General features: G+C 67.1%; 58 protein-coding genes (1 of these 58 running past the window's edge). 32 read left to right on the top strand and 26 right to left on the bottom strand.

Annotated features, from left to right (window positions below):
- Window positions 1-273, top strand: partial view of a DNA-3-methyladenine glycosylase family protein gene (locus tag AB4Z10_RS27090; RefSeq protein WP_441473502.1) — the 3' end only. The gene continues 372 nt to the left of window position 1, outside the view; only the last 273 of its 645 coding nucleotides appear in the window; its start codon lies beyond the left edge, outside the window; it ends in the stop codon at window positions 271-273.
- Window positions 274-378: 105 nt separating this feature from the next.
- On the opposite strand, the gene AB4Z10_RS27085 is transcribed toward AB4Z10_RS27090, so the two are convergent.
- Together AB4Z10_RS27085 and AB4Z10_RS27080 are read right to left on the bottom strand one after the other, a co-directional pair.
- Entirely contained in the window at window positions 379-1158 is a 780-nt protein-coding gene (locus AB4Z10_RS27085; RefSeq protein WP_441473501.1) for an HpcH/HpaI aldolase family protein, read from the bottom strand.
- Between the two features lie 134 nt (window positions 1159-1292).
- On the bottom strand, window positions 1293-1616 hold the full coding sequence (locus tag AB4Z10_RS27080; RefSeq protein WP_441473500.1) for a DUF1476 domain-containing protein: 324 nt from the start codon (window positions 1614-1616) through the stop codon (window positions 1293-1295).
- Between the two features lie 321 nt (window positions 1617-1937).
- Between AB4Z10_RS27080 and purC the strand changes: the two genes are divergently transcribed.
- From purC to purQ, 4 genes are all read left to right on the top strand, one after another.
- A complete protein-coding gene (gene purC / locus AB4Z10_RS27075; protein WP_441473499.1) occupies window positions 1938-2732 on the top strand; it encodes a phosphoribosylaminoimidazolesuccinocarboxamide synthase in 795 nt (264 codons plus the stop codon).
- A gap of 41 nt (window positions 2733-2773) precedes the next feature.
- Complete coding sequence (locus tag AB4Z10_RS27070; RefSeq protein ID WP_441473498.1) at window positions 2774-3358, top strand: hypothetical protein; 585 nt, start codon at window positions 2774-2776, stop codon at window positions 3356-3358.
- An 84-nt stretch (window positions 3359-3442) separates the two neighbouring features.
- On the top strand, window positions 3443-3685 hold the full coding sequence (gene purS / locus AB4Z10_RS27065; RefSeq protein WP_149131903.1) for a phosphoribosylformylglycinamidine synthase subunit PurS: 243 nt from the start codon (window positions 3443-3445) through the stop codon (window positions 3683-3685).
- A gap of 3 nt (window positions 3686-3688) precedes the next feature.
- The gene (gene purQ, locus AB4Z10_RS27060) at window positions 3689-4384 is read left to right on the top strand and encodes a phosphoribosylformylglycinamidine synthase subunit PurQ (RefSeq protein ID WP_441473497.1); all 696 of its coding nucleotides are present in this window, start codon (window positions 3689-3691) and stop codon (window positions 4382-4384) included.
- A 109-nt stretch (window positions 4385-4493) separates the two neighbouring features.
- Here the strand turns inward: purQ and AB4Z10_RS27055 are convergent, their stop codons facing one another.
- From AB4Z10_RS27055 to AB4Z10_RS27045, 3 genes are read right to left on the bottom strand one after another with little or no spacing between them, the layout of a single operon-like run.
- A complete protein-coding gene (locus tag AB4Z10_RS27055; protein WP_441473496.1) occupies window positions 4494-5087 on the bottom strand; it encodes a DsbE family thiol:disulfide interchange protein in 594 nt (197 codons plus the stop codon).
- Window positions 5084-5269 carry a heme exporter protein CcmD gene (gene ccmD, locus AB4Z10_RS27050; protein ID WP_441473495.1) on the bottom strand — a complete coding sequence of 62 codons (186 nt, stop codon included), beginning with the start codon at window positions 5267-5269 and terminating at the stop codon, window positions 5084-5086. The genes AB4Z10_RS27055 and ccmD overlap by 4 nt, the downstream gene beginning before the upstream one ends.
- The gene (locus AB4Z10_RS27045) at window positions 5266-6024 is read right to left on the bottom strand and encodes a heme ABC transporter permease (protein ID WP_441473494.1); all 759 of its coding nucleotides are present in this window, start codon (window positions 6022-6024) and stop codon (window positions 5266-5268) included. Before AB4Z10_RS27045 ends, ccmD begins: the two co-directional genes overlap by 4 nt.
- 305 nt (window positions 6025-6329) lie before the next feature.
- On the opposite strand from AB4Z10_RS27045, the gene AB4Z10_RS27040 reads away from it, so the two are divergent.
- Complete coding sequence (locus tag AB4Z10_RS27040) at window positions 6330-6572, top strand: hypothetical protein (RefSeq protein WP_441473493.1); 243 nt, start codon at window positions 6330-6332, stop codon at window positions 6570-6572.
- Here the strand turns inward: AB4Z10_RS27040 and ccmB are convergent.
- Complete coding sequence (gene ccmB, locus AB4Z10_RS27035) at window positions 6560-7228, bottom strand: heme exporter protein CcmB (RefSeq protein ID WP_441473492.1); 669 nt, start codon at window positions 7226-7228, stop codon at window positions 6560-6562. The two genes, AB4Z10_RS27040 and ccmB, sit on opposite strands and share 13 nt — an antisense overlap.
- Window positions 7229-7400: 172 nt before the next feature.
- Entirely contained in the window at window positions 7401-8024 is a 624-nt protein-coding gene (gene ccmA / locus AB4Z10_RS27030; protein ID WP_441473491.1) for a heme ABC exporter ATP-binding protein CcmA, read from the bottom strand.
- A gap of 219 nt (window positions 8025-8243) precedes the next feature.
- Between ccmA and acnA the strand changes: the two genes are divergently transcribed.
- From acnA to AB4Z10_RS26975, 11 genes are all read left to right on the top strand, one after another.
- Window positions 8244-10943: an aconitate hydratase AcnA gene (acnA, locus tag AB4Z10_RS27025; protein WP_441473490.1), complete on the top strand. Its 2700-nt coding sequence runs from the start codon at window positions 8244-8246 to the stop codon at window positions 10941-10943.
- 204 nt (window positions 10944-11147) lie between these two features.
- A complete protein-coding gene (locus AB4Z10_RS27020) occupies window positions 11148-11429 on the top strand; it encodes an acyl carrier protein (protein ID WP_038358122.1) in 282 nt (93 codons plus the stop codon).
- Window positions 11430-11582: 153 nt separating this feature from the next.
- On the top strand, window positions 11583-12047 hold the full coding sequence (locus AB4Z10_RS27015) for a 3-hydroxyacyl-ACP dehydratase FabZ family protein (protein ID WP_441473489.1): 465 nt from the start codon (window positions 11583-11585) through the stop codon (window positions 12045-12047).
- Window positions 12044-13189, top strand: coding sequence for a beta-ketoacyl-ACP synthase (locus tag AB4Z10_RS27010; RefSeq protein ID WP_441473488.1), 1146 nt, complete (start codon window positions 12044-12046; stop codon window positions 13187-13189). Before AB4Z10_RS27015 ends, AB4Z10_RS27010 begins: the two co-directional genes overlap by 4 nt.
- Window positions 13190-13201: 12 nt before the next feature.
- The gene (locus tag AB4Z10_RS27005) at window positions 13202-14482 is read left to right on the top strand and encodes a beta-ketoacyl-ACP synthase (RefSeq protein WP_441473487.1); all 1281 of its coding nucleotides are present in this window, start codon (window positions 13202-13204) and stop codon (window positions 14480-14482) included.
- Window positions 14479-15225 carry an SDR family oxidoreductase gene (locus tag AB4Z10_RS27000; protein WP_441473486.1) on the top strand — a complete coding sequence of 249 codons (747 nt, stop codon included), beginning with the start codon at window positions 14479-14481 and terminating at the stop codon, window positions 15223-15225. Before AB4Z10_RS27005 ends, AB4Z10_RS27000 begins: the two co-directional genes overlap by 4 nt.
- A 55-nt stretch (window positions 15226-15280) precedes the next feature.
- Window positions 15281-15523: a CopG family ribbon-helix-helix protein gene (locus AB4Z10_RS26995; protein WP_441473485.1), complete on the top strand. Its 243-nt coding sequence runs from the start codon at window positions 15281-15283 to the stop codon at window positions 15521-15523.
- Window positions 15520-15804 (top strand): type II toxin-antitoxin system RelE/ParE family toxin, encoded by a 285-nt coding sequence (locus AB4Z10_RS26990; protein ID WP_441473484.1) that lies wholly within the window; start codon window positions 15520-15522, stop codon window positions 15802-15804. The genes AB4Z10_RS26995 and AB4Z10_RS26990 overlap by 4 nt, the downstream gene beginning before the upstream one ends.
- Before the next feature lie 16 nt (window positions 15805-15820).
- Window positions 15821-16843, top strand: coding sequence for a zinc-binding dehydrogenase (locus AB4Z10_RS26985; RefSeq protein ID WP_441473483.1), 1023 nt, complete (start codon window positions 15821-15823; stop codon window positions 16841-16843).
- 119 nt (window positions 16844-16962) lie between these two features.
- The gene (locus AB4Z10_RS26980; protein ID WP_441473482.1) at window positions 16963-17934 is read left to right on the top strand and encodes a lipid A biosynthesis lauroyl acyltransferase; all 972 of its coding nucleotides are present in this window, start codon (window positions 16963-16965) and stop codon (window positions 17932-17934) included.
- Between the two features lie 68 nt (window positions 17935-18002).
- A complete protein-coding gene (locus tag AB4Z10_RS26975; protein ID WP_441473481.1) occupies window positions 18003-18770 on the top strand; it encodes a DUF1223 domain-containing protein in 768 nt (255 codons plus the stop codon).
- 21 nt (window positions 18771-18791) lie between these two features.
- Here the strand turns inward: AB4Z10_RS26975 and AB4Z10_RS26970 are convergent, their stop codons facing one another.
- Genes AB4Z10_RS26970 through AB4Z10_RS26960 form a run of 3 tightly spaced genes read right to left on the bottom strand, consistent with a single transcriptional unit; the run spans window position 18792 to window position 20897 of the window.
- The gene (locus tag AB4Z10_RS26970; RefSeq protein WP_441473480.1) at window positions 18792-19397 is read right to left on the bottom strand and encodes a TPM domain-containing protein; all 606 of its coding nucleotides are present in this window, start codon (window positions 19395-19397) and stop codon (window positions 18792-18794) included.
- A complete protein-coding gene (locus AB4Z10_RS26965) occupies window positions 19397-20254 on the bottom strand; it encodes a TPM domain-containing protein (RefSeq protein WP_441473511.1) in 858 nt (285 codons plus the stop codon). The genes AB4Z10_RS26970 and AB4Z10_RS26965 overlap by 1 nt, the downstream gene beginning before the upstream one ends.
- Window positions 20255-20294: 40 nt before the next feature.
- Window positions 20295-20897 carry a LemA family protein gene (locus AB4Z10_RS26960; RefSeq protein ID WP_441473479.1) on the bottom strand — a complete coding sequence of 201 codons (603 nt, stop codon included), beginning with the start codon at window positions 20895-20897 and terminating at the stop codon, window positions 20295-20297.
- Window positions 20898-21024: 127 nt separating this feature from the next.
- On the opposite strand from AB4Z10_RS26960, the gene ggt reads away from it, so the two are divergent.
- Together ggt and AB4Z10_RS26950 are read left to right on the top strand one after the other, a co-directional pair.
- Window positions 21025-22761, top strand: coding sequence for a gamma-glutamyltransferase (ggt, locus tag AB4Z10_RS26955; RefSeq protein ID WP_441473478.1), 1737 nt, complete (start codon window positions 21025-21027; stop codon window positions 22759-22761).
- Between the two features lie 64 nt (window positions 22762-22825).
- On the top strand, window positions 22826-23518 hold the full coding sequence (locus tag AB4Z10_RS26950; protein WP_441473477.1) for an acid phosphatase: 693 nt from the start codon (window positions 22826-22828) through the stop codon (window positions 23516-23518).
- Between the two features lie 48 nt (window positions 23519-23566).
- On the opposite strand, the gene AB4Z10_RS26945 is transcribed toward AB4Z10_RS26950, so the two are convergent.
- From AB4Z10_RS26945 to AB4Z10_RS26930, 4 genes are all read right to left on the bottom strand, one after another.
- Complete coding sequence (locus AB4Z10_RS26945; RefSeq protein WP_441473476.1) at window positions 23567-24058, bottom strand: hypothetical protein; 492 nt, start codon at window positions 24056-24058, stop codon at window positions 23567-23569.
- 3 nt (window positions 24059-24061) lie between these two features.
- Complete coding sequence (gene rlmN, locus AB4Z10_RS26940; RefSeq protein WP_441473475.1) at window positions 24062-25291, bottom strand: dual-specificity RNA methyltransferase RlmN; 1230 nt, start codon at window positions 25289-25291, stop codon at window positions 24062-24064.
- A gap of 102 nt (window positions 25292-25393) precedes the next feature.
- Window positions 25394-25816, bottom strand: a complete 423-nt coding sequence (locus AB4Z10_RS26935) for a GFA family protein (RefSeq protein WP_441473474.1) — start codon at window positions 25814-25816, stop codon at window positions 25394-25396.
- Window positions 25817-25829: 13 nt separating this feature from the next.
- The gene (locus tag AB4Z10_RS26930; protein WP_441473473.1) at window positions 25830-26441 is read right to left on the bottom strand and encodes an invasion associated locus B family protein; all 612 of its coding nucleotides are present in this window, start codon (window positions 26439-26441) and stop codon (window positions 25830-25832) included.
- Between the two features lie 189 nt (window positions 26442-26630).
- On the opposite strand from AB4Z10_RS26930, the gene AB4Z10_RS26925 reads away from it, so the two are divergent.
- Window positions 26631-27605 carry an NADPH:quinone oxidoreductase family protein gene (locus AB4Z10_RS26925; protein ID WP_441473510.1) on the top strand — a complete coding sequence of 325 codons (975 nt, stop codon included), beginning with the start codon at window positions 26631-26633 and terminating at the stop codon, window positions 27603-27605.
- Between the two features lie 160 nt (window positions 27606-27765).
- On the opposite strand, the gene AB4Z10_RS26920 is transcribed toward AB4Z10_RS26925, so the two are convergent.
- Window positions 27766-28203, bottom strand: a complete 438-nt coding sequence (locus tag AB4Z10_RS26920; RefSeq protein WP_441473472.1) for a YkvA family protein — start codon at window positions 28201-28203, stop codon at window positions 27766-27768.
- A 116-nt stretch (window positions 28204-28319) separates the two neighbouring features.
- Here AB4Z10_RS26920 and AB4Z10_RS26915 point away from each other — a divergent pair, with 116 nt between their 5' ends.
- Window positions 28320-29105, top strand: coding sequence for an SDR family NAD(P)-dependent oxidoreductase (locus AB4Z10_RS26915; RefSeq protein WP_441473471.1), 786 nt, complete (start codon window positions 28320-28322; stop codon window positions 29103-29105).
- A gap of 96 nt (window positions 29106-29201) precedes the next feature.
- Here AB4Z10_RS26915 and AB4Z10_RS26910 read toward each other — a convergent pair whose 3' ends face one another.
- From AB4Z10_RS26910 to ftsY, 4 genes are all read right to left on the bottom strand, one after another.
- Window positions 29202-29915 (bottom strand): RES family NAD+ phosphorylase, encoded by a 714-nt coding sequence (locus AB4Z10_RS26910; protein WP_441473470.1) that lies wholly within the window; start codon window positions 29913-29915, stop codon window positions 29202-29204.
- Complete coding sequence (locus tag AB4Z10_RS26905) at window positions 29912-30325, bottom strand: MbcA/ParS/Xre antitoxin family protein (protein WP_441473469.1); 414 nt, start codon at window positions 30323-30325, stop codon at window positions 29912-29914. The genes AB4Z10_RS26910 and AB4Z10_RS26905 overlap by 4 nt, the downstream gene beginning before the upstream one ends.
- Window positions 30326-30514: 189 nt before the next feature.
- Window positions 30515-31144 (bottom strand): septation protein A, encoded by a 630-nt coding sequence (locus AB4Z10_RS26900; RefSeq protein WP_441473509.1) that lies wholly within the window; start codon window positions 31142-31144, stop codon window positions 30515-30517.
- Between the two features lie 8 nt (window positions 31145-31152).
- Window positions 31153-32421, bottom strand: a complete 1269-nt coding sequence (gene ftsY, locus AB4Z10_RS26895; protein ID WP_441473468.1) for a signal recognition particle-docking protein FtsY — start codon at window positions 32419-32421, stop codon at window positions 31153-31155.
- 157 nt (window positions 32422-32578) lie between these two features.
- Between ftsY and AB4Z10_RS26890 the strand changes: the two genes are divergently transcribed.
- Entirely contained in the window at window positions 32579-33241 is a 663-nt protein-coding gene (locus AB4Z10_RS26890; protein ID WP_441473508.1) for an RluA family pseudouridine synthase, read from the top strand.
- 63 nt (window positions 33242-33304) lie between these two features.
- On the opposite strand, the gene AB4Z10_RS26885 is transcribed toward AB4Z10_RS26890, so the two are convergent.
- The 4 genes from AB4Z10_RS26885 to AB4Z10_RS26870 form a co-directional block, all read right to left on the bottom strand.
- Window positions 33305-33601: a 4a-hydroxytetrahydrobiopterin dehydratase gene (locus AB4Z10_RS26885; protein WP_441473467.1), complete on the bottom strand. Its 297-nt coding sequence runs from the start codon at window positions 33599-33601 to the stop codon at window positions 33305-33307.
- Complete coding sequence (gene thpR / locus AB4Z10_RS26880) at window positions 33598-34170, bottom strand: RNA 2',3'-cyclic phosphodiesterase (RefSeq protein WP_441473466.1); 573 nt, start codon at window positions 34168-34170, stop codon at window positions 33598-33600. The genes AB4Z10_RS26885 and thpR overlap by 4 nt, the downstream gene beginning before the upstream one ends.
- A gap of 214 nt (window positions 34171-34384) precedes the next feature.
- Window positions 34385-35440, bottom strand: coding sequence for an aldo/keto reductase (locus tag AB4Z10_RS26875; protein WP_441473465.1), 1056 nt, complete (start codon window positions 35438-35440; stop codon window positions 34385-34387).
- Between the two features lie 81 nt (window positions 35441-35521).
- Window positions 35522-36157: an arylesterase gene (locus tag AB4Z10_RS26870; RefSeq protein ID WP_441473464.1), complete on the bottom strand. Its 636-nt coding sequence runs from the start codon at window positions 36155-36157 to the stop codon at window positions 35522-35524.
- Between the two features lie 153 nt (window positions 36158-36310).
- Between AB4Z10_RS26870 and AB4Z10_RS26865 the strand changes: the two genes are divergently transcribed.
- The 4 genes from AB4Z10_RS26865 to AB4Z10_RS26850 all read left to right on the top strand — a co-directional run bounded on the left by AB4Z10_RS26865 (window position 36311) and on the right by AB4Z10_RS26850 (window position 41221).
- Window positions 36311-37012, top strand: coding sequence for an ABC transporter ATP-binding protein (locus AB4Z10_RS26865; protein WP_441473463.1), 702 nt, complete (start codon window positions 36311-36313; stop codon window positions 37010-37012).
- A 2-nt stretch (window positions 37013-37014) separates the two neighbouring features.
- Window positions 37015-39600, top strand: coding sequence for an ABC transporter permease (locus tag AB4Z10_RS26860; RefSeq protein WP_441473462.1), 2586 nt, complete (start codon window positions 37015-37017; stop codon window positions 39598-39600).
- A gap of 219 nt (window positions 39601-39819) precedes the next feature.
- Window positions 39820-40593, top strand: coding sequence for a Bax inhibitor-1/YccA family protein (locus AB4Z10_RS26855; protein ID WP_441473461.1), 774 nt, complete (start codon window positions 39820-39822; stop codon window positions 40591-40593).
- A 91-nt stretch (window positions 40594-40684) separates the two neighbouring features.
- On the top strand, window positions 40685-41221 hold the full coding sequence (locus AB4Z10_RS26850; RefSeq protein WP_441473460.1) for a GNAT family N-acetyltransferase: 537 nt from the start codon (window positions 40685-40687) through the stop codon (window positions 41219-41221).
- A 22-nt stretch (window positions 41222-41243) separates the two neighbouring features.
- On the opposite strand, the gene AB4Z10_RS26845 is transcribed toward AB4Z10_RS26850, so the two are convergent.
- Window positions 41244-41612, bottom strand: coding sequence for a DUF2794 domain-containing protein (locus AB4Z10_RS26845; RefSeq protein ID WP_441473459.1), 369 nt, complete (start codon window positions 41610-41612; stop codon window positions 41244-41246).
- 354 nt (window positions 41613-41966) lie between these two features.
- On the bottom strand, window positions 41967-42515 hold the full coding sequence (locus AB4Z10_RS26840; RefSeq protein ID WP_441473507.1) for a peroxidase-related enzyme: 549 nt from the start codon (window positions 42513-42515) through the stop codon (window positions 41967-41969).
- Window positions 42516-42773: 258 nt separating this feature from the next.
- Here AB4Z10_RS26840 and AB4Z10_RS26835 point away from each other — a divergent pair, with 258 nt between their 5' ends.
- Both AB4Z10_RS26835 and AB4Z10_RS26830 read left to right on the top strand, forming a co-directional pair.
- Entirely contained in the window at window positions 42774-47531 is a 4758-nt protein-coding gene (locus tag AB4Z10_RS26835) for an NAD-glutamate dehydrogenase (protein WP_441473506.1), read from the top strand.
- Window positions 47532-47545: 14 nt separating this feature from the next.
- The gene (locus AB4Z10_RS26830; RefSeq protein WP_441473458.1) at window positions 47546-47740 is read left to right on the top strand and encodes a Trm112 family protein; all 195 of its coding nucleotides are present in this window, start codon (window positions 47546-47548) and stop codon (window positions 47738-47740) included.
- A 66-nt stretch (window positions 47741-47806) separates the two neighbouring features.
- Here AB4Z10_RS26830 and AB4Z10_RS26825 read toward each other — a convergent pair whose 3' ends face one another.
- Complete coding sequence (locus tag AB4Z10_RS26825) at window positions 47807-49054, bottom strand: ubiquinone biosynthesis hydroxylase (RefSeq protein ID WP_441473457.1); 1248 nt, start codon at window positions 49052-49054, stop codon at window positions 47807-47809.
- 120 nt (window positions 49055-49174) lie between these two features.
- On the opposite strand from AB4Z10_RS26825, the gene tesB reads away from it, so the two are divergent.
- The 4 genes from tesB to AB4Z10_RS26805 form a co-directional block, all read left to right on the top strand.
- The gene (tesB, locus tag AB4Z10_RS26820) at window positions 49175-50041 is read left to right on the top strand and encodes an acyl-CoA thioesterase II (RefSeq protein WP_441473456.1); all 867 of its coding nucleotides are present in this window, start codon (window positions 49175-49177) and stop codon (window positions 50039-50041) included.
- Window positions 50042-50278: 237 nt separating this feature from the next.
- Entirely contained in the window at window positions 50279-50617 is a 339-nt protein-coding gene (locus AB4Z10_RS26815) for a P-II family nitrogen regulator (protein ID WP_441473455.1), read from the top strand.
- Window positions 50618-50643: 26 nt separating this feature from the next.
- Window positions 50644-52122 carry an ammonium transporter gene (locus tag AB4Z10_RS26810; RefSeq protein ID WP_441473454.1) on the top strand — a complete coding sequence of 493 codons (1479 nt, stop codon included), beginning with the start codon at window positions 50644-50646 and terminating at the stop codon, window positions 52120-52122.
- Window positions 52123-52347: 225 nt separating this feature from the next.
- Window positions 52348-53894 (top strand): DNA translocase FtsK (locus tag AB4Z10_RS26805; protein WP_441473453.1); only part of this gene is annotated, 1547 nt, incomplete at its 3' end.

The following is a 53894-nucleotide window of genomic DNA, read 5'->3' as shown; positions in this document are numbered from 1 at the left end:
GACGTTCATGTGCAGATGACGGCAATCTCCGGCATCGGCCCCTGGACGGCCGATGTCTATCTGCTGTTCTGCCTTGGCCACCGTGACGGCTTCGCCGCCGGCGATCTCGCGATCCAGGAAGCGGCCCGGCACGCTTTCAAACTCAGCGAGCGGCCGAAGGCGGCAGAGCTGCAGGCCATGGCCGAGGCTTGGCGGCCTTGGCGCGGCGTCGCCGCGCGGCTGCTCTGGGCCTACTACGCCATCCTGAAGCGCCGCGAGGGCATCAACGCCTGACCGGGCAGACCGCCGCGCGTCCATTCGGACGCGAAGTGCGATCTGCCTCCGTGTTCGGGCATCGGCTTCACCCGAAAAGTGGAGTCCACTTTTCGGTCCTATGCTTTAGCTGCGCACGATCTTGAGCGCCGTCTGCGTGCCCGCGCGCAGCAAAGCCGAATCGCTCATCACCGTGACCATGCGCGCGCCCATGGCGAGGCCTTGCTTGGCGCGCTCGGCCGTCGCCGCATAGAGCGCAACCGGCTTGTTGACGGCGGACGCCCTGGCGACGACATGCTTGAGCGCCTCGTCGACCTCAGGCGCGGTCGCATCGACTCGTGCACCGCCGGACAAGGCGATCGACAGGTCGGACGGCCCCACGAACAGGGCGTCGATCCCGTCCAGCGCCAGGATGTCGTCGACGATCGCCATCGCTTCGCGCGTCTCGATCATCGCGAAGGTGAGCGAGAAGCCGTTGGCGGCCTTGAGATAGCTGTTCTGGTCGAGTCCGGAAGCCCCGAGGCCGCCATAGCTGCCCCAGCTGCGCTCGCCCATCGGCGGATATTTGGCGTAGGCCGCAAAGCGCCGGGCATCCTCCATGGTGTTGATCATCGGCGCGATGACGCCGGAGACGCCGGCATCGAACAGCTTCGAGACATTCTGGAATTCGCCGACCGGAATGCGCGCGATCGCCGGCTTGCCGGCGGCATTGATCAGCGGGATCGCGCGGATGACCTCGCCCAGCGTGATCGGCCCATGCTGCATGTCGAGCGTGATCGCATCGAAATCCTCCTGCGCCAGGATCGCCGAGATGGAGGGATCGGGCAGGCCGCACCAGGCCGAGACGATGCTGTCCCCCTTGGCGAAACGATCGGCGAGGGAGGAGAGGACGGTGGGCTTGGCCATGGTGCGTTCATCCGTTTGAAACTCCGCCCTTCAGTCGGAGCGGCGGCTTGCGCACGTTGGACCGGGCCGGCCCGGAAATGCAAACGGGCGCCCATGCGCCCGTTTCAGAGACGTCCTGCGTCTGCCGGGATACGTCAGCGCCCGGCCTGGATATCCTCAGCCGCCTTGATGAACAGTTCGGTCATCACGGTGCGGATCTCGGTGTCGGACGTGTTGATATTGGCCAGCGCGAAATCGTTCTTGACCTTGCGCACCACATCCTCGTCGCCGGCTTCCTGGAAATCGGCGACCACGACCGACTTGGCATAGGCCTCGGCATCGGCGCCGCTCTTGCCGAGTTTCTCGGCCGCCCAGAACCCGAGCAGCTTGTTGCGCCGGGCGGTAGCCTTGAAGCGCAGTTCCTCGTCATGGGCGAACTTGTTTTCGAAGGCGTCCTTGCGCTGATCGAAGGTCGTCATGCGGCGTCCATGTCCTCTCACGGGCGGGAATTAGCACTGCTTGACCATATAGGATGCCGGGGCGCCGATAACCAGCCTGATCGCTCCGATTCAGCCCCGCTTAAGCCTGCCCGCGCTGCCGAAAGGCGTTTTGTTGCGTTTACGGCCGAGAGGCTCCATATAGCAGGCGCGTGGTTGTCCTCGGGCATCCCGTGCACGACCGGCGTCTGCGCCGGCCCGAAGATCGATCCGGACCGGATCGCCGGGCCGTGCGGCAGGACCGACATGACCAGGGGCCAAGATCCCGCCGCGACCATATCGCGTCCAGAGAAGGGCCGACCTTTGGATTTCCTCAAGCCACGGTACATCCCAATGAATCGCCGCCGTCGCATCTACGAAGGCAAGGCGAAGGTCCTCTATGAGGGACCCGAGCCCGGTACGCTCATCCAGCATTTCAAGGACGACGCCACCGCCTTCAATGCCAAGAAGCATGAAGTGATCGACGGCAAGGGCGTGCTCAACAACCGCATCTCCGAGCACATCTTCTCGAACTTGAACGACATCGGCGTGCCCACGCATTTCATCCGCCGGCTGAACATGCGCGAGCAGTTGATCCGCGAGGTCGAGATCATCCCGCTCGAAGTCGTCGTGCGCAACGTCGCCGCCGGCTCGCTCGCCACCCGCCTCGGTCTCGAGGAAGGCACGCAGCTGCCGCGCTCGATCATCGAGTTCTATTACAAGAACGACGCGCTCGGCGACCCGATGGTCTCGGAAGAGCACATCACCGCCTTCGGCTGGGCGACGCCGCAGGAGATCGACGACATCATGGCGCTCGCCATCCGTGTCAACGACTTCCTGTCCGGTCTCTTCCTCGGCGCCGGCATCCGCCTCGTCGACTTCAAGATGGAGACGGGCCGCCTCTGGGAAGGCGAGATGATGCGCATCGTCGTCGCCGACGAGATCAGCCCGGATTCCTGCCGGCTCTGGGACATCAAGTCGAAGGACAAGATGGACAAGGACCGCTTCCGCCGCGACATGGGCGGCCTGATCGAAGCCTATTCGGAAGTCGCCCGCCGCCTCGGCATCCTCGGCGAGAACGAGAACCCCGGCCCGACCGGCCCGCGCCTGGTGCAGTGAGCGCCATCGCCCGGCCATTATCGCCACCGAAACGGGAGCGCATGCGCTCCCGTTTTCATGTCACGGCCTTTTTTGCCGCCGGCGTTTTCCTGCTCGCCGGCTGCGCGAACCAGTTCGGCGCCGGGATCGCCGAGCTGCCCGCATCCGAAGGCTGGCACCGGCTGCCGATCGGCTCCTGGGTGCTGAACGACGGCCTCGAGGCCCGCGCGATGGTCTTCTGCCCGCACGAGACCTGCGTCCAGCAGGGTTTTGCCGCGGTGATCGCCCTCGAAGGAGATCAGGCCAGGGACATGGAACGGGCTCTGTCGGAAAGCCCGGCCTCGCTCGGACAGGCTTTCGCCCGACTGGCAGCCGCGAAAGCAGCCGAGCGCCGCAAGGCACTGCGGAGCCAGAAAAACAAAACCGAGCCGAAAGCAGCCCGCAGCGCGACCGATGTCGCCAAGTTCGATTCGGCGGAAGGACGCGGCATCCTCGTTACGATCCGTTCGCTCGACACGCCCGGGCGTCAGGCCGTGACCGCCATTCTCTATGGCCGCGAGGCCAGCCGGCTTGTGGTCGCGCTCGGCGTGAGCGATACGGCCGAGGCCGCGCGCCGGGACGCCGAGGCCGCCTGGCGCAGTCGCTGATTCACGTGAAACGGCGGGAAATGGTTGAGCCCGCCCCGATTCATCGTTAAGGCACGCCCCAACAGCGTTCGTCCGGAGAACCCCATGAAAGCCCGCGTCACCGTCACCCTGAAGAACGGCGTGCTCGATCCGCAGGGCAAGGCGATCGAAGGTGCCCTGAAGTCGCTCGGCATCGACGGTGTCGACTCCGTGCGCCAGGGCAAGGTCTTCGACATCGAGTTCTCGGGCTCGGACAAGGCCGCGGCCGAGGCGTCGCTGAAGGCCGCCTGCGAGAAGCTGCTCGCCAATACGGTGATCGAGAACTACCGCGTCGAGATCGGAGCCTGAACCATGAAGGCCGCCGTCATCACCTTTCCGGGCTCCAATCGTGACGGCGACGTCGCCAAGGCGCTGAACCAGGCCGGCGCCGAAGTCACCCATGTCTGGCATGCCGATACCGAGCTGCCGAAGGGCATCGACCTCGTCGTGCTGCCGGGCGGCTTTTCCTATGGCGACTATCTGCGCACCGGCGCCATCGCCGGCCGCGCCCACATCATGGACGCGACCCGGGCGCATGCCGCCCGCGGCGGCTATGTGCTCGGCATCTGCAACGGTTTCCAGATTGCCTGCGAAGCGGGGCTCCTGCCCGGCATCCTCGTGCGCAACGCCAATCTGAAGTTCGTGTGCAAGCGCCAGCACCTCAAGGTCGAGCGCAACGACACGCCCTATACCCGCGCCTATGCCCCGGGTCAGGCGATCGACGTCTGCATCGCCCATGGCGAGGGCAATTACATCGCCGACGCGCAGACGCTGGCCCGCCTCGAAGGCGAAGGCCTCGTCGCCTTCCGCTATGCGGATGCACAGGGCAACGTCACGCCGGAAACGAACCCCAACGGCTCGCTCAACAACATCGCCGGCATCTATTCGCCGGGCTTCAACGTGCTCGGCCTGATGCCGCACCCGGAAAATCTGATCGATTCGCTGGTCGGCGGCACCGATGGACGCGGCCTGTTCGAAAGCCTCGTCGCGGCGAAGCGCGCGGCCTGAAGCGCGTCATTCTCGGGCAAAGCGTAGCGCAGACCCGAGAATCCCTTTCAGGACAGAACGCCCTTTTCGGCAGGAGATGCTCGGTTCAGGCCCGAGCATGACGCGCTGGTCACCGCGCCTTCAGCGCCTGCTGCAGGAGCTTGGCCGCAGCCTGCTGGTCGAGCGGACCCACATGTTTCTCGATAATGCGGCCGTCCGGCCCGATGACGAAGGTCTCGGGCACGCCGTAGACGCCCCACTCGATCGCCGAGCGCCCGGCGCGGTCGACGCCGACGGCGGAGAACGGATTGCCGAGCGCGCCGAGGAACCGGCGGGCATTCTCAGCCTCGTCCTTGTAGTTCATCCCGACCAGCGCGACCTTGCCCTGCTTCACCGCGTCGGTTTCCGCGAGGCCCATCAGCACGGGATGCTCGACCCGGCAGGGCGCGCACCAGCTCGCCCAGACATTGACCAGCGTCGCCCGTCCCCTACCGAGATCGGCATTGCCGAAGGCCGGCACGGGCTGGCCATCGCGCTGCAACCCTTCCAGCGGCGCGAGCGTGATCGCGGGCGCGGCCCGGCCGATCAGCGCGGACGGCACCGTGCTCTTGTCGCCAGAGAACAGCCCGATGCCGAAGACGATGGCGAGCGCGCCGAAGATCATCAGCGGCACCAGGAAAAGCAGCGGCGAGCGCCGCCGCGGCGCAGTTTCGGTCTGACTCATGACGTCTCCCGGCCAGAGCGGCGGCCGGCGCCGCGGCGCTCCAGCGCGTCGAGCGCCAGCTTCTGGGCGCGGTGATCGCGCAGGATCGCCAGCGTCAGCCCAATCAGGATGAGCGCGGCCGCCCCGTAGGAGGCGATGATGAAGCCGGCATGCGGCCCGATGCCTTCGATGAGCGCGCTCATGCCGGCAATCCCTGTGCCGCGAGCCGGTCGAGCCGCTCGGCTTCCAGGATCGTCAGCGTCCGCACCCGCCGGCGCATGATCTCGGCCCGCATCGCCAGCATGTGCAGCGACAGGGCGAAGAGCGTGAAGCCAACGGCGAGGATCAGCAGCGGCCAGAGCATCGAAGGATGGATCGTCGGACCGCCCATGCGAAGCACCGAAGCCGGCTGGTGCAGCGTGTTCCACCAATCGACCGAGAACTTGATGATCGGCACGTTGACGAAGCCCACCAGCGTCAGGATCGCCACGGCGCGCGCCGCCCGCGACGGCTCGTCCAGCACGCGCCAGAGCGCGATGATGCCGAGATAGATCAGCAGCAGCACCAGCACCGAGGTCAGCCGCGCATCCCAGACCCAGTAGGTGCCCCACATCGGCTTGCCCCAGAGCGCTCCGGTGATCAGGCAGACCAGCGCGAAGCAGGCCCCGACCGGTGCCGCAGCCTTCTGCGCGACATCGGCGAGCGGATGGCGCCAGACCAGCGTGCCAAGCGCCGAGATCGCCATCATCGAGTAGAACATCATGGCGAGCCAGGCTGCCGGGACATGGATGAACATGATCCGGATCGTCTCACCCTGCTGGTAGTCCGCCGGAGCGAACCAGGCGAGATAGAGCCCGGCGACGATAAGCAACGCCGCGGCGGCCGCGAGCCAGGGCAGCAGCGCAGCCGAGAGACGCATGAAGCGCGTGGGATTGGCGAGTTCGATCAGGCTGGCCATCGTTCTGGCGGTATCATCTCGGGCGCAGGTGCCATGGCGGCATGCTTTAGCAATCTCGACCGGTTCCAAGCAATGCGCCCAGCCCGGCTGCGACATCACGAACCTGCGCGTATGCGCGGTGGCGCCAGGCGATCCAAGCCGTTGTCGGACCCGCGCAATTCCGATCGCTCGCTGGTCTCCGCCTTCATCGGCGCCTGCGAACGGATGCCGGCTAATAGTTATCACATTGAAGCAGTTGCAGTTTTTGCTCGCTCTTCTTGCAAGCCCCAGATCGATCCTCTAGCCTGCCCGTCTGGATGCGGGGGATGAAGATGCGGCTTCAGCTATCCGACGAGGTCCAGCGCGAAGTCGAGCAGACGATCCGCTCGAAAGCCAGCCAGTCCCTCGTCATCGATCTCTACGCCACTGCCGAAGAGATCCGCGGCCGGCATGATACCGGCGAGGTCGATCTCGACGCCATCGTCGCTACGGTCGCACGTCTCGCCGCCCAATGCGGTTGCGCGGTCGAGCTCGGAGGAGCCAAAGGCGGCGGCGTTCAGTCGGCCTGACGCAGGGCTGCGGCCGCAGCCACCGTCCCCACCACGACCGCCGCGAGCGAGATCGCGCACAGGATCAGGAAGGGTGTCAGGAACGGCACCGTGCCGCCCAGCGCCGCATTGGCGGCCGAAACCCCGAAGATCAGCACCGGCACCGTCAGCGGCGCGACCAGCACCGGCACGATCAGCCCGCCGCGCCTGAGGCTCGCCGCCAGAGCCGCCCCGCCCGCCCCGATGAAGCTCAGCGCCGGCGTGCCGACCAGCAGCGTCGCGACCAGCGGCAGTACGCCCTCGCCCGGCAGCGCGACGAGCAGCCCGAGCAGCGGCGAGACCAGTGCGAGCGGCAGTCCCGTCGTCAGCCAATGCGCCAGCCCCTTGGCCAGCACCGCGAGCTCCAGCGGCAAGCTCGATGCCCGGATCAGGTCGAGAGAGCCGTCCTCCTCGTCGCTCTGGAACAACCGGTCGAGCCCGATCAGCACCGAGAGCAGCGCACCGAGCCAGAGGATCGCGGGACCGATCCGCGAGAGCAGGTTGAGATCGGGCCCGAGCGCGAACGGCACGAGCACGACGAGCGTCAGGAAGAAGACGAGCGCCAGTTCTCCGCCGCCACCGGCGCGCGATGCCAACGCGAGATCGCGCTTCAGGATCGCGATGAAAGCCCGGCTCATGGGACCAACTCTCCCCGCGCGTCTTCCTCAACCCTCATCCCGAGGAGCCATTCCGGCAGGAATGGCGTCTCGAAGGAGGTTTCAGGAGGCTCCGGGGACATCCGAAGTATCCCCGGAGGCGCACTCTTCGAGCACTCCTCTGGGCTTTGCGGGCGATCCGAAGACAAGTGATTCACGGCCCGATCCTGAGTTCGCGTGCCCCGTCGAGGCCGAGAGGGCCATGCGTCGCGGCGAGGATCGCGCCGCCTGCCGTCAGGTGATCGCGCATCAGGCCGGCGAGCATGGCCTGGGAGGCGGTATCGAGGGCCGACATCGGCTCGTCGAGCAGCCAGTAAGGACGGCGCGAAACCAGAAGGCGCGCCAGCGCCACCCGCCGCCTCTGCCCGGCCGAGAGATAGCCGACCGGCAGTTCCGCTGCATGGGCAAGCCCGACCACGCCCAGCGCCCCTTCCGGTGTGAGAGCCGCGTCGCCGAGGACAGACTGCGCAAAGATGAGATTTTCCCGGGCCGTCAGCGCCGTCTTCAGCCCGTCGCGATGGCCGACGAGATGCGAAACCTCGGCAAGATGCGCCTCCTCCTCGCCACCCTCCAGCCGGATCAGGCCGCCATCCGGCTGCAGCCGCCCGCACAGCATGGCGATGAGGCTCGACTTGCCGGCGCCGTTGCGGCCGGTCAGGGCGATCGCCTCGCCGGATCCGAGGTCGAAGCTCAGCCCTTCGAAGATCAACCGGCCACCGCGGCGGCAGGCGAGATTCTCGGCGAAGAGGCGCGACGGCGGGAATGGAGCTTGCGTCAAGGCAGCGCTGCCGCCGATAGGTTCGACCACATCTCGTTTATCTAGCGCGCTTCTTGGAATTGCTCTATAGAACCCGCGGCTACGCCGCACGCCGATCCGGCGCGGGGCTCGGGCACTCCCGAGGCGGCGCGCGCGTCATGCGCATTAGGCCTTCGAACGGCGCCGTCCGCAAGGGCGAGCCGATCGCGACCGCAACCCCTTGATCAGGATCAAGCCCGAATGGCCTCGCTCGACTCCTTCAAAGCCCGCAAGACGCTGACCGCCGGCGGCAAGACCTACACCTATTATTCCCTCCCCGATGCCGAGAAGAACGGCCTGCCCGGCATCTCGAGGCTGCCCTTCTCGATGAAGGTGCTGCTCGAGAACCTGCTGCGCTTCGAGGACGGCCGCTCCGTCACCAAGGCGGACATCGAGAATTTCGTCGGCTGGCTCGACGACAAGGGCACAGCCGGCAAGGAAATCGGCTTCCGCCCGGCCCGCGTGCTGATGCAGGACTTCACCGGCGTCCCGGCCGTGGTCGACCTCGCCGCGATGCGCGACGGCGTCAAGGCGCTCGGCGGCGACGCCCAGAAGATCAATCCGCTCGTGCCCGTTGATCTCGTCATCGACCACTCGGTCATCGTCGACGAGTTCGGCACGCCCAAGGCTCTCGCCCAGAACGTCGAGCTCGAATACGAGCGCAATGCCGAGCGCTACAAGTTCCTCAAATGGGGCCAGGGCGCCTTCGACAATTTCCGCGTCGTCCCGCCCGGCACCGGCATCTGCCACCAGGTCAATCTCGAATACCTCGCCCAGACCGTCTGGACCCGCAACGAGACGATCGATGGCGCCGAGGTCGAGGTCGCCTATCCCGACACCGTCGTCGGCACCGACTCGCACACCACCATGGTCAACGGCCTCGCCGTTCTCGGCTGGGGCGTCGGTGGCATCGAGGCCGAGGCCGCCATGCTCGGCCAGCCGCAGTCGATGCTGCTGCCGGAGGTGATCGGCTTCAAGCTGACCGGCTCGCTCAAGGAGGGCATCACCGCCACCGACCTCGTGCTCACCGTCACCCAGATGCTGCGCAAGAAGGGCGTGGTCGGCAAGTTCGTCGAGTTCTTCGGCCCCGGCCTCTACAACCTGACGCTGGCCGATCGCGCGACCATTGCCAACATGGGCCCGGAATACGGCGCGACCTGCGGCTTCTTCCCGGTCGACACCGAGACGCTGGACTATCTCACCACAACCGGCCGCAAGGCGGACCGCATCGCGCTGGTCGAGGCCTACAGCAAGGCTCAGGGCCTCTTCGCCACCCCCGAGACGGCCGATCCGATCTTCACCGACACGCTCGCGCTCGATCTCTCGACGGTCCAGCCCTCGATGGCCGGCCCGAAGCGCCCTGAAGGCCGCGTCGATCTCTCCGGTGTCAAGGCCGGCTTCGCCGCCGCGATGGAGACCGACTACAAGAAGGGCGCCGAGCTTTCGCGCCGCGTTCAGGTCGAAGGCGAGGACTTCGACCTCGGTCATGGCGACGTCGTCATCGCCGCCATCACCTCCTGCACCAACACCTCGAACCCCTCGGTGCTGATGGCGGCTGGCCTGCTTGCCCGCAACGCCGTCGCCAAGGGACTCAAGGTCAAGCCCTGGGTGAAGACCTCGCTGGCGCCCGGTTCGCAGGTCGTCGCGGAATATCTGGCGAAGTCCGGCCTGCAGACCGATCTCGACAAGCTCGGCTTCAACCTGGTCGGCTTCGGCTGCACCACCTGCATCGGCAATTCCGGCCCGCTGCCGGCGCCGATCTCGAAGACGATCAACGAGAAGGGCCTGATCGCGGGCGCCGTCATCTCCGGCAACCGCAACTTCGAAGGCCGCGTCTCGCCGGACGTGCAGGCGAACTACCTCGCCTCGCCGCCGCTGGTCGTCGCCTATGCGCTCGCCGGCTCGGTCCAGATGGACCTGACCACGCAGCCGCTCGGCACGGGCTCTGACGGCAAGGACGTCTATCTCAAGGACATCTGGCCCTCCAACAAGGAGATCCAGAGCTTCATCCAGCAGAACGTCACGCGCGCCATCTTCGAGGCCAAATACGCCGACGTCTTCAAGGGCGACGCGCATTGGCAGGCAGTCGATGCGCCGCAGAGCGAGACCTATGCCTGGGACGATGATTCGACCTATGTGCAGAACCCGCCCTATTTCCAGGGCATGCACCAGAAGCCGGATGCGATCACCGACATCAAGGGCGCCCGCGTCCTCGGCCTCTTCGGCGACAAGATCACCACCGACCACATCTCCCCGGCCGGTTCGATCAAGGCCGCCTCGCCGGCGGGCGCATATCTGACCGAGCATGGCGTCGCGGTCGCCGACTTCAACCAGTACGGCACGCGCCGCGGCAACCATGAGGTGATGATGCGGGGCACCTTCGCCAACATCCGCATCCGCAACCACATGCTCGGCCCGAACGGCCGCGAGGGCGGTTACACCATCCACTATCCCAGCAAGGAAGAGCTGCCGATCTACGACGCGGCAATGAAGTACAAGCAGGAGAACGTCCCGCTCGTCATCTTCGCCGGCGTCGAATACGGCAACGGCTCCTCGCGCGACTGGGCGGCGAAGGGCACGAACCTGCTCGGCGTCAAGGCGGTGATCGCCCAGAGCTTCGAGCGCATCCACCGCTCGAACCTGGTCGGCATGGGCGTTGTTCCCTTCACCCTGGCGGAGGGCACCAGCTGGGCCTCGCTGGACCTCAAGGGCGACGAGCTCGTCAGCATCAAGGGCCTGGCCAACGTCAAGCCGCGCCAGATGATGGAAGCCGAGATCACCTATGCCGACGGCTCGGTGAAGAAGGTTCCGATCCTCTGCCGCATCGATACGCTGGACGAGATCGACTACTTCAAGAACGCGGGCATCCTGCACTACGTCCTGCGCGGCCTCGCCGCCTGAGCCGGATACCAGCACCAAAACGTGTCATGGCCGGCGCAAGCCGGCCATGATGCTTTGAGGACCTGCCCCGGTTGTCCTCGCGCCCGCCGCAGTGTAAGGGGGCGTTTCAGTCATCCTCGGTGGCGACTAGGGGCAAGCGCAGGCGACAATCCGGCGCTCGGATGTCGTCCGCCATCACCGACAACAGACGGGAGCACCCGCAGCATGTCCGCCACGTTCGAGACGGTCGCCGGCATTATTTCCGAAACCTGCGATATTCCGCGCGAGAAGATCACACCGCAGAGCCACGCGATCGACGACCTCGGCATCGATTCCCTCGCCTTCCTCGACATCGCCTTCGCGATCGACAAGGCGTTCGGCATCAAGCTGCCGCTCGAGCAGTGGACGCAGGAAGTCAACGAGGGCAAGGCCCCGGCCGAGCAGTATTTCGTGCTCGAGAACCTCTGCAAGCGCATCGACGACCTCGTCGCCGCCAAGAAGGCGTGACGACGGAAGCGTGAAAGCCTCGGTCGAAGCCTGCAGGCTTGCCGGGCTTGAGCCCAAGCGTCGCTCCCGATAGAGCATAGGGGCCGTCGCGCGGATCAGCTGATCCGTGCCGCGGCCTCGCGCCGTTCTGGCGCCCAGCAGACCAAGGATCGCATGCGCCTCGAATATTTCGACATGATCGACCGGGTCGTGACCTTCGATCCGTCGCAGAAGCGCATCGTCACGCGCTCCACCGTCCCCGCGGAAAGCCCGGTCTTCGAGGGCCACTTTCCGGGCCACCCGCTGGTGCCCGGCGTCCTGCTGACCGAGACCATGGCGCAGGCCTCGGGCTACCTGCTGCTCGGCCTCAACGGGCTCAGCCAGATGCCCTTCCTCATGACGGTCGACAAGGCGCGCTTCCGCACCTTCGTCGAGCCGAACACCGAGCTGGAAGCCAGCGCCGAGCTCGTCATCGAGGGCTCGGGCTATGCGGCAACCAAGGCGAAGCTGACCAGCGGCGGCAAGCCGATCTGCGATGCCGAACTCCGCTTCCGCCTGATGCCTTTCCCTGCCGACATGCGCGCGCTGATGCAGAGCCGCATCGAAGCCATCGGCCTGACGCCGGAGCCCGCGCCATGACCAACGCCACTGCCAAGCGCGATGTGGTCATCACCGGCATCGGCATCGCCTCCAGCCTCGGCGAAGGCATCGATACCCACGCCGCAGCGCTCGCCGGCGGCGGCCCGCCGGTCGTCGACACCGAGACCTTCAAGCCCTATCCGGTCCACCCGCTGATGGCGCTGGAGCTGGATCGGCAGATCCCGAAGAAATCCGACCAGCGCCAGATGGAGCCCTGGCAGCGCCTCGGCGTCTATACCGCCGGGCTCGCCCTCGATTCCGCAGGGTTGAAAGAGGATGCCGAGGCCAAGAGCGCCCTGCAGGTCATCGTCGCGGCCGGCGGCGGCGAGCGCGACCACGCGGTCGACGCCGCCATCCTGAGCGGTTTGCGCGGCGCGAACCAGCCGGGCGCTTATCTCAACGAGCACCTGATGAGCGATCTGAGACCCACGCTCTTCCTGGCCCAGCTCTCCAACCTGCTCGCCGGCAACATCGCCATCGTCCATGGCATCACCGGTCCGTCGCGCACTTTCATGGGCGAGGAACAGGCCGGCGTCGACGCGATCCGCACGGCGCACGCCCGCATCGCTTCCGGCCAGTCCGACCTGATGCTCGTCGGCGGCGCCTACAATGCCGAGCGCCGCGACATGCTGCTGCTCTTCGAACTCGGTGGCTATCTGCGCCGCGACAGCTTTGCGCCCGTGTTCGAGCGCGGGGAGGCGCCGGGCCTGATCACCGGAAGCGCCGGCGCCTTCCTCGTGCTGGAATCGGCCGAGCGCGCCGCCGCGCGGGGTGCCAAGGTCCATGCGCGGCTCAGCCATACCGGCGCCGCCCGCAGCCGCCGCGCGCCGGGCACCGTCGAGGCCGCCTTGACGAAGCTCGTGGGTGCCTTCGGCTCGATCGGCCCTGACAACCTCGCCATCTCCGCCGCGACCGGCTGCGCCGGCATCACCGCCGAGGAGGCGGCTGCGTTGCAGGCGACGGCCCCCTCAGCCAGGCGCATCGCCGTCGGCGATCTCGTCGGCCACGGTGTCGAGGCCGCTTTCCCCGTTGCGGTGGCGTTGGCGGCAATCGCCCTGTCAGCCGGGCAGGCGAAGGAAGCGATCGTTACCGGCGCCGGCCACTGGCGTGGCGAGGGCGCCGCACATCTGGTCCAAGCGTGAGAGGTTGAAGCCATGACCACGCATCGTGATGCCAAGGGCCGTCCGCTCGTCGCCGTTACCGGCCTCGGCGTCGTCACTTCACTGGGCCAGGGCAAGGACGCCAATTGGCAGGCGCTGACCGCCGGCCAGTCCGGCATCCACCGCATCGAGCGCTTCCCGACCGAAGGGCTGCGCACCACTATCGGCGGCACGGTCGACTTCCTCTTCGACGGTCCCTTCACCGCCCCCCAGCTCTCCGAGAAGCTCGCGACCCTCGCCGCTGAAGAAGCGGTCGGTCAGAGCGGCCTCGGCCAGCGCGGCGATTTTCCCGGCGAGCTGTTCATGGCCGTCCCGCCCGTCGAGATGGAATGGCCGCAGAAGCAGGAACTCGCCGAGGCGGTCGATGGCGAGGTCGATTATGACGGCCTGCTGCGCGCTGCCGCGACCCGCAAGTTCGCGGCCATGCACGAGCTCTTCGTCTTCGGCGGCGTCGCCGACCACATCGCCGACCGCTTCGGCACCAAGGGCTCGCCCATCTCGCTCTCGACAGCCTGCTCCTCGGGCGCGACCGCGATTCAGATGGGCGTCGAGGCAATCCGCCGCGGCGAGACGCAAGCTGCACTCTGCATCGGCACCGACGGCTCGATCCATGCCGAGGCGCTGATCCGCTTTTCTCTGCTGTCGGCCCTTTCGACACAGAACGATCCGCCGGAAGGCGCCGCCAAGCCGTTCTCGAAGAACCGCGACGGCTTCGTCATGGGCGAGGGCGCCGGCGCGCTGGTGCTGGAGGACTACGACCACGCGCTCGCGCGCGGCGCGACCATCCTGGGTATCGTCGCGGGCTGTGGCGAGCGCGGCGACGGTTTCCATCGCACGCGCTCGAGCCCGGACGGCAAGCCCGCCATCCTCGCCATGCAGGATGCGCTGGCCGATGCCGGGCTAACCCCCGACGATGTCGACTATATCAACGCCCACGGCACCTCGACGCCGGAGAACGACAAGATGGAGGCGATGAGCTGCGCCGCCGTCTTCGGCGAGCGCATGGCGAAACTGCCGATTTCCTCGAACAAGTCGATGATCGGGCACACGCTGACGGCGGCCGGCGCGGTCGAGGCAGTGATTTCTTTCCTGACGATTGCCAACGGTACCATCCCGCCGACGATCAACTACACGAACCCCGACCCTGCCATTGCGCTCGACGTCGTGCCGAACGCGGCACGCAAGGCGAAGGTGCGGACGGTGATTTCCAATTCCTTCGGCTTCGGCGGCCAGAACACCTGCCTCGTGCTGACGGCGCCTCCGGAGGCTGCATGACCAAGGTTCTCGTCACCGGCGGCGCCAAGGGCGTCGGCGCCGCGATCGTGCGCGCGCTCGCCGCGGCCGGGCACGATGTCGACTTCACCTTCCGCTCCTCCGCCGAGCAGGCGAAGGCGCTGGCTGAGGAGATCGCCGCGGGCCATCCCGGCCGCAGCGTTGCCGCGCTGCCCCTCGACCTCTCCGACAAGGACGCGCTCGACGCCTTCTGCGAGGCGCGCGAGGGCGAGAGCTATTTCGGCCTCGTCCACAATGCCGGCCAGCCCTATGATTCCCTCGCCGCGATGATGGATCAGGCGAAGGCCGAAGCCGCGATGCAGGTCAATTTCTGGGCCTTCGCCCGCCTCGCCAAGAGCCTGATGCGCAACATGATCCGCGCCAGGGCCGGCCGCATCGTTGCCATCGGCTCTGTCGCGGCCTTGCGCGGTAATCCGGGCAATGCAGCCTATGCCGCCTCCAAGGGTGCGCTGATCTCCTACGCCAAGACGCTGGCGGTCGAGACCGGCAAGCGGGGCGTCACCGTCAACGTGATCGCGCCGGGCTTTGTCGACACCGACATGATGGCGCCCTACGCGGCCTATCGCGACAAGATGCAGTCGCAGATCCCGGCCGGCCGCTTCGCCAAGCCCGAAGAGGTTGCCGGCCTCGCCGCCTTCCTGATGAGCGAGCCCGCAGCCTATATCAGCGGCACCGTGCTGCCGATCGACGGCGGCCTGACCGCCCAGCTCGGCGTGCACCGCTGAATCGACCAAGGTGGCCGCATGTGATACGGTTCACTTCGAACCGGAGTGACCCGACATGACGGCAGCCTTCACCATCCGCCTCGACGACGAGATGCTGGCCAAGCTCGACGCGCTTGCCGCCGACACCGACCGCTCGCGCAATTGGATCGCCGCGAAAGCGATCGAATCCTATGTCGAGCTGAATGCTTGGCAGATCCAACGGATCAAGGAAGGCATCGCCGAGGCGGATCGCGGCGAGTTCGCGACTGAGGAAGAAGTCGAGTCCGTGTTCCGCAAATACAAGGCCACGGCCGAGTGAAGCTCGTCTGGACGAAACGCTCGCTGCGCGAACTCGACCAGATATTTGCGTTCGTCGCGAAGGATAGCCGATCTGCTGCTGCAGCGTTGGTCGACCTGGTCGAGAAGCGATCCGCCGTACTCGTGAGCCACCCGGAAATCGGGCGGCCGGGCCGGAGCGATGGAACCCGCGAACTTGTCGTGCCCGGCACGCCCTATATCCTGCCTTACCGCGTCAGTGATGGCCGCGTCGAAATCCTCGCGGTTCTCCACACCTCCCGGCAATGGCCGGACCAGCTCTGAAAGACGTTGAATCCTCATGCGTTCCCTCCAGCTTCATGGCGACCGTGACCTCCGTCTCGAGGAGATCGAGCCGCCGCCGCCGCCCGCTCCGGGCGAGGTACAGATCCGCATCAAGGCGGTCGGGCTGAACTATCTCGACCTCTGGGGCTTCCGCGGCATGGCCTTCGCCAAACGCAAGATGCCGCAGGCGGCAGGCGTCGAGGCCGCTGGCGAGATCGTCTGCGTCGGCGAGGGCGTCACCGGCTTCGCGCCCGGCGACACCGTCACCGCCTACGGTGCCGACACCTGCGGCCAGTGCAAGGCCTGCCGCGAGGGCCGCGACAATCTCTGCGAGAACGTCGCCGGCATCATGGGCTTCCATATCGACGGCTTCGCCCGTGAGCTGCTGAACCGCCCGGCGCGCCTGACCATCAAGGCACCGAAGGGCGTCTCCTTCGAGGACGCCGCCTGCGCGCCGATCGGCTTCGGCACGGTCCAGCATATGCTGTTCGACAATGCGAAGCTCGAGCCCGGCGAGTCGGTGCTGGTCCATGCCGGCGGCTCCGGCATCGGCACGGCCGCGATCCTGATGGCCAAGGCGATCGGCTGCACGGTCTACACGACGGTCGGCGACGACGAGAAGGGTGCCAAGGCCAGGGCCCTCGGCGCCGACCACGTCATCAACTATCGCGAGGACCGCTTCGAGGGGGTCGTGCGCAAGCTCACCGGCCGCAAGGGCGTCGATGTCGTCTTCGAGCATGTCGGCGCGGACACCTGGAACGGTTCGCTGCTCTGCCTCAAGCGCGGCGGCCGGCTGGTCACCTGCGGCGCGACCTCCGGCCCCTCCGCCACGATCAACCTGATGCAGCTCTTCCAGCAGCAATACCGGATCACCGGCTCGTTCGGCTGCCGCATCGAGAACATCGCGCAGTCGCTGGAGAAGATGGCCGGCGGCATGAAGCCGGTGATCGATTCGGTGTTCCCGCTCGCCGAATTCGAGAAGGGCCTCGCCCGCATCGAGGGTCGCAAGGTCTTTGGCAAGGTCGTCATCGCCTTCTGAGCAAGCCGCCTGCTCCGGCGCAAGACTTGACGTCGGCGCATTCCTGCCCCAGATCGCGCCTTTCAGGCCCGGTCTTGCTCTCGGCACGGGCGATTGAGGCTGGACCGACCTTGAGACGATTGAAAGCAATCGCCGCGCGCATCGGCGCGGCGGTGATGATTGGCGTGATCCGCACGCTGTTCGCGTTCCTGCGCCTGCTCGGGCCAGAACGTGCCAGCAATCTCGGCGGCTGGCTGCTGCGCACGGCGAGCCCGGTCATCCCGGTCAACCGCGTCGCCCTCGCCAATATCCGCGCCGCCTTTCCCGAGAAGGACGAGGCGGAGGTGAAGCGCATCGCACGCGGCGCATGGGAGAATCTCGGCCGCGTCGCCGGCGAATATGCCCATCTGAAGACGCTGTTCGACTACGACTACCACAATCCGGACAAGCCTTCGCGCATCGAGGTCAAGGGCATCGAGCACTTCATCGCGCTCAAGGAGGACGACAAACCCGGCCTGATCTTCTCGACCCATCTCGCCAATTGGGAACTGCCGGCGATCTGCGCCGCCGCCTACGATCTCGAGACGACGGCCGTCTTTCGCGCCCCCAACGACCCGGCGATCGCCGCCGTCGTGCATGAGATCCGCTCCGGCGCCATGGGCGGCCTCGCCGCTGCCAAGCAGGGAGCGGCCTTTGCCATGCAGGGCGTGCTCGAGAATGGCGGCCATCTCGGCATGCTGATCGACCAGCATTTCACCCGGGGCGTCGTCGTACCGTTCTTCGGACGTCCGGCATTGACCAACCCGATCATGGGCAAGTTCGCCCGCCGCTTCGAGTGTCCGGTCCATGGCGTCCGCGTCATCCGGCTGCCGAACCTCCGCTTCCGGCTGGAGCTGACGCCGCCGCTCGACCTGCCGCGCGACGCCGCGGGCGAGATCGACGTGCAGGGCGCCATGGCGATGATGACGGCGGTGGTCGAAGGCTGGGTGCGCGAGTACCCTGAACAATGGCTCTGGATGCATCGCCGCTGGCGCCCCAACATGATTTCGCCTGCCGCACTGGCAAAATTCGATCACGCCCGCGCGACCATGCCCGTTTTCAAGGCAACGTGATTTCCCTCTTCGATGAATTGCTGGCTTTGGTAACCTTCGGAAAATAAGTCGTCGTCAAAGTCGAGATCATGCTCCCTGTCCTGCGCCAATCCGCTGTGACTGCCGCCGTCCTCGTGTTCGGCGTGACGACGGCCCTCGCGCAGACGGCAGGGAAGGCGCCCAGGGCGGTGCTCGAGCTCTTTACCAGCCAGGGTTGCTCGTCCTGCCCGCCAGCCGATGCGCTGGTCGTCGAACTGGCCAAGGACCCGACACTGATCGCGCTGACGCTGCCGGTGACCTATTGGGACTATCTCGGCTGGAAGGACACGCTCGGCAAGGACTCCTTCGCGAAGCGCCAGAAGCTCTATGCCAAGGCCCGCGGCGACGGGCAGGTCTACACCCCGCAGATCGTCATCAGCGGCTCTTCCCATGCTGTGGGCTCGGAGAAGGCGGAGATCGAGAAGGCGGTCAACCAGTTCGCCGCCACCGGCTTCGCCGCGAAGCTCGCGCTGAAGGAGGAGAACGGCAGCCTCCAGATCAATATCGCTCCGACTGCCGCTGCAACCGACGAAGCAGCCGGCATCTGGGTATTGCCCACGACACATCAGGCCACCGTGCCGATCATACGCGGCGAGAACCAGGGCAAGACGCTGACCTACGCCAATGTGGTGCGCGGCATGGTCCGTGTCGGCGACTGGAACGGCAAGGAGATGACCGTCACCGCCCCGCTGTCCGCGACGCAGGCGCCGGAGGCCGATGGCTATGTCGTCGTCATTCAGGCCGACCGGCCGGGCAAGCATGGCTACATGATGCCGGGCGCCATCCTGGCTGCAGCCAAGGGGCCGGCGACGCGCTGAACGCCCTGCCGAGGCCTTGCCTCAGAGCAGGATGACCTTGTTCGACAGCTCGTCGACATCGCCGGGAACCGGCGGGGCGTGCTGTGCCAACACCACGCCGACGCCATCGACCGCCTTGATCAGCCCCTCGGTGAGCCTGTCTTCGCGCGCCGCCGCCAGCAGCGGCTCGATGATGCCACCCCAGGTGTCCTGGTCCACAAGCCCGTCGATCCCGGTGTCGGCGAGGATTTCGGCATAGCGCTCCTGCAGCGCGATATAGAGCAGCACGCCAGTGCGCGCCCTGGTTCGCGTCAGGCCCCGCGCCGTGAATTCGCGCAGCGCCGCCTCATGCGCCCGCCGGCGCTTGACGAAGCCCGGCACGAAGCGCCCGCCGCGCCCATACCAAAGGAGCCCTGCCAGCAGCAGCGCGGCGCAGAAAAGCTGGATCATGAATATGCGCTGAGCGCTCAACGCCGTCAGTGACAGCAGCGGCCACGGCACGAACAGCGCGAGCGTGAGCGCCATGACCACCGGGACGTTGCGGTAGCTCGAAGCCGCCCGGTCAATCACGACCACGATCTCGCCTGCCGTCTGCAATTCGGCCCGGCGCACGGCCTCCGCGATCGCATCCCTGTCAGCGGCATCCATCACCAGTCTCCCGAAGCCCCGCCACCGCCGGAAGAGCCTCCGCCACCCGAAAATCCGCCGCCCGAGCTCCAGCCGCCTCCGCCACCGCCCCAGCCGGAACCGCTGCTCCAGCCGGATCCGGAGCCTGTGCTCGGGGGCAGGATTACCCACTGCCCGTTGCGCAGGCGATGCCGCCGCGCCCCGCCCTGCTGGCTCACGCTGCGCAGGAAGGCGACGATGAACAGGAAGATGAAGAGCATCGCGACGATGACGGCGATGTCCTCGCCCAATGTGCTCTCGTCCGAGCGGACTTCGGCGCGCCGCTGCCATTCCTCCGCATCGCCGGCCAGGATCGTCAGGATGGCATCCACCCCGGCATCGATCCCCCCGGCGAAATCCCCGGTCTTGAACTTCGGCGCGATGGCGGTGGTGATGATGACCTTGGAGAGCGCGTCGGTCAGCGCCCCTTCGAGACCGTAGCCGACCTCGATGCGGACCTTGCGCTCCTTCGGCGCGACGATCAACAGCACGCCGTTGTTCTTGGCTTTCTCGCCGAGCTTCCAGTGCCGGAAGAGGCCGTTGGCGAAATCCTCGATCGTGACGTCCTGAAGCGACGGCACCGTCGCGACGACGACCTGATCGGAGGTTTTGTCCTCATGTGCCTTGAGCTTGTCCTCGATCCGCTTTCGGACGTCGGGGGCGAGCAGGTTGGCGCCGTCGACGACCCGGCCCGTCAGGCTGGGATAGGACGGCTCGGCGGCGTGCGCGAGGCCGCTCCAGAGCAGGAGAGACAGCGCCAGCGCGACATGCCAGAGCGTCTTTCTCGGGCGCAGCGAAGCGCAGAGCCGAGAATCTCTGGCAGGAGATGCCCGGGTCAGGCCCGGGCATGACGCGATGCCCAGCATCACGCGATGCGCTTCAGAACTTCACCGCGGGCGGCCGCTCCGCACCAGTGGCGGCCGTGAAGGTCTCCATCGGCTTTGCGCCCCAGAACAGCTTCGCCCATATCACGCCCGGGAAGGTGCGGATCTCCGTGTTGAAAGCCTGCACGGCCTGGATGTAGTCGCGCCGTGCCACCGCCACTCGGTTTTCTGTACCCTCCAGCTGCGACTGCAGGGCGAGGAAGTTCTGGTTCGACTTCAGATCCGGATAGCGCTCGACCGTGACGAGCAGCCGCCCCAGCGCGCCGGTGAGCTGGTTCTGCGCATCCTGGAATTCCTTGAACTTCAGGGGGTCGTTGACGGTCGAAGCATCGACCTTGACCTGCGTCGCCTTGGCGCGGGCCTCGATCACGGCGGTCAACACGTCGCGCTCCTGCGCGGCATAGCCCTTCACCGTCTCGACGAGATTAGGAATCAGGTCGGCCCGGCGCTGATACTGATTCTGCACCTCGGACCACGCCGCCTTCGCCTTCTCCTCCAGCGTCGGCACGTTGTTATAGCCGCAGCCGGCGAGCGCGACGCCGATTAGGCCGAGCACGAGCCACGCGATCGGGCGGCGCAGATGGGTGGAAAACGACATGCCGAAAACCCCTTTTGGCAGCGTCACAACGGTCTCGATTCGGAACTCTACCTGTCGCGACGCGCCGGTCCAAGCTGGCAGACCGCGGCGAATGGCCTATTCTGCCCGCTATCCTCGGAGTTGAGCCATGCGCCTACCCCTCCTTCTGCCCCTGACCGCAGCCCTGCTGACCACCCAGATCGCGACCGCCCAGTTGCTCGCCCCGGCGCCCGAAGCCGCCACAGGGCGTAGCATCAGGACACTTGGCACCGCCCAGCGCTTCATGGTCGCGGCCGCAAATCCGCTCGCCGCTGCAGCCGGGCGCGACATTCTGCGCGCCGGCGGCAGTGCGGCCGACGCCGCTATCGCCACCCAGCTCGTGCTCAATCTGGTCGAGCCGCAGAGCTCCGGCATCGGTGGGGGCGCCTTCTTCGTCTATTGGGGCGAGACCACTCGCAAAGTGACCACCCTTGACGGCCGCGAGACAGCGCCGGCGGCTGCCAAGCCGGATCGCTTCATGAAGGACGGCAAGCCGATGCGCTTCGCCGATGCCGTCATCGGCGGCCGCTCGGTCGGCGTGCCCGGCACGCTGAAGCTCCTGGAAGAGGTGCATCGCCGCTGGGGCAGGCTGCCCTGGGCCGATGTTGTGGCGCCGGCGCTGAAGCTGGCAGAGGAGGGCTTTGCCATCTCGCCTCGCCTCAATGGCTTGCTGGCCGGCGAGGCCAATCTGCCGAAGAACGCTCTCGCCGCCGCTTATTTCTACGAGCCGGACGGCAAGCCGAAGGCCGTAGGCACTATCCTGAAGAATCCGGCCTTCGCGGCCACGCTGCGCGCCATCGCCGCGCAGGGCGCGAAAGCGTTCTATGAGGGCGCAATCGCGGAGGACATCGTCGCGACCGTCGCCGGTCACCCCACCAATCCCGGTGACATGGCGCTCGCCGACCTCGCAGCCTACAAGGTCGAGGAGCGCGAGCCCGTCTGCGGCAGCTACCGCATCTGGCGCCTTTGCGGCATGGGGCCGCCGAGCTCGGGCGCCGTCGCCATCCAGCAGATTCTGGGCGTGCTGGAAGAACAGGATTTGCGCCGGATCGGTCCGGGCGCGGAGGCGGCGCACTGGTTCAGCGAAGCCGGCCGGCTCGCCTTCGCCGACCGGGCGCTCTATCTCGCCGATCCCGCCTTCATCAGCGTGCCCGTGCGCGGCCTGATCGACCGCGACTATATCCGCTCCCGCGCCAGCCTCGTCAGCCCGGAACGATCGATGGGCAAGGCCAGGCCGGGCGACCCTCCGAACAAGCGGGCGCAGCTCCTCGCTCCCTCCGATGGCATCGAGAACGGCACCAGCCATATCTCGGTGGTCGACGCGGACGGCAACGCCGTCGCCATGACCACGACGATCGAGGACGGCTTCGGCTCGCGCCTGATGACCAAGGGCGGCTTCCTGCTCAACAATGAGCTGACCGACTTCAACTTCGCGCCGGAGGAAGACGGCAAGCCTGTCGCAAACCGCGTCGAGCCCGGCAAGCGGCCGCGCTCCTCGATGGCACCGACACTGGTCTTCGATGCCTTCGGCCGGCTCTACGCCGTCACCGGCTCGCCGGGCGGCAGCCAGATCATCGGCTATGTCGCCAAGACGCTGGTCGCACTGCTCGACTGGAAGATGGACCCGCAACAGGCGGTCGACTTCGGCAATTTCGGCAGCCGCAACGGCCCGACCGAGCTGGAAAGGGGGACGGAGGCCGAGGCCTGGAAGGCCGCGCTGGAAGCGAAGGGCCACGAGGTCCGGCTGCTGGAGATGACCTCCGGCACCCAGGCCATCGTCAAGACGCCCGAGGGTTTCCTTGGCGGCGCCGATGGACGGCGGGAGGGTGTCGCGATCGGGGACTGAGCTGCGTCATGACACTGTCATCTTGCGAGCGCGTGCATCCCGCGCTCCACCGAGGACCACTCTCATGCGCTCCGTCGCTCTCGCCTTCCTGACCCTGCTCGCGCTCTCTGCCCCGCCGCTAAGAGCCGAAGAAGCCAAGCCCTTCGCCACAGCCGCCTCCATCGATCTGCGCGCCGTCCTCAAGCCGCCGCCGGCCCAGGACTCCGCTCAGACCAAGGCCGAGCTCGGCGAAGTTCTCACCATCCAGGTCACCCGCTCGGCCGAGATGGAAGCGCAGGCTCAGGCCGATGCCGTCGAGGACATCTGGCGCTTCGCCGGCGTCATGGGTCCGGCATTCAAGGCCGAATCCTTGCCTGTGTTCTCGGCCTTCTTCGATCGCGTCGTCTCGACCGAAGGCGCGGTGGTCGATCCGGCCAAGGACAGCTGGAAGCGCCCGCGCCCGCATCAGGCGAGCGCGCTGGTGAAGCCGGTGGTGAAGATTTCCAATTCCGGCGCCTATCCGTCCGGCCACACCACCGTCGGAACACTCATGGGCATCGTGTTGTCCAACATGGTGCCGGAGAAGCGCACCGAGATCATGGACAGGGCCTGGGCCTATGGCTGGAACCGCGTGATCGGCGGGATTCACTATCGCTCGGATATCGAAGCCGGCCGGATCGCCGGATCGGTCATCGCCGCTCGGATCATGGAGCAGCCGGAATTCCAAACCGAGTTCGCCGCCGCCAAGGCTGAACTGCGGAAGGTGCTCGGGCTCTAAGAGCCGGATTGCGTTGCAATCTGGATCGGCGCGCGCTCTGAGCGTCGCTCAATGACGCGGGGCGGCGGCCGCATTGCGCTCGCCGCCGGCGCCGCGTCCGGCGATCAGCCAGTAGACGAAGCCCGTCGCAGCGCCGACCAGGAAGAGCCCGGAGATGATCTGGATCTCCGCGTGGCTCGGCGCGCGTGACAATCTCAGCATGGCGAGCGGCAGCAGCGCCGCCAGCGCCCCGGTCAATCCGGCTTGGATCAGGCCACTCCGCAGCCGGAACAGCTCGCTGCCGATCGCGACCAGCACCACCGGCGCGACGATGATCGCCATCCCCAGCCGCCCGATCAGGCCGAAAGCCGCCTGCGCGGCAGGTGCCGGGTCGATGCCGCTTTCGGCCAGCCCGAACAGGATGTCGACTAGCCGCTCGATGCCGCCGCCGATCAGCAGCGCCACCGCTGGCGAAGCTACGCTCGCCATGGCCAGGAAGAACAGCCCCGCCCCCATCGCGACGAGGCAGGCGAAGGGGATCAGCAGAATCCAGCGTAGCAAGGCTTACTCCGCCGCGACGGCCGGCGCAGACTGCGCCTCTTCCTGCTCCAGCATCAGCCGGGCGCGGGCCGAGAGCTTCTCGGTCTCGCTCTTGAGCTGGCCGCAGGCGGCCAGGATGTCCCGCCCGCGCGGCGTCCGGACCGGCGAGGCATAGCCGGCGCGGAAGACGATCTCGGAGAAGCGCTCGATCCGGTCCCAGTCCGAGCACTCGTATTTCGTGCCGGGCCAGGGGTTGAACGGGATCAGGTTGATCTTGGCCGGGATGCCCTTGAGCAACCGGACCAGCTCCCGCGCCTCGGCGTCGGAGTCGTTCACGCCCTTGAGCATGACGTACTCAAACGTGATCCGTTTCGCGTTCGACAGGCCAGGATAGTTCCGGCAGGCCTCGAGCAGGTCCTTGATCGGGTATTTCTTGTTCAGCGGCACCAGCTCGTTGCGCAAATCGTCGCGCACCGCATGCAGCGAGATCGCCAGCATCGTGCCCATCTCCTCGCCGAGCGGGCCGATCTGCGGCACCACGCCGGAGGTCGAGACGGTGATGCGACGGCGCCCGATCGACAGGCCCTGATCGTCGGTGATCACGGCGATCGCATCGCGCACGCCGTCGAAATTGTAGAGCGGCTCGCCCATGCCCATGAAGACGATGTTCGAGACGAAGCGCCCGCCATCATTCGGCACGAAGGCGCCATCGGGCGCCGCCCGATTCGGGAAATCGCCGAGCCGGTCGCGCGCCACCATCACCTGCGCGACGATCTCCTCGGTCGTGAGATTGCGCACCAGGCGCTGCGTGCCGGTATGGCAGAAGGTGCAGGTCAGCGTGCAGCCGACCTGGCTGGAGACGCAGAGCGTGCCGCGGTCGACCTCGGGGATATAGACGCATTCGATCTCGGCGCCGCGGTCGTGCGGGCCGGTCGAGGGCATGCGCATCAGCCATTTGCGCGTGCCGTCGGTCGAGACCTGCTCGGCAGTGACCGTCGGCAGGTCGAGCGAGAAATGCTCGGCCAGCTGCCCGCGCAGCCCCTTGCCGATCGTCGTCATCGCGTCGAATTCACGCACCCCGTAATGATAGATCCAGTTCCAGAGCTGGCCGACGCGCATGCGCCGCTCCTTCTCGGGAACGCCGATCTCGGCAAGCGCCTCGGTGAGGCCGGCGCGGGTACGCCCCACCAGCGAGGGGCGTCGAGAAACGGTTTCGGCCGCCGGAGCGGCAGGTGCGGAAACGGACACGGTCATCGGAGCTCTGTCGTCGCCCATCTGGGAAGGCGCGGGATTTCGCCGCTCCCTAGCACAAATGCGGGAAAACCGGAAATCGTCACAGATATGTGCTGCGCGCGCCTAGCTTGAATGTCCGCCGAACTGCGGCAGATCGTCGGTAATCTCGAACCACGGCGCCTTCGAGCCGACGAAGATATGCCGGTCCGGCCGGACGCCCGGCGCATCCTCGAGCGTACCCAGCGCGACGTGGACATAGGCTCCATCGCGAACGACGGAGAACAGGAGCGAGCCGCAGCGCCCGCAATGCGCGTCGTGATTATGGACCTCTCCGACGATCAGCAGGCTTTCGGCTCCGTCGATGACGGAGAGCTTGTCGCGCTCGATGCCGGCGAAGGGCTTGAAAGCCGACCCGGTGGTGCGCCGGCACTGCGAGCAATGGCAATTGGCGGCGTAGCGAAAGGCGTCCGCCACCTCGTAGCGCGACTGCCCGCAATAGCAGCGCCCCCGCAGCCGGCGCTCCATTGTGGTCGCGGCCGGCGTCATGGTGCCGATCGCCTTATTTGCAGGCGTCTTCGGCGCGCTTCACGATCTGGCTGATCCCGGCGAGCGAGTACTTGTCCGCGGTGGCGTTGCCGCGCTTCGAGGTCGCCTTGATCTCCAGCCCGGAGCCACGGCGCATCGCGTCGAGCATGCGCGGCTCCTCGGCCGGGTTCTTCAGCCACATGTTCTGGCCCTTGGCGACCAGCGCGAAGCGATCATTGCCGATGAGGGCCTGATGCTCGACGCCTTCCTTGACGTCGAAGTTCATCACGAAGCTGATCTCGTTGCGGACGCCCTCACCCGGCCGGCTGGAGACGAAGAGCATGCCCTCGACATCCTTGAGATTCACCGGCAAGCGGCTTTCCGGCTTGGCCAGCGCATAGCAGACCTTGGAACGGCCCTGCTGCGATGAGAAGGCCTGCCATTTGCCGGCCGTCTCCAGCAGCATCGCCTGCCCCTGTCCGGGACTGGCGGCAGGCGTGGCGGCGGCGGTAGCGGCAGGCTTCGGCTTGGCCGGAGCAGCCTCAGCCGGCAGACCGGCCAGAGCCAGCAATCCAGCCGTCAGGCCGAGCGCGGCGGCGATGCGGAAAAATGCGGCGTCGCGGGTGCGGAAGAAGGACTTGATCATGGACCGCCATCAGTCACTAAAAAACTTAATACCGCGTTTACCACGTGCTGACGGGGCAGATCGCGCTGGACGGCGGAATAGAGTGTTACGATCCTGGCGAAAATGCGAACGGCTCCGTTGCCGGCTGGTTCCCCGCGCCGGGCGGCCATGGCACAGTCCGGCGCCCAGGGCGGCAACGGTGGATCGACGATGAAGGCCTTGCTCTGCGAACACCTCGGACCGGCCGAGGAACTCGTCATCCGCGCCTTGCCGGAGCCGAAACCGGGCCCCGGCGAGGTCGTCATCGCCGTGAAGGCGGCTGCGCTCAATTTCTTCGACACGCTGATCATCCGGGGTCGCTATCAGACCAAGCCGGCCTTCCCCTTTTCTCCCTCGGCCGAATGCGCCGGCACCATCGCCGCTTTGGGCGAAGGTGTCACCGGCTGGCGCGTCGGTGAGCGCGTTGCGGCCTGGATGGGCTATGGCGCAGCGCGCGAGAAGGTCGCGGTGCCGGCCGAGGCGCTGGTTCGCGTGCCCGACAAGCTCGACGACGCGCAGGCCGCCAGCCTGTTCGTCACCTATGGCACCGCGATGCACGGGCTGATCCAGCGCGCGCATCTGAAGGCGGGCGAGACGCTGGCGATCCTCGGCGCTTCCGGCGGAGCAGGGCTTGCCGCGGTCGAGATCGGCGCGCTCCTCGGCGCCCATGTCATCGCCTGCGCCTCCTCGCCCGACAAGCTCGCGCTCGCCCGCGAGCATGGCGCGCAGGAGGAGGTCGACTATGCGCAGAACGACATCCGCGCCGCCCTGAAGAAGCTCACCAACGGGCGCGGCGTCGATGTGCTCTACGATACGGTCGGCGGCGAGTTCGCCGAGCCGGCCCTGCGGTCGATGGCCTGGGAAGGGCGCTACCTCGTCGTCGGCTTCGCCGGGGGCGAGATCCCGAAGATCCCGCTCAACCTGCTTCTGCTCAAGGGCTGCGACCTGCGCGGCGTGTTCTGGGGCGAGTTCGTCGCCCGCGAGCCGGCCGCGCATCGGCGCAACATGGAGCGCCTGCTGGAATGGGCGGCAGGCGGCCATATCCGCGCCCATGTCCACGCCACCTTCCCGCTGGAGCGCTGGACGGAAGCCTATGCGCTGATCGGCGACCGCAAGGCCAAGGGCAAGATCGTCCTGACGCTGTGACGGCTGAGTTTCAAGAATGCCGTGATGACACCCAGCGCCGTCATCCCGGGCGACCGCAGGGAGACCCGGGATCCATTCCGGCACGGTTCAGGCATGGATCCCGGATCAGCGCGGCTGCGCCGCTTGTCCGGGATGACCGCATATTTCCAGTGAAAGCTCACTAAAGCTCCGCCAGCGCGCTCCTCGCCCGCTCGCGATGTGCGGGTGTGATCGAGCCGGCCACCGCCGCGATGGCGGCCGCGATGACCGCCGCATCGTCGGTGAAGCCGATGAGCGGCATGAAGTCGGGAATCGCATCCACCGGCAGCACGAAATAGCCGAGCGCGGCGAGCAGCGTCATGCGCACGCGCCGCGGCGTTGCCGGATCGCGCGCGCAGAACCACGCGGCCAGCAGATCCTCGGCAAACGGTATGCGCTTCGCGACGCGCTTGAGTCGGGCCATGAAATCGGTGCCGAACTTCGCCTCGTCGCGCAGGCTCTTGCGGATCGCCTCCATCTCCTCGCGGCTGAAGCTTGCGCTGAACCCTTCGCTCATTCCTGTCCTGCTCCTTGGCGTCCGGTGACGCTCATGGTCGCGCGCCTCGTCCGGGCCCGCCATGTCGAAAGATGGCCCCGCCGCAATCCTGCACAAGAGGCCTGCCGGAAAACCCGCTTGGAGCAGGCTGCGACGCCCTCTAAACCGGATTTGAAACCAAGACGAACGGGAAACGCGCCATGAAACTCGATTCCTCCCTCGCCGCCATCGTCACCGGCGGCGCCTCCGGCCTCGGCGAAGCGACGGCACGCATGCTCGCCGGCCAGGGCGTCAAGGTGGCGCTGCTCGACCTCAACGCCGAGCGCGGCGAGGCGATCGCGGAGGAGATCGGCGGCATCTTCTGCAGCTGCGACGTCACCAGCGAAACCTCCGTCGACGAGGCGCTGGCCAGGGCCCGCGCTGCCCATGGCGTCGCCCGCATCATCGTCAACTGCGCCGGCATCGCGCCCGGCCGCCGCGTCGTGTCGAAGAAGCGCGACACCGGCGAGCTCGTCGCACACGACCTCGCCACCTTCGAGAAGGCGGTCGCGATCAACCTGACCGGCACCTTCCGCATCATCGCGAAATCCGCCGCGGCGCTGGCCGGGCTCGATCCGATTACCGCCGATGGCAGCCGCGGCGTCATCATCTGCACCGCCTCCGTGGCGGCTGAGGACGGCCAGATCGGCCAGGCCGCCTATGGCGCCTCCAAGGCAGGCGTCGTCGGCATGACCCTGCCGATTGCTCGCGATCTCGCTGGGGTCGGTATCCGCATCGTCACGATCATGCCCGGCCTGTTCGAGACCCCGATGTTCGCCGGCCTTCCCGAGGAAGCCAAGGCTTCGCTCGCCGTCTCGGTGCCGCATCCCTCGCGCCTCGGCCGCCCGGCGGAATACGCCGCGCTGGCCCGCAGCATCATCGAGAACGACATGCTGAACGGCACGACGATCCGCCTCGACGGCGCGATCCGCCTCGCGCCGAAATAGGGTCGTCATTGCGAGCGCAGCGAAGCAATCTAGGGGCGCGTGGAACTTTTCCGCCCCTGGATTGCTTCGTCGCTGACGCTCCTTGCAATGACGCCTTCAGACGATCCGGTAGACCTCGCCGGCACCGCGGTCCCGGTAGAGATCCACCCGTTCGCCGTTCCAGTGATAGTCGAGATGCCGTCCCTGCACCGGGTGGCTGGCTCCATCGGGATAGAACAGCCCGGCGCATTCGCCGTCGGGACAGCGCACGCTGGGATAGACGACGCCTGCCGAGCCGATCTCCCGCAATCCGACGCCGAGAGCCTGACTTGCGGCATAATCCACCGGATCGAGCAGAGGGGAACCTTCGGCCCCGAGTGCCCGGACATCATGCAGCGCGGCATCGATCTCCAGGACGATCTCGCGGAATTGCGAGGTCCAGCCCGGCGGCTGCACTGTGGCCAGCATGAAACGGGTATGGTGATGGATCGTCTCGAGCAACGCGACCTCGAAACGATCGCCCGCATAGAGCACGCCGAAGCCGCCGTCGCTGAAACGGCTCGGCCGATCGGGGCTGACATGGGTGAAGGGCGCCATCAGCCAGGTCGCGCCCGGCCCCGATACGCGCCGCTCCGGCGGCACGAGATCGAGGTTGCCGATCGTCTCCATCAGGCGCGGATTGGTCTTCTGCTCGGCCGCGATCAGGAGCGACCAGTCGGCCGGGTCGGCAATATCCTCGAACAGGTCGATCGGCGGGAAGATGCTGCGGATGATCCGCACCGCCCCGCGCCATTCGACCTCCACGACCGGCAGGCTCGCCGGATCGATCACCAGGCGCCCCGCTCGGCGTCGAGCAGGCGGCGCACCCGCATCAGGTCGGTCAATTCGCCGCCGAGCATGGCATCCAGCGCCGATTTGCCGGCGAAATCGCTGTTGGGCCGCTTGATCCAGTCATAGCCGCGCTGCGGTTCGACGAAGATCAGCCGGAGCGCCTTGTGGATGCCCATCAGGTTGGAGAGCCGTGCCTTGCCGTCGCGCGAGATGCGGCCGATCTCGCCGGCTTTCCAGCGCCGGTAGCTCCTGACCGGCAGATCGATCAGCACCGCCGCTTCCTCGTCGGTGACGCGCCAGAGCCGGAACAGGTTCACGGCAGCCCGGAACATGGCGGCCGCCTCTTCGTCCGTGATCGGATCGGGAGCGAAATCGCGCTCGGCCGTCTCGACGCGCAGCAGGGTTGCCATGGCATCGCTCTCCATTTGGCATAAAATGGATACAATGATGCCAAATGGCAAGGTCCTCTTAGGGCGCGGTCATTACGGGCACCGAAGGGAGGCCCAGGATCCATGTCTGAAGCTTCATCGGAAGCTCCGGCATTGATCCCGGATCGGGGCGACATCGTCGCTTGCCCGGGATGACGGCGCGGAGGTCGGTTAGACCTTATCCTCGATCTTCGTCGGCTTGATCTCGTGCTTCAGGATCAGCGGCGTCTGCGCCAGGGCGAAGGCCATGGTCAGCGGCATCACGCCCCAGACCTTGAAGGCCACCCAGAAATCCTGCGTCTGCGTGCGCCAGACCACCTCGTTCAGCGCGGCCAGCACGAAGAAGAACAGGCCCCAGCGGAAGGTCAGCTTGCGCCAGCCCTCCTCGTCGAGCTGAAGCACCGTTTCCAGCACCAGCGAGAGCAGCGAGCGCCCGAAGAACAGCCCTCCGAGCAGCACGCAGCCGAACAGTGCGTTCACGATGGTCGGCTTGACCTTGATGAAGAAGGCATCGTCTAGCGCCAGCGTCAGCCCGCCGAAGACGGTGACGACGATGGCGTTCACGATCGCCATGCGCGGCAGATAGCCCATCAGCACCCGCGCCAGCGCCAGCGCCACCAGCGAGGCCACGATGAAGATGCCGGTCGCGACGAAGATGCGCCGGTCCTCAGCAACGTGGAACAGCCGGTCGCCGTAGGAATTCGCGAAGAAGAAGATCGCCAGCGGCCCGAACTCGAGCGCCAGTTTCAGCAGCGGATTCACCGCCTTGCCCTTGCCCGCCGCGTCCACCGCCTGCCTCATCGTCTCGCTCACGCCGCCTCTCCCAACCCCGCGACGGCGCGGGCGAAGTCGCGCGCCGAGAACGGCTCCAGATCCTCGACGCTCTCGCCGACGCCGATGAAATGCACGGGCAGGCCAAACTGAGCCGCCAGCGCCACCAGGATGCCGCCGCGCGCCGTGCCGTCGAGCTTGGTCATCACGAGCCCGGTCACGCCTGCCGTTTCGCGGAAGGCCTCGACCTGGCTGATCGCGTTCTGGCCGACGGTGGCGTCGAGCACCAGCAGCGCGGCATGGGGTGCGCTCGGATCTTGCTTGCGGATGACGCGCACGACCTTGGCGAGCTCGTCCATCAGCCCCTGCTTGTTCTGCAGCCGCCCGGCGGTGTCGATCAGCAGCACGTCCGTGCCATCAGCCTTGGCCTTCTGCAGCGCCTCGAAGGCAAGGCCCGAGGCATCGGCGCCCTGCTGGCCGAAGACGACCTCAGCCCCGGTGCGCTCGCCCCAGACGCGCAGCTGCTCGATCGCGGCCGCGCGGAAGGTATCGCCGGCGGCGAGCATCACCGATTTCCCCTCGGCGCGGAATTTCGCAGCGAGCTTGCCGATCGTCGTGGTCTTGCCGGAGCCATTGACCCCGACCATCAATAGCACGAACGGCTTTTTCGTGGCGTCGATCACCAGCGGCTGCGCCACGGGCACGAGGATCGTCTCGACCTCGCGCGCCAGGATCGCCTTCACCTCGGCCGGCTCGATCTGCTTGTCGTAGCGCCCGTCGCCGACAGCCTTGGCGATGCGGGCCGAGGTGGCGAGGCCGAGATCGGCCTGGATCAGGATGTCCTCGAGATCCTCCAGCGTGCCGGCATCGAGCTTGCGCTTGGTGAAGAGGTCTGTGATCCCCGTCGTCAGCGCCGACGAGGTCCGCGACAAGCCCTCGGTCAGGCGCCGCCACCAGCTCCGCTTCGGCTGCGGCGCGGGGACTGAAACAGGCTCAGGAGCCGTAACGGGCTCGGGCGGCGAAACGACGGCGACCTCGGGCTCCCCTTCCGGCTCCATCGGAGGCGCAGCGCTTTCGACCGGCGCCGGTGGTGCGGCGGGCTCGGGAGCGGGGACCTCAACAGAGGGCACTTCCGCGTCGGCAACCGGCGGAGCAGCGATCTCTTCGACTTCCGGCGTCAGCTCCTCTACAGGCTCGACCGCCAGCTCGGTCGCCGCCTCCGGCGCCTGTGCCGGCTTCACCGGCTCTTCCTCGCGCCCGAACAGCCTCGAAAAGAAGCCGCGTTTCTTCGGTTCGGTCTCGCTCATCGCCATCCTGTCTTCGGTTCGGCGGGCATCTTTGGTTGCGCCGCCGGGCCGGCTTCGCTAGCGCAATGCCATGGCAGCGCCGGACCGACCAGAAAATTCGCTATCCCCCGGGCAGATCGACCAGGAGCTGCCGGTGCCGCTGCTTTATCGCGACGCCATGATGCTCGTCATCGACAAGCCCGCCGGATTGCCCTCGCATCGCGGCCCGCAGGCCAAGCGCCGCATCATTCCCGTCCTGACCGATTATCTCGATCAGTTCCGCTTCGGCCTGCCGCGCCGGCCGGAGGCTGCCCACCGGCTCGACAAGGACACCTCCGGCTGCCTCGTGCTCGGCCGCCATCCCCGCGCCATGGCCGAGCTCAACCAGATGTTTCGCGATGGCCGGATCGGCAAGACCTACTGGGCGATCGTCCAGGGCGAACCAGCCGAGGACGAAGGCCTGATCGACCTGCCGCTGGCGCGCCGCTCGCCCGAGCGCGGCTGGTGGATGAAGGTCGATCCCGCCGGCCTGCCCTCGCAGACCCGCTATCGCGTGCTCGGGCGCGGGCAGGACGATAGCGGCCCTCTCGCCTGGCTCGCCATGGAGCCGCTGACTGGCCGCACGCATCAGCTACGCGTCCATTGCCAGGCCTCCGGATGGCCGATGCTCGGCGACGAGATCTACGGCACGGCGCCGCGCGAGGGCGGCCCGGGCCTTCAGCTTCATGCCCGCGCCATCACCGTGCCGCTCTACCGCAAGCGCGAGCCGATCCAGGTCGAGGCGCCGCCACCACCGCATATGCTGGCGGCGCTGCGGGCTTGCGGGTGGAGCAGTCCCTGACGGCCTGGACAAAGACTTGGCCTTCATGCTCGGGCTTGCCCCGAGAATGACGGTGAACCCTCGTCAACTCGCCAGCGCGTCGATCGCCCGGGCGAGCTTGACGTCAAACTCCGTCAATCCGCCAGCATCATGGGTGGCGAGTGTCACTTCCACCGTCCGGTAGACGTTCGACCATTCGGGATGATGGTTCATCGCTTCCGCCAGCAATGCGACCCGCGTCATCCAGCCGAAGGCCTCGCTGAAGTCGCGGAAGACGAAGCGCCGGGTGATCGCCTCGCGCCCCTGCACCAGTTTCCAGCCGGTCAACGTTGCCAGCGCCTCGGCCTGTGCCTCCGGAGAGAGCCGCTTCGGTCTCGTCATCGGCGAATCTCCCGCGGCAGGCGATTCGGGTAGGACGGGCCGAGCGGATAGGCGGCTTCCAGCACATAGGGCCCACCGCCGATCGAATCGCGCGATGACATCAGCGCGACGCGGCGCGCTGTGAAGCTGATCGGCCTGATGATCGGATGCAGGCCGAGATAATGCGCGACCTCGGTCGGCATGGTGTCGCGTAGCCGCGCCAGCGTGACATGGGGCACGAATTTGCGGCCCTCCGCCGGCAGCCCGATGCGGCGCATCTGCCGCTCGATATCGCCCTGCAGATCGGTCAGTGCCTTCGTCGGCATTGCGCGGGCGAAGACGGCGCGCGGCTTGTCGCCGCCGAAGCTGCCGAGCGCGTCGAGCGTGACCTCGAAGGGATAGGCGCCGATATCGGAGAGCATGTGGTCGACATCGTTCGCCATGCGCCGGTCGACATCGCCCAGGAAGCGCAGGGTGATGTGGTAGTCGGACGGCTCGATCCAGCGGGCCCCCGACAGGCCGCCGCGATGCAGCGTCAGCTCGCTTGCAACCTCGGCGGGAATTTCCAGAGCGATGAAAAGCCTCGGCATGAGTGAATCCCTTGCCAAGCAATTGTGACTCTGGCGAGACGGTAAGCGCGCAGCCGGCTCAAGGGAACCGTTTTTGCGGATATTGCACCGGCGACATCATCGTCATGCTCGGGCTCGACCCGGGCATCTCATGCCGGAAGAGGCTCGCGGCGCCGTCGCGTCCGGAGCTTCCCGGGCCGAAGCTCCGCTTCGGCCCGGGAATGACGTCACACCGTCAGGGGCAGGGATTGCCGACGAGCTGATGGATCGCGTCGATCTTCGCCTCGATTTCGAGCGACAGCTTGACGTCGATCGAGGCGATATCGGTCTTGAGCTGCTCCATCGAGGTCGCGCCGATGATGTTCGACGTCACGAAGGAGCGGCTGTTGACGAAGGCCAGCGCCATCTGCGCCGGATCGAGGCCTGCCTCCCGGGCGAGCGCGATGTAGCGCTTGATCGCATCCTCGGCACCGGCGCCCTCATAGCGCTGGCCACGATCGAACAGCGTCGTGCGTGCGCCCGCCGGGCGTGCGCCGTCGAGATATTTGCCGGTGAGATAGCCCTGCGCCAGGGGCGAATAGGCGAGGAGCCCGACATCGTCGCGCAGCGCGACCTCGGCGAGCGCCGTTTCGAAGGTGCGGTTGAGCAGGTTGTAGGCGTTCTGGATCGACTGCACGCGCGGTGTGCCGCGCGCCTCCGAATCCGTCACGAAGCGCATCGTGCCCCAGGCGCTCTCGTTTGAGAGGCCGAGATGGCGGATCTTGCCGGCCTTCACCAGTTCGCCGAAGGCGTCGAGCTGCTCGGGGATCGAGGTCTCGTCGGCCGGCTTCTCATAGGCCGCCTTCGAAAAACGCGTCGGGTTCGAGCCCCAGGGCATCGGCCGCTCCGGGAAATGGATCTGATAAAGATCGATATAGTCCGTCTGCAGCCGCTGCAGGCTCTTGTCGACGGCTTCGAGGATCTGCTTGCGCGTCAGCCGCGTCGGGCTCTTGTCGTCGCGGAACCAGGTATTGCCGCCGCGCCCGCAGATCTTCGACGCCAGGATGATCTTGTCGCGGTTGCCGCGGGCCTTGAACCAGCTCCCGATGATCCGCTCGGTCGAGCCTTGCGTCTCCGGCTTCGGCGGGATCGAGTAGAGTTCGGCGGTGTCGAAGAAATTGATGCCCTGCTCGACGGCGTAGTCCATCTGGGCGTGGCCTTCGGCCTCCGTGTTCTGCTCTCCCCAGGTCATGGTTCCCAAGCAGATCACCGAGACCTTGAGATCGGTGCGCCCGAGGCGGCGATATTCCATGGCGAAGCAACTCCGGAAGCGGGGCCGGCGGGCGGCGATGCAAGAATCGGGGATTCGTCGCGCGGAGAATCCGCGGACGGATCAGGACCTGGCGGGCAGGGTGGCGATGAAGCGCTCGACCGTCGGCAGGATGTTCCGGACGATGACGGTGACGCCCTCGGCCGTGGGGTGGAGCCCATCCGCCTGGTTCAGAGCACGGTCGCCCGCGATGCCCTCCAGGAAGAAGGGGTAAAGCACCAGCCCGTGCTTCTCCGCAAGCTCGCGATAGATTGCGTCGAAACGTTTCGCATAATCCTCGCCGAGATTGCGCGGCGCATACATGCCCGCGAGCATCACCGGGATCTTCCGTTCGTTCAGTCGCACGATCATCGCTTCCAGCGCCTGCCGCGTCTGCGCCGGGTCGACGCCGCGCAGGGCATCGTTGGCGCCGAGTTCGAGGATGACGCCGTCTGTGCCGTCCGGCACCGACCAGTCGAGCCGTTCCAGCCCGCCCTGGGTCGTGTCGCCGGAAACGCCGGCGTTCACGATTTCGACAGCGACGCCCTTCTGGCGCAACGCCTGCTCCAGCACGGCGGGAAAGGCGGCACTGCCGGGCAGGTTGTAACCCGCGGACAGCGAATCGCCGAAGGCGACGAGCTTCAGCGGCTTCGCAGCGGCTGGATTGGATTGGGAGTTCTGGGCGCTGGCCATCTCGCTGGAACCGATGAAAAGCAGCATGGCGGCGACGAAAAACGCCGCAACCGATTGGATAAGCGTGAAACCGCGCCCATATGGCCGCAAACCGTGCCACGACATGATTGCGCCCCGCTGGGGACGTGATCCGGTGCCAGCGGTGAAGGCGATGGATAGCGAAGTCAGGATCATGGCGTGATGAGCGAGAAGGCCGCCCCGGCGATTGAGTTGCAGGATGTCGACCTAAGTTTGGGCCGCGGCGCCGCCCGCGTCCATATCCTCAAGGGCGTCTCGGTGTCGCTGACGGATGGCGAGGCGACGGGTCTCGTCGGCCCCTCCGGCTCCGGCAAGTCGACGCTGCTGATGACCATGGCCGGGCTGGAGCGGCCGGATTCGGGCCTCGTCCGCGTGGCCGGGCAGGATCTCGGCGCTCTCGACGAAGACGGGCTCGCCGTCTTCCGGGGCAAGCATATCGGCATCGTCTTCCAGTCCTTCCACCTCGTGCCGACCATGACGGCGCGCGAGAACGTGGCGCTGCCGCTGGAGCTGGCCGGCCATCCCGACGCCTTCGCCCGCGCCGAGGCCGAACTGCGCAATGTCGGTCTCGGCCACCGCATGGACCACTACCCGGCCCAGCTTTCCGGCGGCGAGCAGCAGCGCGTCGCCATCGCGCGCGCCGTCGCGCCTGATCCGGCGATCCTCGTCGCCGACGAGCCGACCGGCAATCTCGACGAATCGACCGGGCGCGCGATCGTCGACCTGATCTTCGCGCTGAAGCGCGAGCGTGGCGCGACACTGGTTCTCGTCACCCATGATCTTTCGCTCGCGGCGCTCTGCGAGCGCACGGTCCGCCTGCGCTCCGGCGTGATCGAGGCCGAGCACGCGATGGCGGTCGCCTGACGATGCACGCCCTCGTCAAGCCGCCCCAGAGTCCAGTTTCTCGACCGCTCGGCATCGGCCTCGTCCTGCGGCTCGCCTTGCGCGACCTGCGCGCAGGCCTCGGCGGCTTCGGCGTCTTCATCGCCTGCCTGGCGCTCGGTGTCATGACCATCGCCGCCGTCGCCTCCGCCTCGCGCGGCCTGACCGAGGGTCTCGCCCGCGAAGGCCGGCGCATCCTCGGTGGCGATGCCGCCTTCAGCCTGATCCACCGCGAGGCGACGCCGCCGGAACTCGCCTTCCTGACGGCCCGCGGCACCATCTCCAGCATCGCGACGATGCGCGGCATGGCCAATGCCGGCGACAAGGGCGCAGCCCTCGTCGAGATCAAGGCGGTCGATTCCACCTATCCGGGCATCGGGGCGGTCGAAACCGACCCGCAGGCGCCGCTCCCCGGCCTACTGGAACAACGCGACGGCGTTTTCGGCGCAGTTGCCGACCCCGTCCTGTTCGGCCGGCTCGACCTCAAGCCCGGCGACATCGTCACGATCGGCGGCGCCAAGATCCAGCTGCGCGCCAATCTGGTCTCCGAACCCGACAAGATCGCCGCCGGCATCGGCTTCGGCCCGCGCCTCCTGATGTCGCAGGAGGCATTGCGGGCTACCGGCCTGATCCAGCCGGGCAGCCTGATCCGCTGGACCTACCGCCTCCAGCTCCCGCCGACCGCCTCCGGCGACGGCGATCTGGAGAAGGTGATCGCGGCTGTCGGCAGCGAGCAGCGAGAGGCGGGCTGGGAGATCCGTTCGCGCGCCAACGCCGCGCCGAGCTTCCAGCGCAATCTCGAACGCTTCACCCAGTTTCTGACGCTGGTCGGCCTCACCGCCCTGCTGGTCGGCGGCGTCGGCGTCGCCAATGCGGTGCGCCGCTTCGTCGAGGCCAAGAAGCTGGACTTCGCCACGATGAAGGCGGTCGGCGCCAGCGGTGGCCGCGTCGTCGCCATCCACCTCACCGAGGTGATGCTCGTCGCCGCTATCGGCACGGCGATCGGCCTCGTGCTGGGCGCCGCAGCCCCCTTCGGTCTCGGCGCCGTCGTGCAGAGCATCCTGCCGGTTCCGTTCGAACCCACTTTGGCACCGGGCGAGCTCGCCATCGCCGCGCTCTACGGGCTTCTGACGGCGTTCGTCTTCGCCATCATTCCGCTCGGCCGGGCGCACGACACCCCGGTCTCGGCCCTTTTCCGCGATCGCATCGAGCCCGACCCGCGCCGCCCGCGTGCGATCTACCTCATCCTCTGCGCGCTGGCGCTGGCCGGGCTCGCCGGCGTCGCCATCGGCTTCGCCTATGACCGCCGCATCGCGCTGATCTACATCGGCGTCATGTTCGGCGTCTTCGTGCTGTTGCGCGCCGTCTCGCTCGGGCTGATGGCGCTCGCCCGCCGCATCCCGCGCCCGCGCCGCCCGGCCCTGCGGATGGCACTCGCCAACAGCCATCGGCCGGGCGCGTTGACGCCCTCGCTCGTGCTCTCGCTCGGCCTCGGCGTCGCGCTGCTCTCGGCGCTCTCCTTCATCGACGTCAGCCTGACCCGGCAGCTCACCGGTGCCCTGCCCGACAAGGCGCCTAGCTTCTTCTTCCTCGACGTGCCCAGCCGGGATTCCGATCGCTTCGATGCCTTCCTCTTCGAGCAGCGGCCGGGCGCGAAGACCGAACGCGTGCCGATGATGCGCGGCCGCATCGTCGCCGTGAACGAGACCCGCGCCGAGGACATCAAGGCGAGCGAGCAATCCGCCTGGGTGCTGGATGGCGACCGCGGCATCACCTATGCGGCGACAATCCCGGAAGGCTCGCGCGTTTCCGCCGGCGCGTGGTGGCCGGCGGACTATCGCGGCGAGCCGCTGGTCTCCTTCGATGCCCAGAACGCATCCGGCATCGGCCTGAAGATCGGCGACAAGCTCACCGTCAACGTGCTCGGCCGCAACATCACCGCCCGCGTCGCCAATCTCCGCACCGTCGACTGGCGCTCTTTCGGCATCAACTTCGTCATGGTGTTCTCGCCCAACACCTTCGCCGGCGCGCCGCACACCAACCTCGCGACCATCGCGACGAGCCCGGATGGCAAGGGCGCGACCGACGCCGTCCTGATGCGCCGCCTCGCGCTCGATTTCCCCGCCGTCACGGCAGTGCGGGTCAAGGACGCGCTCGAAGCGGTCAACACCATCGTCGCCCAGCTCGCCATGGCGATCCGCGGTGCCTCCGGCCTCGCCATCGCCGCGAGCCTGCTGGTGCTGGGCGGCGCACTCGCCGCCGGACAGAGGGCGCGGCTCTATGACGCGATGATCCTGAAGACCCTCGGCGCGACCCGTCGCTTCATACTTTCGTCGTACGCCCTTGAATACGCCGCCATCGGCCTCGTCGCGGCCGTCTTCGGCGTTGTCGCGGGTACAGCGGCGGGCTGGGGCATCGTCACGCAAGTGATGCGGATCGAATTCGTCAGTGATCCGACCGGCGCCATACTGGCCGCGACTGCAGCGGTCAGTGTCACCGTCCTGTTCGGGCTCGTCGGTACGATAAAAATACTCGCGAAAGCGCCTGCTTCTCATCTCAGGAATTTATGATGACTATCTGGGAACGTCTCTCGATAGACATTAAAATCCTGTAATTCTGCCTTTGTGCAGTGCCGAACTTCTATCACTCGGCCGGTCCTAATCATGGCCAGCCCTTGTAAGAACCGGCAAAGCCCCTCATATTCCTCCCATCGCGCCGATCGTGTGCGAGGACGGCTGGCGCCCGCTTGCCATCCGTCGTCCGAAACTACGTCAGGGGAAACTCTCTTAATGAGCAACTTCGACCGCAATGCTCCAGTCTGGGGTGCCGGCCGCGCACAGCAGACCAGCGCCGTCGAGATGGATCAGGGCCTGCGCTCGTTCATGCTCGGCGTCTACAACAACATGGCGATCGGCCTCGGCATCACCGGCCTCGCCGCGCTCGGCATCTCGATGCTGGCGATCGCCGGCTTCACGCCCGACGGCAAGATCACCGGTCTGACCGCGCTCGGCCAGGCGATCTATCTCAGCCCGCTGAAATGGGTCGTGATGCTGGCCCCGCTCGCCTTCATCATGCTCTTCTCGTTCAAGGCCGAAAACATGAGCGCCTCTTCGGCGCGCGCCATGTTCTTCGCCTTCGCGGCGGTGATGGGCGTCTCGATGTCGTCGATCCTCGTCGTCTTCACCGGCGCCTCGGTGACGCGCGTGTTCTTCATCACGGCCGCTGCCTTCGGCGCGCTGAGCCTCGCCGGCTACACGACGAAGAAGTCGCTCTCGGGAATGGGCTCCTTCCTGATCATGGGCCTGATCGGGCTGATCATCGCTTCGGTGGTGAACCTGTTCCTGGCGTCGAGCGCGCTGTCCTTCGGCATCTCGGTGATCGGCGTGCTGATCTTCGCCGGCCTGACCGCCTGGGACACCCAGCGCCTGAAGGAGATGTATCTCTCTTCGGATCTGGATCCGGAATCGGCTGCGAAGCTCTCGGTGAACGGCGCGCTGTCGCTCTACCTGAACTTCATCAACATGTTCCAGATGCTGATCAGCCTGCTCGGCGACCGCCGCTGAGCCGACCTTCATCGGGCGTCATGCCCGGAGCGAGCCCCGGCCTCACGGCCGGGGCTTTTCTTTTGGCACGGGCATTGCTCATTCTGCAGCGATGACGAAGCCTGCGATCCGCCCGGCCACTCCCGCCGATATCCCCGCCATCGCCGCGATCTACACCCATGCCGTCCTGCATGGGACGGCGTCCTGGGAGCTGAATCCCCCGGGGGAAGCGGAGATGCTGCGGCGCTTCGAGACCATCCTGGCAGGCGGCTATCCCTATCTCGTCGCCGAGCGCGAGGGCGAGGTGCTGGGCTATGCCTATGCCGGCGCCTACCGACCGCGCCCCGCCTATCGCGCCACGGTCGAGAACTCGATCTACATCGCCCCCACCGCGCAGGGGCTTGGCGTCGGCGGCCTGCTCCTCGATGCGCTGATGAAGGCCTGCACCGAACACGGCTTCCGCCAGATGATCGCGGTCATCGGGGACGGCACCGGCGCCTCGGTCGGCTCACGCCGCCTGCACGAGAAGGCGGGCTTCCGCCTGATCGGGGTGGCCGAGAAGGTCGGCTTCAAGCACGGCCGCTGGCTCGATCAGATGCTGATGCAGAAAGAGCTGGGCGAAGGCGACCGCTCGCCGCCGCCCTTCTGAGGCGCGACAGCTCTATCGGGACTCAGTTCACGATGCTGAGCTTGCGGTCGAGCACCTTGAGGACGCGGGACAGTTCCGAGCCGCGCTTGAGAATCAGCCCGGTCGCAGCGACGACCGAATAGGCGCCCTGCCGGCGGGCGAGCGCCGGATCCTTAACGATTCGGTAGATCGGCATCTCCGAGGAGCGCCGGAACACCGAGAACTGCGCCTTGTCCTTCAGGAAATCGATGGCGTAGTCGCGCCACTCGCCGGCCGCGACCATGCGGCCGTAGAGATTGAGCAATTCGTTGAGTTCGCGCCGGTCGAAGGTCACGGTCGCCGGCCGGGCCGGCGACGGAAAATGGACGACCGCGCCGGCCGATTGCGATTGCGGCGTTTCGCTTTCGCTCATGGCGCCTCCCTGAGCGGAGCCTCTCGAAGTGACCGGGAGATGATGCGCCCGCACTGCTGCGCTGGCAAGAGATCGCGCTCATCCGGGGTCGGGCACTGGGTAAGCATTCGTCGCAAATGCCGCATTTTCGCCGCGAACGCGTCAAGCGAGCGCCAAGTTGCGCCGCTCAACTCCCCTCGTTGCCTCGACGGCCCGGTTTCGCTGAACGCCGGTTTGTCAGCCCCCCAGCCCCCCGGAGTTCCGGTGGAGCCGGGCCACCGAGTCGGGGCCAACTAGCGGCTGGCATTGCGCCGGCCGTTTTCTTTTTGGGGGTGGCGCGCCGCTTCACAAGGCCGCAACGACCAGAAAAGCAAGCTAGCGCGCCTGGGTGTGATACTCGGCATTGGGCCGCATATCGACGGCCGAGGCCATGCGATTCGACATGTTGTAGAAGGACGCGACTGCGCCGATGTCCCAGATGTCGCGTTCGCCGAACCCGGCCCTGCGCAGGGTTTCCCGGTCATCTTCTCCGATGAGATGCGGCGTTTCGGTCAGCTTCACAGCGAAGTCGAGCATCGCGCGGTGACGCACCGACAGCTCCGCCGCCCGGTAGTTCATCACCAAGATTTCGCCCAGCACCGGATCGCCGGAGAGCTGGCGCACCGCGGCGCCATGCGCAGTGAGGCAGTAGTAGCAGCGGTTCACGCTCGACACCGCGACCGCAATCATCTCGCGCTCCAGCTTGGATAGGCCGGAGGGCGCGAGCATCAGGTCGTTATAGAACGCGGCAAAGGCCGAGAGCTTGGCGTCGTCATGGGCGTAGGAGCTCAGCACGTTCGGCACGAAGCCGAGCTTCTCCCGGCATTTCTCGAAATAGGCGTCATTCTCGGGCGAGAGCTTTCCCGGCTTGAGCTCCAGTGCCATCACTCGTGGCGGCGCATCCTGCCGTACCGGCTCTTCGCCTACCTTTGGTTTGTCATGCTTCGTCGCCATGGTGCATCCTGTTAGATCCTGTGCGGCAATTTTGCCGCTTTTTCAGGCAAGGCAAAGTTGAAAGCCTGAGCAGCCTATGCCATCGCTGCTGCAAAACAACTGGGGTGACACATGGGCAAACGGGTGACGAACGCGACCGCCGGAGCGATCGCAGCCATCGAAGCCGCGGCCACGGGCCTGAAGAGCGCGATGCCGGCCGAATTCCCCCGCCTGCTCTACGGTCGTTCGGTCGCCGAGGATCTTGAGGCCCTGCCGCCGGAAATGCTGGCCCACACCGCGGCCGCTGCCTACGAGCACCTAGCAGAGCCCCGCAAGCCCGAGACGATCAACCTGCGTTTCCGCGACGACGAGTTCGGCGAGGGTGACCGCAAGCGCCAGGTCACCATCCTGGAAGTCGTCAACGACAACAAACCGTTCCTGCTCGATTCGACGCTCGCCGAACTGCAGGATCGGGGTTACGAACCCCGCCTGGTCGCCCATCCGATTCTGGCCGTGGCACGTGACGCGAAGGGCAAGTTCGTCTCGCTCGCCGGCGAAGCCACCGGCCGTGCGCCGGAAGGCACGCGGCGTGAAAGCCTGCTGCACATCCATGTCCCGCGCATCGACACGCCCGCGGCGCGTGAGAAGCTCCGCGCCGGCCTGGAGCATGTCTATGCCGACGTCGCCCTGGCGGTCGACGACTGGGCCGCGATGCGGGGCCGCATCACCGAGGTGATCCAGGCCTATCGTGCCAACCCGCCACCGCTGCCTGAGGACGAGATCGCCGAGGCACTGCAGTTCCTCGAATGGATCGCCGGGGACAACTTCACCCTGCTCGGCATCCGCGCCTATCGCTTCCCCGGCGGCGACGTCGCGGCCGATCCGATCGAGGGCTCCGGCCTCGGCATCCTGCGCGACCCTTCCGTCAAGGTGCTGCGCAAGGGCCGCGAGCTGGTGACGACCACGCCGGAGGTGCGCTCCTTCCTGGCCAAGCCCCAGGCGCTCATCATCACCAAGGCCAACGTCAAGAGCCTGGTCCACCGGCGCGTCCATCTCGACTATGTCGGCGTCAAGCTGTTCACGCCGGATGGCCGGCTCGACGGCGAGCTGCGCATCGTCGGTCTGCTGACCTCGAACGCCTATACCGGCTCGGCTCGCGCCATCCCCTATCTGCGGCTGAAGGTCGCGCGCGTCGCCAAGAACATCGGCTTCGATCCGGCGAGCTATTCCGGCCGCGCGCTGATGAACGTGCTCGACGCCTATCCGCGCGACGAGCTGTTCCAGATCGATACCCCGACGCTGGAGCAATTCGCACTCGACATCCTGCAGCTCACCGAGCGCCCGCGCATCCGCGCGCTTGCCCGCGTCGACGAGTTCGATCGCTTCGTCTCGATTCTCGTCTTCATCCCGAAAGACCGCTACGACACCACGGTGCGCCAGCGTGTCGGCGAATTCCTGGCCCGGATCTACAACGGTCGCATCTCGGCGGCCTACCCGGCCTATCCCGAGGGGCCGCTGTCGCGCACCCACTACATCATCGGCCGCGACGAGGGCAAAACCCCGCGCATCGACCGCGCCACGCTCGAAGCCGGCATCAGCGCCATCGTCCGCACCTGGGGCGACGGCCTCAAGGACGTGCTCGATCAGGAGAAGGCCGGGCCTGCCGCCCGCGCGCTCGCCGAGCGCTATGCCGAAGCCTTCGGCGCCGCCTATCGCGAGCGCTTCTCGGCGGCCGACGCGCTGATCGACATCGAGATGCTGCAGCAGCTGACGCCGGAGCGCGCTCGGGCCGTCAATCTCTACCGGCGCGAGGGCGACGACGCCAAGCGCGCCAACCTGAAGGTCTTCTCGCGCGGCGCGCCGATCTCGCTCTCGGCCCGCGTGCCGGTGCTGGAGAACATGGGCTTCCGCGTCGTCAACGAGCGGACCTACAACGTCATGCCCCAGGGCACCGGCGAGAATGTCCGCGTCTGGCTGCACGACATGACGCTGGAGCGCGCCGACGACGGCGAGATCGACATCGAGCATCTCGATCCGACGATCGAGGCCGCCCTGATGGCGCAGTTCCGCGGCCTCGCCGAATCCGACCGCTTTGACCAGCTCGTCCTCGCCGCCGGCCTCGCCTGGCGCGAGGCCGCGCTGTTGCGCGCCTTCGGCCGCTATCTCCGGCAGGCCGGCGCACCCTATGCGCAGGGCTACATCGCGGATGCGCTGACCCGCCATCCCGACATCGCCTCGGGCCTGATCGCCTATTTCAATGCGAAGTTCGATCCGCGCGTTCCGGGGGGCGAGCGCGAGCAGCGCATGGCCCAGAAGCGCGCCGAGATCGAGGAGGCGCTCGACGCCGTCACCAGCCTCGACGAGGATCGCATCCTGCGTCGCCTGATCAATCTGGTCGATGCCGCCCTGCGCACCAATTTCTTCCAGCTCGGCCCGGACGGCCACCCGCGCCAGACCATCACCTTCAAGTTCGACTGCGCCAAGGTCGACGGGCTGCCGCTGCCGCGCCCGCTCTACGAGATCTTCGTCTATTCGCCGCGCGTCGAGGGCGTTCATATGCGCTTCGGCAAGGTCGCGCGCGGCGGCCTGCGCTGGTCCGACCGTCCGCAGGACTTCCGCACCGAGGTGCTCGGCCTCGTCAAGGCGCAGCAGGTCAAGAACGCGGTGATCGTGCCGGTCGGCGCCAAGGGCGGCTTCGTGCCGAAGCAGCTGCCGCCGGCCTCCGACCGCGCCGCCTGGCTGGCCGAGGGCACCGAAAGCTACCGCATCTTCATCCGCAACCTGCTCGAACTCACCGACAATCTCGACGGTGAGACGGTCGTGCCGCCGCCGGATACGGTGCGCCATGACGGCGACGACCCCTATCTCGTCGTCGCCGCCGACAAGGGCACCGCGACCTTCTCCGACACCGCCAATGCGATCTCGCTGGAGAAGCACCACTGGCTCGGCGACGCCTTCGCCTCCGGCGGCTCGCAGGGCTACGACCACAAGGGCATGGGCATCACCGCCCGCGGCGGCTGGGAAGCGGTGAAGCGCCATTTCCGCGAGGTCGATATCGACATCCAGACCACGCCCTTCACCGTCGCCGGCGTCGGCGACATGTCGGGCGACGTCTTCGGCAACGGCATGCTGCTCTCGCCGGCGATCAAGCTCGTCGCGGCCTTCGACCACCGCGACATCTTCCTCGATCCCACCCCGGACCCGGCCGAGTCGCTCGCCGAGCGCCAGCGCCTCTTCGCCCTGCCGCGTTCCTCCTGGCAGGATTACGACAAGAAGCTGATCTCGAAGGGCGGCGGCATCTTCTCGCGTCAGGCCAAGAGCATCCCGCTTTCAGCCGAGGTCCGCGCCCTGCTCGACCTCGACAAGGCGGAGGTCTCGCCACCCGAGCTGATGACGGCGATCCTGAAGGCGCGCGTCGATCTGCTCTGGTTCGGCGGCATCGGCACCTATATCCGCGCCAGCGACGAGACCGACGCACAGGTCGGCGACCGCGCCAATGACGCGATTCGCGTCGCCGGCAACGATCTCCGCGCCCGTGTCGTCGGCGAAGGCGCCAATCTCGGCGTGACGCAGCGCGGCCGCATCGAGGCCGCGCGCAAGGGCGTGAAGCTCAACACCGACGCCATCGACAACTCCGCCGGCGTCAACACCTCCGACGTCGAGGTCAACATCAAGATCGCGCTCGCCGGCCCGGTGAAGGACGGCCGCCTCAAGGAGGACAAGCGCAACGCCCTGCTCGCTGCGATGACCGACGAGGTCGGCGACCTCGTTCTGCGCAACAACTATCTGCAGACGCTCGCGCTCTCGCTCACCGAAGCGCAAGGCGCTGCGGCGACGCCCGGCCTGCGCTTCCTGATGCAGAGACTGGAGCAGGACGGCCGTCTCGACCGCTCGGTCGAGTACCTGCCGAGCGATGCCCAGCTCGCCGAGCGCGAGAAGCGCAGCGAAGGCCTGACCCGGCCGGAGCTCGCCGTGCTCCTGGCCTATGCCAAGCTCTCTCTGCACGACGCGTTGCTGGAATCCTCGGTGCCGGACGATCCCTATCTCGCCAGCGAACTCGTCCGCTACTTCCCGAAGGCGCTGCGGGACGCCTATCCGGACGCCATCGCCAGCCACAAGCTGCGGCGCGAGATCGTGGCGACGCAGCTCGCCAACGCCATCGTCAACCGCGGCGGCCCGTCACTGGTGCCGGTCCTGGCGGCGCTGACCCGCTCGGACGCGCCGGCCATCGCCGCCGCCTACGCCATCGCCCGCGATTCCTTCGACCTGATCGCGCTCAACGGCGAGATCGACGTGCTCGACGCCAGGATTCCCGGCAAGACCCAGCTTGGCCTCTATGGCGCCGCCCAGGAGCTCGTCACCAACCGGATGGGCTGGTTCCTGCGCCGCGGGGTCGCCAAGCCCGGCACGATCGAGCAGACGATCGCCCACTACGCCAAGGGCGTGAAGGAATTGTCGGCCGAGCTCGGCAGCCTGCTGCCCGAGGCCGCCTCGCAGGCCTGTCTCGCCCGCATTGCCGTGCTGACCTCGGAAGGCGTGCCGGAGGCGCTTGCGACCCGCGTCGCCAGCCTGCCGGCATTGGCGGAGGCGACCGACATCGTCGACATCGCCGAGCGCAGCAAGCGCAAGATCGGCGATGTCGCCCGCATCCACTTCGGTATCGACGCGCTGTTCGGCCTGTCGAGCCTGAAGACGGCGGCGTCAGCGGTCCCCGCGACCGACGATTACGAGCGCCTTGCCCGCGAGCGCGCGCTTGAAACGCTCGACGATGCCCATTCGAGCCTGACCCAGGAGGCTTCCGCGTCTGGAAACGGCGAAGGCACACTGGACAGCTGGCTCGCGGAGCGCGGCGAGGAGGCGGAACGGACCCGCTCCACCGTCAACGCGATCGCGAGCTCCGGCCTCACCTTGCCGAAGCTGATGGTGGCAGCCGGCATGCTGGCCGACCTGCCGCACAAGCGCGGCTGAACAGGACGAACCGAATGACCGAAGCCGACCACAGCACCCGCATTGACCCCAAGCTGCTCGAAATCCTGGTCTGTCCGCTGACCAAGGCGACGCTCGAATACGATGCCGCGAAGCAGGAGCTGATCAGCCGGGCGGCGAAGCTCGCCTATCCGATCCGCGACGGCATCCCGATCATGCTGCCGGAAGAAGCCCGGCCGCTGGAGGATTGACCTCCTCCGTCATTCCGGGGCGGCCTGCAGGGCCGGTCCCGGAATGACGAGGGCCGATGGCGCTTCCTACAACGCCTCGCCCCGGAGCAGCCGCGGCGGCGCGCCCGCAACGCCCGCCGCCTCGCGGATGAAGAAGCGCTTCAGGCCCGGCAGCCGGTCGACGACCCCGAGGCCGAAGTCGCGCGCCAGCCTGATCGGCGTCGCGTCGTTCGAGAACAGCCGGTTCAACCCGTCCGTAACCGCACCCATCGCCACCGTGTCGAAGCGGCGCGCCTTCTCATAGCCTTCGAGCACGTCGAGCGAGCCGGGATCGAGCCCGAGCCGGGCCGCGTCGACAACGGTCTCGGCCAGCGCCGCGACATCCTTCAAGCCCAGGTTGAGTCCTTGCCCGGCGATGGGGTGGATCAGATGCGCGGCGTCGCCAAGCAGCGCGAACCGCTCGGCGACGAAGCGCCGGGCAACACCGAAGCCGAGCGGATGCGCGCTTACTGCGCTTTCGAGCGCGATCTCGCCAAGCTCGAGCCCGAAGCGCGTCTCGATCTCGGCGAGCAGGTCCTGCGCATCGAGCGAGAGCAGAGCCGGGACGTTTCCCGTCCTCTCGGTCCAGACGATAGAGGAACGGTGGCCGAGCCGGCCGCCATCCGCCAATGGCAGGATGGCGAAGGGCCCTGAGGGCAGGAAATGCTCGACGGCGCGGCCGCCATGCGGACGCTCATGGCCGATCGTCGCGACGATGCCGGATTGGGCGTAACCCCAGCCGACCCAGCCGATGCCGGCCTGATCGCGCAGCTTCGAGCGCGCGCCGTCGGCAGCGACCAGCAGGCTCGCTTGCACGTGCGCGCCGTCGCCGAAGGTGACCGTAACGGCAGCTTCCTTGGTCGTGAAGCGGCGCACCCCGGTCGCGCGCAGCTCGACGCCTTCGCGCTCGCAGGCCGTCTTGAGTTCCGCAACCAGCGCTGCATTCTCGACCATGTGGGCGAAGGGCTGGCCGGGCTCGACCTCACCGTCGAAGGTCAGGAAGACCGGGCGCACCGCATCCTTCGTCCGACTGTCCGAGACGATCATCTCCGTCATCGCCTGCGCAGAGCCTGCGACGGCATCCCAGATTCCCAGCGTCTCCAGCATGGCGCGGGCACCGGCTGCGACGGCATAGGCGCGGTTGTCCGCGCGCGGCGGCGCAGCCAGCGCCGGATCGGCCAGGGTGATCGCGAAATCGCTCCCGAGCGCCCGCTTCAGCGCCAGCGCCAGGGTCAGCCCCGCGATCCCGCCACCCGCGATGACGATGCGCATGTCGGAATCCCGCTCGATGGCCATGCTGCTGCTCCCTCTGACGTCTTGACGGCTCGGGACGCCTCGGTGCTGATGCGAGACGAACCGGCTGTTCCTGTGCGGGCCGCCGGCCGCTCCGTCAACCTGACCGCGATACCCGCCGCCATGTCCCAGATCAGCGCCTCCCTGACGGCGATCCTCGACCTCGAACCGCTCGAGCGCAACCTGTTCCGCGGTCGCAGCCCGAAGTCGAACTGGCCGCGTGTCTTCGGCGGACAGGTTATCGCGCAATCGCTTTATGCCGCCTGCAAGACGGTCGAGGATCGGCAGCCGCATTCGCTGCACGCCTATTTCCTGCTGCCTGGCGACCCTGAGATTCCGATCGTCTATGAAGTCGACCGGCTGCGGGATGGCCGCTCCTTCACGACGCGGCGCGTGCTCGCCATCCAGAAGGGCGAGGCGATCTTCGCCATGTCCACTTCCTTCCAGGTCGACGAGCCCGGCTTCGAGCATCAGATGCCGATGCCGAAGGTACCGATGCCGGACGAGCTGCCGGATCGGGAGGAGATGGCGAAGAGTGTGCTCCCGCACATGCCGGACGCGGTGCAGGCCTATTATCAGCGCAAGCGGCCGATCGAGATTCGTCCCGTCGAGCTGGAGCGCTACCGCACTGGCGGCAAGATGGAGCCGAAGTTCAATGTCTGGATCCGGGCAATGGAGCCCCTTCCGGATGAACCGGCCTTCCATCAGAGCGTACTGGCCTACGCATCCGATTTGATGCTGCTCGATTCCAGCCTGATCGCGCATGGCACCACCGTCTTCGACCAGAAGATCCAGGGCGCCAGCCTCGATCACGCATTGTGGTTTCATCGTCCGTTCCGGGCCGACGAATGGCTCCTCTACTCGCAGGACAGCCCCTCGACCTCCGGTGCCCGCGGCTTCTCGCGCGGCCTCGTCTTCGACCGGCAGGGGCGGCTCGTCGCCTCCGTGGCGCAGGAAGGGCTTATCCGGCCTCGGCCAGATCTGGGTTGACGCGCATTTGAGCGGCTGCTTCTCGCACGAGTTTATGCCTATTTATTAGGCGCATCTGCCGTTCTCCTCACCGCTTCTTCGGTTTTTACCCTCTGGATGCGCCCTCGTCGCTCCGGAAACGGGTTGGCACGCCCCTTGAATTGCGGGTTGCGACGCACTGCGAGCCGCAGGGCGCGCGAGGCGCAACAAGATCGCCAGGGCTGACGACCGGGCGGCGCAGACGGGGAAACCGAGCATATGAAAATCGTGATGGCGATCATCAAGCCGTTCAAGCTGGAGGAGGTGCGCGACGGGCTCACCGCCATCGGCGTCCACGGCCTGACGGTAACCGAAGTCAAGGGCTATGGCCGCCAGAAGGGTCATACGGAGATCTACCGCGGCGCCGAATACGCCGTGAGCTTCCTGCCGAAGATCAAGATCGAGGTCGCGGTCTCCGACGAGCTCGTCCCGCAGGTGATCGAGGCGATCACCGCCGCTGCCCGCACCGGCCAGATCGGCGACGGCAAGATCTTCGTTTCTTCGATCGAGAAAGCCGTGCGCATCCGCACCGGCGAGACCGACGCCGACGCCCTCTGAGCCCGACCCTCCAGGAGTTTTAGACGATGAATTTGAGGACTTCCCTGCGGGCCGGATTGATCGGCCTCACGCTGGCCGCGGTTTCGGCCGGCGTCGCACTCGCCCAGACCCCCGCCGCCGCACCACCCGTTCCCAACAAGGGCGACGTCGCCTTCATGATGAGTTCGACGATCCTCGTCCTGCTCATGACAATCCCGGGCCTCGCCCTCTTCTATGGCGGTCTCGTCCGTTCCAAGAACATGCTCTCGGTGTTGACCCAGGTCTTCGCCATCGTCAGCGTCGTCTGCATCCTCTGGGTCGCCTATGGCTATTCGCTCGCCTTCACCAATGGCGGCGGGCTGAACGACTTCGTCGGCGGCTTCTCGAAGGCCTTTCTGAGGGGCGTCGACGCAACCACTGTGGCGGGGACCTTCTCGAATGGGGTCTATATCCCCGAATTCGTCTATATCTGCTTCCAGATGACCTTCGCCTGCATCACGCCGGCGCTGATCGTCGGCGCCTTCGCGGAGCGCATGAAGTTCTCGGCACTGCTGCTGTTCACCGTGCTCTGGGTCACCTTCATCTATTTCCCGATGGCCCACATGGTCTGGTACTGGGGCGGCCCTGACGCGGTCGGCAACGCCGCCAAGGCGCTCGCCGAGGCCGGCGCGGACGGCAAGGCTGCGGCACAGTCCGCGCTCGACGCGGTCAATGCCGATGCCGGCATGCTCTTCAAGTGGGGCGCGCTCGACTTCGCCGGTGGCACGGTGGTCCACATCAACGCGGGCATCGCGGGCCTCGTCGGCTGCATTCTGATGGGCAAGCGCATCGGCTACGGCAAGGAGCTGATGGCGCCGCACTCGCTGACCATGACCCTGATCGGCGCCGCGCTGCTCTGGGTCGGCTGGTTCGGCTTCAACGCCGGCTCGAACCTCGAAGCCAACGGCACCGCTGCGCTCGCCATGATCAACACCTTCGTCGCCACGGCGGCCGCCGCGCTGGGCTGGCTCTTCGTCGAATGGGCGATCAAGGGCAAGCCCTCGATGCTCGGCATGGTCTCTGGCGCGGTCGCCGGCCTCGTCGCCGTCACCCCGGCTGCTGGCTTCGCCGGTCCGATGGGCTCGATCATCCTCGGACTCGTCGTCGGTGTCGTCTGCTTCGTCTTCTGCACGACTGTGAAGAACGCGCTCGGCTATGACGACTCGCTCGATGTCTTCGGCATCCACTGCGTCGGCGGCATCATCGGCGCGATCGCGACCGGCATCCTGGTCAACACCGCACTCGGCGGCGGAGGCATCCCGGACTATTCGAGCAAGCCCGGCGAGCTCGTCGTCGCCGCCTACGAGTTCGGCCCGGCCGTCATGGCGCAGGTCAAGGCGGTGCTGTTCACGCTGGTGTTCAGCGGCGTCGGCTCGGCGATCCTCTACAAGATCGTCGACGTGATCGTCGGCCTGCGCGTCACCACCGACCAGGAGCGCGAGGGCCTCGACATCGCCGAACACGGCGAGCGCGCCTACAACATGTGACCTTCGAGAGGTTTCACGTGAATCCCGGACCCCGGCGGGCAACCGCCGGGGTTTTCTCTTGTTATCGCCGGTTCGGCACGCTCCGGCTCCTCGGCCTCCCGACATCCGGCGGCAGGAGACTGTGGGCGAGTTTCAAGGTTAAGCGGGTCTTAACCTCGCCTTCCTAACCTCTCGCTGATGGCCGGAATGATGCGGCCCGACAGTCCGGACACGACCTGAAGCCGCATGCGCACCATTCGCCGCTCCCAATCGCTCATGGACCGCCTGCCCGATCCGGTGCGGGAGTTCCTGTCGCGCCGCGCCTCGGAGCTGACCGGGCTCGGCGTGCTGGCCCTGATGGTCGCGATCGCCGTCGCGCTCGCGAGCTGGTCGGTCGATGATCCCAGCCTGAACAATGCCACCAGCGGCGCCGTCCGCAATTGGCTCGGGCGCCCCGGCGCCATGGTCGCCGATCTGCTGATGCAGCTCATCGGCCTCGGCGTCATCGCATTGCTGTTCCCACCGATGATCTGGGCGCTCAGGCTGATCCGGTTCCATCTCTTTGACCGCGGTGCGCTGAAGCTCGGCCTCTGGGTCGTCGGCGTCGCCGCCACCGCCGCCGTCGCAAGCGCCCTGCCGGCGACCCCGCGCTGGCCGCTTCCGACCGGCATGGGCGGCGTCATCGGCGACGGCCTGCTCTTCGGCACGCGCAACATCGCCGGCATCGCCGGCGGCGCTGTCGGCAGTCTCGTCGGCTTCCTCTATGCCGGCATCGCCATTCTCGCTGTCACTGCCGCCGCCGGCTTCGGCTTCGTCACCGACGACGATCCTGCGCTCGACGGCGACGAGGCGGAGGACAGCTGGTCGGACGGCGAGGAACGCCGCGACGACGAGCCCGGCATCACCGTCATCCTGATCGGCTGGCTGGCCCACGGCGCCATGGCCCTGCGCGCCGCCATCCTGCGCCGCCTGCCGCAACCGCCAGAGCCCGCCGTCGATACCGGCACGCTGCCGGCCGAAACCAGCAGCCGCGTCCGGCGTGAGCCGCAGTTCGGCGAAACGCCCACGGGCCGCCGCGGCCTTCCCGAGTTCGATCCCGAACCGCTTCCGGGCGCGCGTGCCGCCATCGCGAAGGGCCGGGCTCAGGATGACATCGACGCACCCTTTGATCTCGATGACGACCCGCAGGATCTTCGCGATCTCAACGCCCCGCGGGTGGCCATGCCGCGCGCGGCGCCCAAGCCCGGCAAGCGCATGCAGCGCGAGGCGCAGCCCTCGCTCCTCGACCGGGAAGGCTTCGAGCTGCCGCCGCTGACCTACCTGGCCGAGCCCAAAAAGGCCGCGGCCAATGCCGTTTCGACGGATGCACTGGAGCAGAACGCGACGCTGCTCGAAGGCGTGCTCGAAGATTTCGGCGTGCGCGGCGAGATCACGCAAGTTCGCCCCGGCCCGGTCGTGACGCTGTACGAACTCGAGCCGGCCCCCGGCACCAAGAGCTCGCGGGTGATTTCACTTGCCGACGACATCGCGCGCTCGATGAGCGCGGTCTCGGCCCGCGTCGCGGTGGTGCAGGGCAAGAACGCCATCGGCATCGAACTGCCCAACAGCAAGCGCGAGACCGTCTTCCTGCGCGAGCTTCTGGCGAGCCAGGATTTCGAGGCGACCAAGCACAAGCTCGCGCTCTGCCTCGGCAAGACCATCGGCGGCGAGCCGGTCATCGCCGACCTCGCCCGCATGCCGCATCTGCTCGTCGCCGGCACCACCGGCTCGGGCAAGTCCGTCGCGATCAACAC

The sequence above is a fragment of the Allobosea sp. RAF48 genome (assembly GCF_052114025.1).
In the GTDB taxonomy this organism is placed as follows: Bacteria; Pseudomonadota; Alphaproteobacteria; order Rhizobiales; family Beijerinckiaceae; genus Allobosea.
Note: the sequence above shows the minus strand (reverse complement) of the source record. Positions and strands in the feature narration are given on the sequence as shown.

What these genes read in the sequence shown, in the direction of transcription:
- AB4Z10_RS27085 (WP_441473501.1), bottom strand. Translation starts at nt 1,158, where the DNA reads ATGGCCAAGCCCACCGTCCTCTCCTCCCTCGCCGATCGTTTCGCCAAG.
- AB4Z10_RS27080 (WP_441473500.1), bottom strand. Translation starts at nt 1,616, where the DNA reads ATGACGACCTTCGATCAGCGCAAGGACGCCTTCGAAAACAAGTTCGCC.
- AB4Z10_RS27070 (WP_441473498.1), top strand. Translation starts at nt 2,774, where the DNA reads ATGCGCTCCCGTTTTCATGTCACGGCCTTTTTTGCCGCCGGCGTTTTC.
- purS (WP_149131903.1), top strand. Translation starts at nt 3,443, where the DNA reads ATGAAAGCCCGCGTCACCGTCACCCTGAAGAACGGCGTGCTCGATCCG.
- purQ (WP_441473497.1), top strand. Translation starts at nt 3,689, where the DNA reads ATGAAGGCCGCCGTCATCACCTTTCCGGGCTCCAATCGTGACGGCGAC.
- AB4Z10_RS27055 (WP_441473496.1), bottom strand. Translation starts at nt 5,087, where the DNA reads ATGAGTCAGACCGAAACTGCGCCGCGGCGGCGCTCGCCGCTGCTTTTC.
- ccmD (WP_441473495.1), bottom strand. Translation starts at nt 5,269, where the DNA reads ATGAGCGCGCTCATCGAAGGCATCGGGCCGCATGCCGGCTTCATCATC.
- AB4Z10_RS27045 (WP_441473494.1), bottom strand. Translation starts at nt 6,024, where the DNA reads ATGGCCAGCCTGATCGAACTCGCCAATCCCACGCGCTTCATGCGTCTC.
- AB4Z10_RS27040 (WP_441473493.1), top strand. Translation starts at nt 6,330, where the DNA reads ATGAAGATGCGGCTTCAGCTATCCGACGAGGTCCAGCGCGAAGTCGAG.
- ccmB (WP_441473492.1), bottom strand. Translation starts at nt 7,228, where the DNA reads ATGAGCCGGGCTTTCATCGCGATCCTGAAGCGCGATCTCGCGTTGGCA.
- acnA (WP_441473490.1), top strand. Translation starts at nt 8,244, where the DNA reads ATGGCCTCGCTCGACTCCTTCAAAGCCCGCAAGACGCTGACCGCCGGC.
- AB4Z10_RS27020 (WP_038358122.1), top strand. Translation starts at nt 11,148, where the DNA reads ATGTCCGCCACGTTCGAGACGGTCGCCGGCATTATTTCCGAAACCTGC.
- AB4Z10_RS27015 (WP_441473489.1), top strand. Translation starts at nt 11,583, where the DNA reads ATGCGCCTCGAATATTTCGACATGATCGACCGGGTCGTGACCTTCGAT.
- AB4Z10_RS27010 (WP_441473488.1), top strand. Translation starts at nt 12,044, where the DNA reads ATGACCAACGCCACTGCCAAGCGCGATGTGGTCATCACCGGCATCGGC.
- AB4Z10_RS27005 (WP_441473487.1), top strand. Translation starts at nt 13,202, where the DNA reads ATGACCACGCATCGTGATGCCAAGGGCCGTCCGCTCGTCGCCGTTACC.
- AB4Z10_RS27000 (WP_441473486.1), top strand. Translation starts at nt 14,479, where the DNA reads ATGACCAAGGTTCTCGTCACCGGCGGCGCCAAGGGCGTCGGCGCCGCG.
- AB4Z10_RS26995 (WP_441473485.1), top strand. Translation starts at nt 15,281, where the DNA reads ATGACGGCAGCCTTCACCATCCGCCTCGACGACGAGATGCTGGCCAAG.
- AB4Z10_RS26985 (WP_441473483.1), top strand. Translation starts at nt 15,821, where the DNA reads ATGCGTTCCCTCCAGCTTCATGGCGACCGTGACCTCCGTCTCGAGGAG.
- AB4Z10_RS26975 (WP_441473481.1), top strand. Translation starts at nt 18,003, where the DNA reads ATGCTCCCTGTCCTGCGCCAATCCGCTGTGACTGCCGCCGTCCTCGTG.
- AB4Z10_RS26970 (WP_441473480.1), bottom strand. Translation starts at nt 19,397, where the DNA reads ATGGATGCCGCTGACAGGGATGCGATCGCGGAGGCCGTGCGCCGGGCC.
- AB4Z10_RS26960 (WP_441473479.1), bottom strand. Translation starts at nt 20,897, where the DNA reads ATGTCGTTTTCCACCCATCTGCGCCGCCCGATCGCGTGGCTCGTGCTC.
- ggt (WP_441473478.1), top strand. Translation starts at nt 21,025, where the DNA reads ATGCGCCTACCCCTCCTTCTGCCCCTGACCGCAGCCCTGCTGACCACC.
- AB4Z10_RS26950 (WP_441473477.1), top strand. Translation starts at nt 22,826, where the DNA reads ATGCGCTCCGTCGCTCTCGCCTTCCTGACCCTGCTCGCGCTCTCTGCC.
- rlmN (WP_441473475.1), bottom strand. Translation starts at nt 25,291, where the DNA reads ATGACCGTGTCCGTTTCCGCACCTGCCGCTCCGGCGGCCGAAACCGTT.
- AB4Z10_RS26935 (WP_441473474.1), bottom strand. Translation starts at nt 25,816, where the DNA reads ATGACGCCGGCCGCGACCACAATGGAGCGCCGGCTGCGGGGGCGCTGC.
- AB4Z10_RS26930 (WP_441473473.1), bottom strand. Translation starts at nt 26,441, where the DNA reads ATGATCAAGTCCTTCTTCCGCACCCGCGACGCCGCATTTTTCCGCATC.
- AB4Z10_RS26925 (WP_441473510.1), top strand. Translation starts at nt 26,631, where the DNA reads ATGAAGGCCTTGCTCTGCGAACACCTCGGACCGGCCGAGGAACTCGTC.
- AB4Z10_RS26920 (WP_441473472.1), bottom strand. Translation starts at nt 28,203, where the DNA reads ATGGCGGGCCCGGACGAGGCGCGCGACCATGAGCGTCACCGGACGCCA.
- AB4Z10_RS26915 (WP_441473471.1), top strand. Translation starts at nt 28,320, where the DNA reads ATGAAACTCGATTCCTCCCTCGCCGCCATCGTCACCGGCGGCGCCTCC.
- AB4Z10_RS26905 (WP_441473469.1), bottom strand. Translation starts at nt 30,325, where the DNA reads ATGGCAACCCTGCTGCGCGTCGAGACGGCCGAGCGCGATTTCGCTCCC.
- AB4Z10_RS26900 (WP_441473509.1), bottom strand. Translation starts at nt 31,144, where the DNA reads ATGAGGCAGGCGGTGGACGCGGCGGGCAAGGGCAAGGCGGTGAATCCG.
- ftsY (WP_441473468.1), bottom strand. Translation starts at nt 32,421, where the DNA reads ATGAGCGAGACCGAACCGAAGAAACGCGGCTTCTTTTCGAGGCTGTTC.
- AB4Z10_RS26890 (WP_441473508.1), top strand. Translation starts at nt 32,579, where the DNA reads ATGATGCTCGTCATCGACAAGCCCGCCGGATTGCCCTCGCATCGCGGC.
- AB4Z10_RS26885 (WP_441473467.1), bottom strand. Translation starts at nt 33,601, where the DNA reads ATGACGAGACCGAAGCGGCTCTCTCCGGAGGCACAGGCCGAGGCGCTG.
- thpR (WP_441473466.1), bottom strand. Translation starts at nt 34,170, where the DNA reads ATGCCGAGGCTTTTCATCGCTCTGGAAATTCCCGCCGAGGTTGCAAGC.
- AB4Z10_RS26875 (WP_441473465.1), bottom strand. Translation starts at nt 35,440, where the DNA reads ATGGAATATCGCCGCCTCGGGCGCACCGATCTCAAGGTCTCGGTGATC.
- AB4Z10_RS26870 (WP_441473464.1), bottom strand. Translation starts at nt 36,157, where the DNA reads ATGCTGCTTTTCATCGGTTCCAGCGAGATGGCCAGCGCCCAGAACTCC.
- AB4Z10_RS26865 (WP_441473463.1), top strand. Translation starts at nt 36,311, where the DNA reads ATGAGCGAGAAGGCCGCCCCGGCGATTGAGTTGCAGGATGTCGACCTA.
- AB4Z10_RS26860 (WP_441473462.1), top strand. Translation starts at nt 37,015, where the DNA reads ATGCACGCCCTCGTCAAGCCGCCCCAGAGTCCAGTTTCTCGACCGCTC.
- AB4Z10_RS26855 (WP_441473461.1), top strand. Translation starts at nt 39,820, where the DNA reads ATGAGCAACTTCGACCGCAATGCTCCAGTCTGGGGTGCCGGCCGCGCA.
- AB4Z10_RS26850 (WP_441473460.1), top strand. Translation starts at nt 40,685, where the DNA reads ATGACGAAGCCTGCGATCCGCCCGGCCACTCCCGCCGATATCCCCGCC.
- AB4Z10_RS26845 (WP_441473459.1), bottom strand. Translation starts at nt 41,612, where the DNA reads ATGAGCGAAAGCGAAACGCCGCAATCGCAATCGGCCGGCGCGGTCGTC.
- AB4Z10_RS26840 (WP_441473507.1), bottom strand. Translation starts at nt 42,515, where the DNA reads ATGGCACTGGAGCTCAAGCCGGGAAAGCTCTCGCCCGAGAATGACGCC.
- AB4Z10_RS26835 (WP_441473506.1), top strand. Translation starts at nt 42,774, where the DNA reads ATGCCGGCCGAATTCCCCCGCCTGCTCTACGGTCGTTCGGTCGCCGAG.
- AB4Z10_RS26830 (WP_441473458.1), top strand. Translation starts at nt 47,546, where the DNA reads ATGACCGAAGCCGACCACAGCACCCGCATTGACCCCAAGCTGCTCGAA.
- AB4Z10_RS26825 (WP_441473457.1), bottom strand. Translation starts at nt 49,054, where the DNA reads ATGGCCATCGAGCGGGATTCCGACATGCGCATCGTCATCGCGGGTGGC.
- tesB (WP_441473456.1), top strand. Translation starts at nt 49,175, where the DNA reads ATGTCCCAGATCAGCGCCTCCCTGACGGCGATCCTCGACCTCGAACCG.
- AB4Z10_RS26815 (WP_441473455.1), top strand. Translation starts at nt 50,279, where the DNA reads ATGAAAATCGTGATGGCGATCATCAAGCCGTTCAAGCTGGAGGAGGTG.
- AB4Z10_RS26810 (WP_441473454.1), top strand. Translation starts at nt 50,644, where the DNA reads ATGAATTTGAGGACTTCCCTGCGGGCCGGATTGATCGGCCTCACGCTG.